The sequence below is a fragment of the Mycobacterium sp. MAC_080597_8934 genome, from assembly GCF_000523975.1.
In the GTDB taxonomy this organism is placed as follows: Bacteria; Actinomycetota; Actinomycetes; order Mycobacteriales; family Mycobacteriaceae; genus Mycobacterium; species Mycobacterium avium.
In genome coordinates this window covers 227487-283256 of record NZ_JAOS01000023.1, presented here as the reverse complement: position 1 = coordinate 283256, position 55770 = coordinate 227487, and the positions used below count along the sequence as shown (strand labels likewise).

Below are 55770 nucleotides of genomic sequence, written 5' to 3'. Positions count from 1 at the left end.
ACGGTTACCGGCGCACCAGCTACCGCGAACTGGGCGACCAGGCCGCCCAGCTGGCGAACGCGTTGCGCGGGCTCGGGGTGACCGGGGACCAGCGGGTGGCCACCTTCATGTGGAACAACGCCGAGCATCTCGCCGCCTACCTCGCCGTGCCCTCGATGGGCGCGGTGCTGCACACCCTGAACATCCGGCTGTTCCCCGAGCAGATCGCCTACGTCGCCAACGAGGCCGAGGACCAGGTGGTGCTGGTCGACGCGTCGCTGGTCAAACTGCTCGCGCCGGTGCTGCCCGGCCTGCACACCGTGCACACGGTGATCGTGGTCGGCGACGGCGACACCGAGCCGCTGCGGTCATCCGGCAAGACGGTGCTGCGCTACGCCGACGTCATCGGCGCCGAGCCGGCCGAATTCGACTGGCCGCGCATCGACGAGAACTCCGCGGCCGCCATGTGCTACACCAGCGGCACCACCGGGAACCCGAAAGGCGTTGTGTACAGCCATCGTTCGAGTTTCCTGCATACGATGGCCGCGTGCACCGCCAACGGCATCGGGATCGGGGCCAGCGACAGCCTGCTGCCGATCGTGCCGATGTTTCACGCCAACGCCTGGGGCCTGCCCTACGCGGCGCTGATGGCCGGCGCGGACCTGGTGCTGCCCGATTGCCACCTCGACCCCCGCTCGCTGGTGCGGATGGTCGAAGACCTGCGGCCCACCGTGACCGGTGCGGTGCCGACCATCTGGAACGCGGTGCTGCACCACCTGGAAGACGAGCCCGACCACGACATGTCGTCGCTGCGGCTGGTGGTCTGCGGCGGCTCGGCCGTACCGGTGTCGCTGATGCGCACCTTCGAGGAGAAACACGGCGTGCAGATCCGGCAACTGTGGGGCATGACCGAGACGTCGCCCCTGGCCACCATGGCCTGGCCGCCGCCGGGAACGCCGGAGGACCAGCACTGGGCGTACCGGGGCACACAGGGCCAACCGGTCTGCGGGGTCCAGATGCGCATCGTCGACGACGACGGCCGCGTCCTGCCCAACGACGGCACCGCGGTGGGGGAGGTGGAGGTGCGCGGCCCGTGGATCGCCGGCTCCTACTACCTGGGACGCGACGACTCGAAGTTCGACTCCGGCTGGCTGCGCACCGGCGACGTGGGCCGCATCGACGAGCGGGGCTTCGTCACGCTGACCGACCGGGCCAAGGACGTCATCAAATCCGGTGGCGAATGGATCTCCTCGGTGGAGCTGGAAAACTGCCTGATCGGCCACCCCGACGTGGTCGAGGCCGCGGTGGTGGGAGTGCCCGACGAGCGGTGGGAGGAACGCCCGCTGGCCGTGGTGGTGGTCAAGGACGGCGCCTCGGTCGACGCCGACCAGCTGCGAAAGTTCCTGGCCGACAAGGTGGTCCGCTGGTGGCTGCCGGAGCGGTGGACGTTCGTCGACGAGATACCGCGCACCAGCGTCGGCAAGTACGACAAGAAGGCCGTCCGCTCCCGCTACGCCGACGGCGGCTACCGGGTGATCGAAGCGCGCGACTGAAAGGCTTGGCACAGTGGCAGATTCACTCGTCGTCGCCCAATCCGTCGTCGCCCCCGTCGCCGCGCCGGACGCGTTCGGACGCACGCTGCCGATGCCGCTGCCGACGCTGTTCAACCGGTGGTACGGCCCCTTCCCGCCGATCAGGGAGGTGCGCGGACAGACCGGGGACTGGGACGCGGCGGGCCGGCAGCGCATCGTGCACCTGGCCGGCGGTGCCAGCATGCGCGAGGAACTGACCAGCGTCGACCCGCCGCGGTCGTTCGGCTACCGGCTCAGCGGCATCACCGGCCCGATGGCGCTGCTGGTGAATCATGTGCTCGGCGAATGGGTTTTCACCCCGGCGGCCGGCGGAACCGAGATCACCTGGCGCTGGGACATTCATCCCAGGTCACCGCTGACCGCCTGGGCGCTTCCACTGCTGGGCAGGATGTGGAAGGGCTACGCGCGACGCGCGCTGGACAACCTGGTGGCCTTGCTCACCCGCTGAGTCCCCTGGCCGTTACGGTAAGAGCCCATGTGTCGACTCTTCGGCCTGCACGCCGGGACACGCGCGTGCACCGCGACCTTCTGGCTGCTCGACGCGCCGGACAGCCTGGCCGAACAGAGCCGGAGAAACCCCGACGGCACCGGACTGGGAGTGTTCGACGAGCACGCCCGCCCGCAGCTGCACAAGGAGCCGATAGCCGCCTGGCGGGACGCCGCGTTCGCGCGCGAAGCGCATCAGCTGACCGGCACCACCGTCATCGCCCACGTCCGCTACGCGACCACCGGGTCGCTCGACGTCCGCAACACCCACCCGTTTCTGCAGGACGGCCGGATCTTCGCGCACAACGGGGTGCTGGAGGGGCTCGACGTCATCGACGCGCGGCTGCGTGAGGTCGGCGTCGACGGGTTGGTGTTGGGCGACACCGACTCCGAGCGGGTGTTCGCGTTGATCACCGCCGCGATCCGGGCCCGCGACGGCGACATCACCGCGGGCCTGGTCGACGCCGTCCGATGGCTGGCCGAGCAGGTCCCGATCTATGCGGTCAACCTGCTGCTGAGCACCGCCACCGAGATGTGGGCGCTGCGCTACCCGCACACCCATCAGCTCTACGTGTTGGATCGCTCCGCCGACGCGGCCCGGCAACCCGAATTCGACTTGCACACCATACGAATTCACGCGCGCTCCCAGCAGCTGCGCACCCGGCCGTCGGTGGTGTTCGCCACCGAACGCATGGACGCCGACCCGCGTTGGCGGCTGCTCGAGCCGGGGGAGCTGGTTCACGTCGACGCCGGGCTGCGAGTCACCCGCCGCCTGGTGCTGCCCGACCCGCCCCGGCGGCTGCTGCGCCGCGACGAGTTGAGCACCCCGGTGCGGGACTCCCAGCACGCACTGCCCGACACCCGGCGGGCCGGCTGAGGCCGTTTGGCAGAGTGGTTCGACGTGACAACCAAACGCGCCCTGGTGCTCGCCGGCGGCGGGATCGCCGGAATCGCCTGGGAGACAGGTGTTCTGCGGGCCATTGCGGACGAGTCGCCGGCCGCGGCGCGGCTGCTGACCGAATCCGACGTGCTGGTCGGCACGTCGGCGGGCTCGGCGGTCGCCGCCCAGCTGTGCAGCGGCCACACCCTCGACGCGCTGTTCGATCGGCAGGTCGCCGCCTCCTCGCCCGAAATCGATTCCGGGGTCGACGTCGAGGCCATCACCGAGCTGTTCCTGACCGCCCTGGCCGAACCGTACGACGACTCGGAGGACAAGACCCGCCAACAATTGCGGCGCATCGGGGCGGTGGCGCTGGCCACCGACACCGTGCCGGCCCCGGTGCGCCGCCGCGTGATCGCGGCGCGGTTGCCGTCGCACCGGTGGCCGCGACGGGCGTTGCGGCTCACCGCAATCGACGTCGACAGCGGCGAGCTGACCGTGTTCGACCCGGCGTCGGGCGTCGACCTCGTCGACGCGGTGGCGGCCAGCTGCGCGGTGCCCGGGGCGTGGCCTCCGGTGGCCATCGGCGGCCGCCGCTACATGGACGGCGGGGTGGCCAGCTCGGTGAATTTGGGGGTGGCCGCCGACTGCGACGTCGCGGTGGTGCTGGTGCCCTCGGGCGTCGACGCGCCGTCGCCGTTCGGCGCCGGCCCGGCCGCGGAGATCGCGGCGTTCCCCGGCCGGGCGTTGGCCGTCTTCGCCGACGACCGCTCGCTGGCGGCGTTCGGGCCCAACCCGTTGGACCCCGGCTGCCGGGTGCCCTCGGCGCGGGCCGGCCGCGAACAGGGCCGCCGCGAAGCCGCGGCCGTCGCCGAATTCCTGGGTGTGTGACGAATCCCGTTGCCGGGCAATCAGTTCAGCGCTCGACCGCGGGGCGGTCGTCGTCGCCGTCCTCGAGGGCGTCGAGGGCTTGGTCGGCCAACGCCCGCCCCGCGTCGATCACCTCCACCGCCCGGTGGAATTCCAGGCCCCGGCAGATCGAGCGGGGGACCTCGATGAGCAGGTCGGGCGGGTAGACGGCCAGCGTGTGCCGCGCCAGCGCCGCCTGGGCGATGTCGATGGTGCGGTTCATCACCTCGAAGCTGCCCAGTTTGGGCACATCCGTTGCCGCGCCGGGCAATTCGACGGCCTCGTCGTCGTCATCGGCGAGCACCGGCTGGTCGGGTTCCTCGGGATTGTCCGGCCAGGCGTCGGCGTCGCCGCTCGGCCCGCCCAGCCGGCTCAGCACCGCCCGCGCGGTGGGCCGATCGAGCAGCGAGCGGGCGGCGGCCGTGTCGAACAGCGCCGAGGTGCTGCGCATCATGCGGGTCAACCACTCGGCGGTGGCGGCCGGTTCGGCCTCGCGACGGGTGATCGCCTCGCTGCCGGACAGGTTCACCGCGATGGTCAGATCGGCGTTGACGGCCGAGAGCGGGGCCATCGGCAGCGGGTCGAGGATGCCGCCGTCGGCCAGCAGCCGGCCGTCGAGGGTGTGCGGGGCGATCACCCCGGGGATCGCGATGGACGCGCGGATCGCCTCGTCCAGCGGCCCGCGCTGAAACCACACCGACTTGCCGGCCAGCAGGTCGGTGGCCACCGCGGTGTAGGGGATGCGCAGGTCCTCGATGGCCACCGGCCCCAGGATGTCGCGCACCGCGTCCAGGATCTTGCCCGCCCGCATCACCCCGGCCGCGCTGATGGACGGGTCCAGCAGCCGCAGGATGGTGCGCTGGGTCAGCGACTTGGCCCACTCGGCGAACTCGTCCAGCCGTCCGGCCGCTTGCAGGCCGCCGACCAGCGCGCCCATCGACGAGCCGGCGACGCCGACGATGTCGTAGCCGCGGGCTTGCAGCGCCTCGATCACCCCGATGTGGGCGTAGCCGCGGGCGCCACCGCTGCCGAGCGCGAGTGCCACCCGAGTCGGTGCTGATCGACGTTCCTCAGGCACCCCTCCATTTTGCGCGGCGGCCGGCTAGCGGGCGCTCGCGGCGGTCGGCGGGCGCGGCCGGGCAGTTTTTTCAACCGTGATCGCAATTGTCCTTGTCCAACCGGGGTGCCGTCACCCGCATTCGTCGTTGGCGGCCGCCCGGGCGGCGACGATCACGGCCGCCTGCCGGGCCGGCGCCAACGCCGACCACGGCGTGTTCCAGCTGCCCGCGGTGCCCGACGGCGATGCCTGCACCATCGACAAGTACGGCTCGAACAGCGACGCACCCGTCTTGGGCTGGGCCTCCATCCACTCCTTGGCGGCGTGACAGGCCTGGTAGTACTCCTCTTCGGTGGAGTCCGCCGGGATGTCGATCCGGGTCGTCACGCCGCCCGGGGACAGCCCGACGGCGCCGGCGGCGCCGCGGCGGGCCGGCGGGGATACCCGATTGCCGCGCCGGTGCGGGCGCCGGCGCGCCGCGCGGGCGCCGTGCGAGCACCCGGGGGCCGCCATCACAACCCCCAGCACGATGCCCACCAGAACGACCGCGCCCGTCGCCGGGACCGATCACCGCGCCAGCGCACGGTCCCAATCTATGCAACACTGGCTGCCGTGATGGAGCGCTTCGGATTTTGCGAGTGTTGTCGGCCGTAACACGCCGCCGCCCGATCCGTTTTCGCTCCCTGGAGTCCTTTCCTCATGCCTGTCCCCGCCGCCACCCTGGCTGCCCTGCGCCCGCCTTTCCCGTCGTCGCCGTCGCCGGGTCCGACCCGGTTGCGGGTGCCCGACCTGCTCTATGCCACCGATCAGGCCGCCGACGACGTGCTCAGCGGGCGCTGCGACCACCTGCTGCCCCCGGGCGGCATCCCGGCGTCGCGGCGCTGGTTCACCCGCATCCACGGCGACGAGGAGCTCGACGTCTGGCTGATCAGCTGGGTGCCCGGCCACCCGACCGAACTGCACGACCACGGCGGGTCGCTGGGCGCGTTGACCGTCGTCTCCGGATCGCTGAACGAATACCGTTGGGACGGTAGGGCTTTGCGACGCCGCCGGCTCGACGCCGGCGATCAGGCCGGCTTCCCGCTGGGCTGGGTGCACGACGTGGTGTGGGCGCCCCGGCCGGTCAGCGGGCCGGTCAGCCGTCGGGCCGTCGCCGCCGCCCAGGCGGCGCCGACGCTGAGCGTGCACGCCTACTCGCCGCCGCTGACCGCGATGTCCTACTACGACATCACCGAGCGCAAGACGTTGCGTCGGCAACGCACCGAACTGACCGACCAGCCGGAAGGATCGTGATGAGCCGCATCGACGTCGTGTTGAGGTCCGCCCGGCGCCGGTTCCGCCGGCTGCCCGCCGTCGAAGTGCCCGACGCGGTGCGCCGCGGCGCGGTGCTGGTCGACATCCGGCCGCAGGCCCAGCGGTTCCGCGAGGGCGAGGTGCCCGGCGCGCTGGTGATCGAGCGCAACGTGCTGGAATGGCGCTGCGACCCGACCAGCGAGGCCCGGCTGCCCGAGGCCGTCGGCGACGACGTCGAATGGGTGATCATCTGTTCGGAGGGCTACACGTCCAGCCTGGCCGCGGCCGCGCTGCTGGACATCGGCCTGCACCGCGCCACCGACGTGATCGGCGGCTACCACGCGCTGGCCGGGGCCGGGGTGCTGAGCCGGCTGGCTGGCGGTCCGGTCGGCGCCCCGCTGGCCAACACCGGCGCCGGCGAGCGCCGCTGGATCTAGCCGTTGGCGTGCAGCAGCGGCCGCAGCCGGTCCGTCTTGTCGGGTGTCCACCCCGGCGGTGACAGCACCGCCGCCCAGGCGTCGGCGACGTCGGCGACGTAGTGGTGGCCGTGCCCGTCGGGCACGTTCTGGGCGACCGCCATGTCCGCCGAGACCTGCAGGAACGTCACCACCGGGATCCAGGTGGTCTCCGGCAGCACGTCGTAGCCGCGGCGCTCCTTGAGCCAGTCCGGCCGGGCGAACAACAGGTCGGTGGTCCACCAGGCGATCGGATCCGAGGCGTGCTGCAGGTAGACCACCCGCGGGTGATCCCACGGATCCTTGGGCCGCGCCAGGTTCGCCGCGCGCGCCACGAAGCGGACATTGCGGCCGTCGTTGTAGATCGGCAACCACTCCGGTGACCCGGCGTCGCGCGTCGACGTCAGATCGGTCCAGATGGTGTTGTTGAACGTCGGGCCGCTGAACAGGGCGCCGTCGGTGCGGGCCAGCACGTTGTTCAGGCTCATGAACGGCGCCTCGCCGCCGAACGAGCCCAGGCTCTCGCCGAACACCACCAGCTTGGGGCGCTGAGCCTCGGGCAGCTGGCGGACCAGCCGGTCGACCGCCTCGAACAGCGCCTGACCGGCGTGCCGGGCGTTCTCCTTGTCCACCAGGAACGACAGCCAGCTGGGCAGGAACGAATACTGCATGCTGACGATCGCGGTGTTGCCGTTGTACATGTACTCCAGCGCGGTGGCCTCGGCCTCGTTGATCCAGCCGGTGCCGGTGGTGGTGGCCACCGCGACGACGGCGCGCCGCAGCCCGCCGGTGCGCTGCAACTCCCGGGCGGCCAGCTCGGCGGTGGCGGTGATGCCGTCGGCGGAGTTCAGCCCCGCGTAGGCGCGGATCGGCTCGGTGGCCGGGGCGCCGTTGAACGCGGTCAGCTGTTCCACCCGCGGCCCGCCCTCGATGAAGACGCGGCCCTGGTGGCCCAGCGACTCCCAGGACACCAGCGACTCCGGGCCGCCGGAGCGCAGCGGGGTTTTCGGCGGTGCGGTGTCCGGGCTCATCTCGTTGTTGGCGGAGGCGAAGGTGTTGTTCATGGTGCGCATGGCGAACTTCAGCACCACACCGTTGAGCAGGGTGATGGTGAGCACCACCAGCAGGGCCACCACGATGGTCGCCGACAGCCGAAACGGCGCGATCCGGTCGAGCCGGCCGACCAGGAAGCTAACCAGCCAGCGGGTGAATTGGCCGATCTCGACGCAGGTGAACAGCACCACCAGGGACAGCACCCCCGCCACCGGGTAGTCGTACCACTTCAGGTGCGCCACACCCATCAGGTCGCGCACCTTGTCCTGCCACACGTGGAACCAGATCGCCATCAACACCATGCCGACCGCGCCGACCGGGATCAGGATCTTCCAGGCCCAGCGCGGCGGCGGGGGACTGGACGGTTTGGCCCACAGGTACCGGTAGAGCCAGACGGCGAAGACGCCCAGCCCATAGCCGATGGCGCCGGAGATGCCGCTGACCAATCCCTGGAATATCGCCCCGCGCGGCAGCAGCGACGGGGTCAGCGAGAACCAGATGAACACCAGCCCGACCGTCGTGCCGGTGAACGTGTAATGGCGTACCCACCAAGGTTTTTCGGGCTGCGGTGTGCCCGGGGCGGGCGCTTTCGGTGCGGGGTGCTCCGCGACGGCGGTCTGCGCGCCGGTTCGGGTCCCGTCCGGCGCCGTTTGCTGCTGCGCCGGCTCGTCGCCGGTGTCGGTGTCGGTCGCGGAACCCGGTTCGCTCATCGAGGCGTCCTAGCGGTGGGTGAAGTTCGGCGCGCGCTTCTCGACGAAGGCCGCCATCCCCTCGGACTGGTCGGCGGTGGCGAAAGTCGAATGGAACAACCGGCGTTCGTAGAGCAGCCCCTCGGCCAGGGTGGTTTCGAAAGCGCGGTTGACGGCCTCCTTGGCCATCCGGGCTGCCGACCGCGACATCTGCGAAATCGTGGTGGCGACCTTCTTGGCCTCGGTCAGCAGGTCATCGGCGGGCACCACGCGCGAAACCAGGCCGCTGCGTTCGGCTTCCGCGGCGTCGATGGTGCGGCCGGTCAGGATCAGGTCCATCGCCTTGGCCTTGCCGATGGCGCGGGTCAGCCGCTGCGAACCGCCCATGCCGGGCAGCACCCCGAGTTTGATCTCGGGCTGGCCGAATTTCGCCGTGTCGGCGGCGATCAGCACATCGCACATCATGGCCAGTTCGCAGCCGCCGCCCAGTGCGTGCCCGGCCACCGCGGCGATCGTCGGGGTGCGCACCGCGGCGAGCTTGCCCCAGGTGGCGAAGAAGTCGGCGCCGTAGGCGTCGGCGAAGGTCAGCTCGGCCATCTCCTTGATGTCCGCGCCCGCGGCGAACGCCTTGGCCGATCCGGTGATGATGATCGCGCCGATGCCGGGGTCGGCGTCGAAATCCGTTGCCGCGGTGGTGACCTCGTTCATCACCTGGGTGTTGAGCGCGTTGAGCGCCTTGGGCCGGTTCAGGGTGATGATGCCGACGCGCTCCTCGCGCTCGACGAGGATGGTTTCGAAGGTGCGGTCGGTGCTGTCGGTCATCCAAATCGCCTTTCTAGAAACTCAAGTCGTCGTCCACCGGGGCGAAATACGCCTCGACGTCGGCCGCGGTGACGTCGGCCAGCCGGGCGGGCGACCACTGCGGATTGCGGTCCTTGTCGATCAGCTGCGCCCGGATGCCCTCCACCAGATCGTGTGAGCGCAGCGACGCCGACGACACCCGATAGTCCTGCACCAGAACGTCTTTCAGTGTCGGTAGGTCGGCCGCTCGGCGCACTGCCGCCAGGGTCACCGACAGCGCGATCGGTGAGCGGGTGGCGATCAGGTCCGCGGCGTCGTGCGCCGGGCTCGCGCCATGCGCGCGCAGCGCGGCGACGATGTCCTCGACGGTCTGCCCCGCATAGCACTCGTCGATCCAATCACGTTGGGCCGCAAGCTCACCGGGTGGCGGCTCGACGGCGTATTTGGCCAGCGCGCTCTCGACGCCGTCGGCAACCACCGCGCGGCGGAACGCCTCGACGTCGGCGTGCGGCACGTAGTGGTCGGCGAATCCCATGGCGATGGCGTCGGCGCCGGAGAACGGCGCCCCGGTCAGCGCGGCGTGCAGGCCGAGCCCGCCGGGCGCGCGGGACAGCAGGTAAACGCCGCCGACGTCGGGGATGAACCCGATGCCGACCTCGGGCATGGCGACCTTGGAGGTGTCGGTGACCACCCGGGTGTTGGCGTGCGCGCTGACGCCGACGCCGCCGCCCATCACGATGCCGTCCATCACCGCGACGTAGGGCTTGGCGAACTCCGAGATCTGGGCGTTGAGCTGATATTCGTCGCGCCAGAAGCGTCGCGCCTCGACGCCGTCCTTGCGGGCGCTGTGATAGATGGACACCACGTCGCCGCCGGCGCACAGCCCGCGTTCCCCGGCGCCGGACAGCAGCACCGCGCGCACCTTGTCGTCGCGCGCCCAGTCGGTGAGGACGGCGCTCAGCGCGTCGATCATCGGCTGATTCAGCGAGTTGATCGCCTTGGGGCGGTTGAGCGTGATCAGGCCGACGTTTCCGTCGACTTCGGTGAGAACCTCGTCGGATCCGTCGGTCACGCCTTCGCCTCCCATCGCCGGTTCAGCCTCGAGGAAGAAATCTAGATCGTCACGACCGGCGCGGTATCCGCGGGTAAGGGTTATCTTTAACGCGACGACAACGGTGCAGGCTCTCCAACTCGAGAAACGCCCAGGTCCGCTGGGAACCGGGGGGAGCCGCTGATCGTTGAGATGGTGTTCGCACAGCTCGATGCCAATCAGAGAGGATCCGACGGTGCGGGAGACAAGCAATCCGGTATTTCGTTCGCTGCCTAAGCAGAGCGGCGGATACGCGCAATTCGGCACTGGCGCGGCCCCCATGCAGGGCTATCAAGCCGACCCCTACGCGGCTCCCTACGCGACTCCGTACCAGGAGACCAGGGCGTCGCGACCGCTGACCATCGACGACGTCGTCACCAAGACCGGCATCACGCTGGCCGTGCTGGCGGCATCCGCGGTCGTCTCCTACTTCCTGGTGCTGTCGAATGTGGCCCTTGCGATGCCGCTGACCCTGGTCGGCGCGCTGGGCGGGCTGGGCCTGGTGCTGGTCGCGACGTTCGGGCGCAAGCAGGACAGCCCGGCGATCGTGCTCAGCTACGCGGTTCTCGAGGGCCTGTTCCTCGGCGCCCTTTCCTTCGTGTTCGCCAACTTCTCGGTCTCCAGCGCCAATGCGGGCGTGCTGATCGGTGAGGCCGTCATGGGCACCTTCGGGGTGTTCTTCGGGATGTTGGTGGTCTACAAGACCGGCGCCATTCGGGTCACCCCCAAGTTCACCCGGATGGTGGTCGCCGCGTTGTTCGGCGTGCTGGCGCTGATGCTGGGCAACTTCGTGCTGGCCATGTTCGGTGTCGGCGGCGGCGCCGGCCTGGGCCTGCGCAGCGGCGGCCCGCTGGCGATCATCTTCTCGCTGGTCTGCATCGGCATCGCGGCGTTCAGCTTCCTGATCGACTTCGACGCCGCCGACCAGATGGTGCGCGCCGGTGCCCCGGAGAAGGCGGCGTGGGGGATCGCGCTCGGCCTGACCGTGACGCTGGTCTGGCTGTACATCGAGATCCTGCGCCTGCTCAGTTATCTACAGAACGACTAGCTCTCTCGGCATCCGAGAAAACCGGCGCGCCCGTTGGCGCGCCGGTTTTTTCATGCGGTGCGGGTCGAGTGTGTCGAGTGTGTGGTGGTGGCGTTCGGTGTTGCACCGCGGCGCGTGTCGTCGGCGTGTCGTCTACCAGGATTCACACTCGACGACGCCGGGAAGCACACCCCGGAAAGCGGGAGACACCGCGACGCCTCAGCTGAGGCGCTCGATCACCATCGCCATGCCCTGGCCGCCGCCGACGCACATGGTCTCCAGGCCGAACGTCTTGTCGTGGGTCTGCAGGTTGTTGAGCAGCGTGGTGGTGATCCGGGCGCCGGTCATGCCGAACGGATGACCCAGCGCGATCGCGCCGCCGGACACGTTCAGCTTGTCCTCGTCGATGCCCAGCTCGCGGGCCGAGCCCAGCACCTGGACCGCGAACGCCTCGTTGATCTCGAACAGGTCGATGTCGCTGACCGACATTTTGGCGCGGGCCAGCGCCTTCTTGGTGGCCTCGATCGGGCCCAGGCCCATGATCTCCGGCGACAGGCCGCTGACCCCGGTGGACACGATGCGCGCCAGCGGCGTCAGGCCGAGCTCCTTGGCCTTGGTGTCGCTGGTGATCACCACCGCCGCGGCGCCGTCGTTCAGCGGGCAGGCGTTGCCCGCGGTCACCGTGCCGTTGGGCCGGAACACCGGCTTGAGCTCGCGGATCTTCTCGTACGTGGTGCCGGGGCGTGGGCCGTCGTCGGTGCTGACCGTGGTGCCGTCCGGCAGCGTGACCGGGGTGATCTCCCGCTCGAAGAACCCGCTCTTGATCGCTTCCTCGGCGCGGTTCTGGCTGCGCACCCCCCAGTGGTCCTGGTCCTCGCGGCTGATGCCGGTCAGCAGGGCGACGTTCTCGGCGGTCTGCCCCATCGCGATGTAGATGTCGGGCAGCTTGCCGTCGGCGCGCGGGTCGTGCCACTCCTCGGCGCCCTCGGCCGCGGCGGCCGACCGCTCCTGCGCCTCGCTGAACAGCGGGTTCTTGGTGTCCGGCCACGAGTCGGCGCTGCCCTTGGGGAACCGGGATACCGTCTCCACCCCCGCGGAGATGAACGCGTCACCCTCGCCGGCCTTGATCGCGTGGAACGCCATCCGCGAGGTCTGCAGCGACGAGGAGCAGTACCGGTTGACGGTGGTGCCCGGCAGGAAGTCGAAGCCCAGCTCGACGGCGACCACCCGGGCCAGGTTGAATCCGGACTCACCGCCGGGCTGGCCGCAGCCCAGGATCAGGTCGTCGATCTGGTGCGGGTTCAACGCCGGCACCTTGTCCAGCGCGGCGCGCACGATCTGCACGGCCAGGTCGTCGGGGCGCATGCTGACCAGCGATCCCTTCATCGCGCGGCCGATCGGCGAGCGAGCAGTTGAGACGATGACGGCTTCAGGCATGGTTGTTCCCTTCAGATCCCTGCGGGTCCCTCGAATTGGGCTGGCTCGCGTCACCACCGGGTAGGTCCACCCCGACGGGCGAGAACAAATCTAGTCGCTGCCGACCTCGGGGCACGACGACGGGGCGGCACCGGGTGCCGGACGGCGCCACAGCCGCGACATCACGCTGCTGCGGGTGTGCCGCTGCCCGAGCACCGGCTGTGCCGAGGGCACCGGCTGGTTCAGCGGCGGTCGCTCCACCTGCTCGCCCAGCGCCTCGCACAGCGCGAGCAGCAGCGCGTCGGCCGCCAGCGCGTAGGCCGGGGCCGAGGGGTGGTAGCCGTCGGCGGAGAACATCGCCTCCGGGGTGGCCCGGAACTGCGGCGCCATCAGCTGGGCCAGCGGCACCGGCACCCCGCCGGCGGCGCGGACGGTTGCCGTCTGGGCGCGGGCGAGTTGCAGGCACCGCTCGTGCGCCAACGATCGCAGCGGTTGCGGAATGGCGCTGATGAACCCCAGATCCGGGCAGGTGCCCACGATCACCACCGCGCCGCGGTTCCGCAGTTTGCGCACGCACAACCCCAGCCGGTGCGCCGACTGGCTGACACCGTTGAGCGCCGTCACGTCGTTGGCGCCGACCATGATCACCGCCACGTCCGGCGGCGGACCGGCCACGAACATCGCATCCACTTGGCCGCACACGCCTTTCGACGTGGCGCCCACAATGGCCTTGGTGCTCAACCGGATTCGCTTGCCGGTCTGCTCGGCCAGGCCCCGCGCGATGCGCACCCCCGGCACTTCGTCGGCGCACATGCAGCCGTATCCGGCGGCGGTGGAATCGCCGAAGATCATCAGGTGCAGGTCGACGGCCATGCCGCGGTGCCAGCGCTGCACCGGCCCGCCGCCGCGGGTGTACACGCCGTCGGCGCGCGGCGGGATGTCCCACGACTTGGGGATGACGGTGCGCGCGTGGGTGGCCTGGCCGACCAGCAGACTGCGTGCCCCCAGGTAGGCGGTTCCTGTCGAGGCCAGCGCGCCCGCTGTGGCCAGGGCGATCGCCGAACGACGTGGCACCCGAATGGTCACGGCATCAAGTTTAGAGGCGCTTTGGAGTTTGCGGAGGCGGCTGAAAAACGAACTGATCACGGTGCGAAGCAAAACTGGTATCAAATCAGAGATTTCATACGTTGTGCTAAGCAACGGCTGTCAAGCTGAGAGCGAGGGGATGGCTGAGCGCCTTGGCACACGGCTGAACCAGACGCTCAACAGCCTCGTCACATGCTGTATCGCACTACAACGGCGTAGGAAGTGTTGAGCATGACCGCACCGAGCGAGGTATCGGGATCGCAGAGTCCCGTCCGTGTCCACGACGTCCTCAAGGCGCGCCGCGCGCGCATCCGCAAGTTCGCGATCAGCGACGGCGCACCGGTCGAGGTTCTCGAATCCGGACCCAGCGTTGCTGCGCGACTGGCCAACCTGACCTCACGGCTGACCATCCGGCCGATTCTGGCCGTCGGCAGCCACGCCCCCAACCTGCCCTGGCCGTGGGGTCTGATCGACCTCACCGCCCGGGTGCTGCTGCCGGTGTCGGCCACCGTGCGCGAGACGGTGGCGCTGCCGCACGCGTCGGCGCAGCTGGTCCGCGCGCCCGGGGTGCTGCCCGCCGACGGCACCCGCCGCGTCGTGGTCTACCTGCACGGCGGGGCGTTTCTGACCTGCGGGGCGAACTCGCACGGCCGGCTCGTCGAAGCCCTTTCCACCTTCGCCGACGCGCCCGTGCTGGTGGTGAATTACCGTCTGCTGCCGAAGAATTCGGTCGGCATGGCGCTGCAGGACTGCCATGACGCGTACCAGTGGCTGCGGCTGCGCGGCTACCAGCCCGACCAGATCGTGCTGGCCGGCGACTCCGCGGGCGGCTACCTGGCGCTGACGCTGGCGCAACGCCTGCAGCGCGAGGGTGAGGAACCCGCCGCGCTGGTGATGATCTCGCCGCTGCTGCAGCTGGCCAAGGAGCCCAAGCAGGCCCACCCCAACATCGACACCGACGCGATGTTCGGCGCCGGCGCGTTCGACGCCCTGGCCGAGCTGGTGGCCGGCGCGGCGGCGAAGAACATCGTCGACGGCAAGCCCGAGGAGATCTACGAGCCGCTCGAGCACATCGAGCCGGGGCTGCCGCGCACGCTGATTCACGTGTCGGGCTCCGAGGTGCTGCTGCACGACGCCCGGCTGGCGGCGAGCCGGCTGGCCGCGGCGGGCGTGCCGGCCGAGGTGCGGGTGTGGCCGGGACAGATCCACGACTTCCAGCTGGCCGCGCCGATGGTGCCCGAGGCCAGGCGGTCGCTGCGCCAGATCGGCGACTACATCCGCGAGGCCACCGGCTGAGTCCTTGTGCGCCGCGGGAAACCGCCTGAGACGATGTGACGCATGCGGATCGCGCAGCACATCAGTGACCTCATCGGCGGCACGCCGCTGGTGCGGCTGAACTCCGTCGTGCCCGACGGCGCGGGCATCGTGGCGGCCAAGGTCGAATACCTCAACCCCGGCGGCAGCTCCAAGGACCGGATCGCGGTCAGGATGATCGACGCCGCCGAGGCCAGCGGTGCGCTGAAGCCCGGCGGCACCATCGTCGAACCCACCTCGGGCAACACCGGTGTCGGGCTGGCGCTGGTGGCCCAGCAGCGCGGCTACAAGTGCGTGTTCGTCTGCCCGGACAAGGTCGGTGAGGACAAGCGCAACGTGTTGATGGCGTACGGCGCCGAGGTGGTGGTGTGCCCGACGGCGGTGCCGCCCGAGCATCCGGACAGCTACTACAGCGTCTCGGACCGGCTGGTCACCGAGATCGAGGGCGCCTGGAAGCCCGACCAGTACGCCAACCCGGAGGGCCCGGCCAGCCACTACGCCACCACCGGCCCGGAGATCTGGGCCGACACCGACGGCAAGGTCACCCATTTCGTCGCCGGCATCGGCACCGGCGGCACCATCACCGGCGCGGGCCGCTACCTCAAGGAGGTGTCCGGCGGCCGGGTCCGCGTCATCGGCGCCGACCCCGAGGGATCGGTGTATTCCGGCGGCACCGGCCGGCCCTATCTGGTCGAGGGTGTCGGCGAGGACTTCTGGCCGCAGGCCTACGACCGCACGGTGCCCGACGAGATCATCGCGGTGTCGGACTCCGACTCGTTCAACATGACCCGGCGGCTGGCCCGCGAGGAGGCGATGCTGGTCGGCGGGTCCTGCGGCATGGCCGTGGTGGCGGCGCTGCGGGTGGCCGAGCAGGCCGGGCCCGACGCGCTGGTGGTGGTGCTGCTGCCCGACGGCGGGCGCGGCTACATGGCGAAGATCTTCAACGACGCCTGGATGTCCTCCTACGGGTTCCTGCGTACCCGGCTGGACGGGTCGACCGACCAGTCCCGCGTCGGCGACGTGTTGCGCCGCAAGTCCGGTGAGCTGCCCGACCTGGTGCACACCCACCCGTCGGAAACCGTGCGCGACGCCATCGGCATCCTGCGCGAGTACGGGGTGTCCCAGATGCCGGTGGTCGGCGCCGAGCCGCCGGTGATGGCCGGCGAGGTCGCCGGCAGCGTCTCCGAACGTGAGCTGCTGTCAGCGGTTTTCGAGGGCCGGGCGAAGCTGGCCGACGCGGTCTCGCTGCACATGAGCCCGCCGCTGCCGATGATCGGCGCCGGCGAATCGGTCAGCGCGGCGGGCAAGGCGCTGCGCGATTGGGACGCCCTGATGGTGGTCGAGGAGGGCAAGCCGGTGGGTGTGATCACCCGCTACGACTTGCTCGGTTTCCTCTCCGAGGGACCCCGCGGATCGGGCGGGCGGCGCTAGGTCGCGCGTCTCGCTCGGACGTCGAACCCTCGGGTACTGTTTCGGCCTAGTTCGACTGATGTCCAGCTGACCCGGAGTGGAAGGTTGCCCATGACCGATCAACCGCCGCCCGGCGGCGCCTACCCGCCACCTCCCTCGTCGCCCGGGTCGCCCGGCGGTCAGCCGACTCCGCCCCCCGGTGGGCAGCAGCCACCGCCTCCACCCGGCGGGTCTTTCCCGCCGCCCCCGCCGCCCGGCGGGTCCTATCCGCCACCGCCGCCGCCGTCGGGGGGATACGCGCCGCCGCCCCCGGGACCGGCGATCCGCACCCTGCCCACGCAGGACTACACGCCGTGGCTCACCCGCGCGCTGGCGTTCGTCATCGACATCCTCCCGTACGTCGTGGTGCACGGCATCGGCACCGCGATCCTGGTGGCCACCCAGCAGACCGCCTGCATCACCGACGTCAGGCAGTACGCGGTGAACCAGTACTGCGCCACCCAGAACTCGACGCTTGGCCTGGTGGCGCAGTGGTTGGCGTCGATCGTCGGGTTGTTCTACCTGATCTGGAATTACGGCTACCGGCAGGGCACCACCGGGTCGAGCGTGGGCAAGTCGGTGATGAAGTTCAAAGTGGTCAGCGAGGTCACCGGCCAACCCGTCGGCTTCGGGATGTCGGTGGTGCGGGCGCTGGCGCACTTCGTCGACGCGATCATCTGCTTCATCGGATTCCTTTTCCCGCTATGGGATTCCAAGCGGCAGACGCTGGCCGACAAGATCATGACGACCGTGTGCCTGCCGCTCGACGGCTCCGAAAGCCCGCCGAGCTAGGGCCGGCGACCGCGGCCGTCCCCTAGGCTGATCGTCGATGAGCGACGACGGCAACGCACACCCCGAGTTCAGCGGACTGGCCACCAAGGCGATTCACGCCGGCTACCGGCCGGACCCGGCGACCGGAGCGGTCAACACGCCGATCTACGCCAGCAGCACCTTCGCCCAGGACGGGGTGGGCGCGCTGCGCGGCGGGTACGAGTACGCCCGCACCGGCAACCCGACCCGGGCCGCGCTGGAGGCCACGCTGGCCGCGGTGGAGGCCGGCAGCCACGGGCGGGCCTTCGCCTCCGGCATGGCCGCCACCGACTGCGCGCTGCGGGCGGTGCTGCGGCCCGGCGACCACGTGGTGATCCCGAATGACGCCTACGGCGGCACCTTTCGGTTGATCGACAAGGTGTTCACCCGCTGGAACGTCGAATACACGCCGGTGCCGTTGCATCAGCTCGACGCCGTGGCCGCCGCGATCACGCCGCGCACCCGGCTGATCTGGGTGGAAACCCCGACCAACCCGTTGCTGTCGATCGCCGACATCGCCGCGCTGGCCCAGCTGGGCCACCAGCACTCGGCAAAGGTGTTGGTGGACAACACCTTTGCCTCGCCGGCGCTGCAGCAGCCGTTGAGGCTGGGCGCCGACATCGTGCTGCATTCCACCACCAAGTACATCGGCGGGCACTCCGACGTGGTGGGCGGTGCGCTGGTCACCAACGACGCCGAGCTGGACGACGCGTTCGGGTTCTTGCAGAACGGGGCGGGCGCGGTGCCCGGCCCGTTCGACGCCTACCTGACCATGCGCGGGCTGAAGACCCTGGTGCTGCGGATGCAGCGGCACACCGAAAACGCCTCTGCCGTAGCGCAATTCCTCGCCGCGCACCCCGCGGTGAGCGCGGTGCTCTATCCCGGCCTGCCCGGCCATCCGGGCCACGACGTCGCCGCCCGGCAGATGTCGGGCTTCGGCGGCATGGTCTCGGTGCGGATGCGCGACGGCCGGCAGGCCGCCCGAAAGCTGTGCGCCAACACCCGGGTGTTCATCCTGGCCGAGTCGCTGGGCGGGGTCGAGTCGCTGATCGAGCACCCCAGCGCGATGACGCACGCGTCGACGGCGGGGTCGCAACTGGAGGTGCCCGACGATCTGGTCCGGCTGTCGGTCGGCATCGAGGACGTCGACGACCTGCTGGCCGACCTCGATCGGGCGCTCAGTTGATACGCCGAGCGCTCGGACTCAGGAGTGGTAGGGCTCCGCGCTGACCAGCGTGACCTCGACGGTGCTGCCGTTGGGCACGGTGTAGCTGCGGGTCTCGCCCACCTTGGCGTCGATCAGCGCCCCGCCCAGCGGTGAATTGGGCGAGTACACCTCGAGCTTGCCGTCGTTGACGCCCTCCTGGCGGGTGGCGATGAGGAACGTCTCGGTGTCGGACTTGTCGCCGTTGTAGTAGACCTTGACCACCGAGCCGGGCAGCGCGACACCGGACTGCTTGGGCGCCTCGCCGACCTTGGCGTTGTTGAGCAGATCCTGCAGCTGGCGAATCCGGGCCTCCTGTTGGCCCTGCTCTTCGCGCGCGGCGTGGTAGCCGCCGTTCTCGCGCAGGTCACCCTCCTCGCGGCGGTCGTTGATCTCCGCGGCGATGACCGGACGATTCGCGATCAACTGATCGAGCTCGGCCTTGAGCCGGTCGTGCGACTCCTGGGTAAGCCAGGTCACGGAAGTATCCGTCATCTCGTCGTGCTCCTCGTATGTTGTTCCGCGAGTTCGCGTAAGTCCTGTTAACTCCGTCGCCCAGAGCGTGCGGGTGCCTCCCCGTGTGCTGCCGCCCCGTTTTGCTCACGGCCGCTAATGCAGCAACACGGCCCCAACCGGAACCGTGCATTCATCCATGTTACCACCGCGCAAACAGTCGATGACTCCAAATTCGCAGTTCGGCGTCGATCCGGGCCGGTCAGGACGGCCGCAGATAGCCGGGCACGTCGGTGCCGCAGCCGTAGACGTCGGCCACCACCGGCGGCTGGAAGGACTTCACCGTCGTCGTCACCTCGACGGTGGCCGCGCCGGCCGGCGGGACCAGCAGCTCGCGCCGGCCGGTCTCGCCGCCGTCGTGGGAGCGGACCCGCACGATGCAGTCCACCGGGCGGGACGGATCCGATCGCGTCACGCTGATCGTGATCGACGCGGTCTGGTCGTCGAGCACCCGGTACCCGACCATCGTCGCCTTGACGTCGCTGGTGCCGAACCGGTGATAGCCGACGACGGCCACCGCCAGCCCGGCCGCCACCACCAGCACGCCCAGCGCGGCGATCACCCACCGCCGCGGAATGCGCGACAGCGCCGAACGGCCGTAGCGCTCGCTCGGGCGGGTTTCGGTCATGGTGGTTTTGCCTGGTCATCGGGCGCCGGCAGCGGCCGGCAGCGGGCACGGATGCGGAACTGGAATTATAGGGTCAGATCGGGCGACCACCGGAAGCGACAAGGGAGCACGTGAGCGAATTGCGGTTGATGGCGGTGCACGCCCATCCCGACGACGAGTCCAGCAAGGGCGCGGCGACCCTGGCCCGCTACGCCGACGAGGGCCATCGGGTACTGGTGGTGACGTTGACCGGCGGCGAGCGCGGCGACATCCTCAACCCGGCGATGGACCTGCCCGAGGTGCACGGCCACATCGCCGAAATCCGGCGCGACGAAATGGCCAAGGCAGCCGAGATACTCGGCGTCGAGCACACCTGGCTGGGGTTCGTCGACTCCGGATTGCCCAAGGGCGACCCGCCGCCGCCGCTGCCCGAGGGATGCTTCGCGCTGGTGCCGCTGGAGGAGGCGATCGAGGCGCTGGTCCGCGTGGTCCGCGAGTTCCGGCCGCACGTGATGACCACCTACGACGAAACCGGCGGCTACCCGCATCCCGATCACATTCGCTGCCACCAGGTTTCGGTCGGCGCCTACGAGGCGGCCGGCGACTACCGGCGCTTCCCGGACGCCGGCGAGCCGTGGACGGTGTCCAAGCTGTACTACAACCACGGCTTCCTGCGGGCGCGGATGCAGCTGCTGCACGACGAAGCGGTCAAACACGGTCACGAACCGCCGTTCAAGAAGTGGCTCGAGCATTGGGATCCCGCCCACGACCCGTTCGAGTCCCGCGTCACCACCCGCGTGGAATGCTCGGCCTATTTCAGCCAGCGCGACGACGCGCTGCGGGCGCACACCACCCAGATCGACCCGGACCACGACTTCTTCGCCGCCCCCATCGCATGGCAGCAACGGCTTTGGCCCACTGAGGAATTCGAGTTGGCCCGCTCCCGGGTCCCGGTCCGGCTGCCCGAAGACGACCTGTTCGCCGGAATCGAGCCCGACGCGTGAACCACCTCCTGGTGCTGGCGGGTGCGGTGGCCGACGGCGCACCGCACCACACCGGACCCGACTTCGGCAAGGCCAGCCCGGTCGGGCTGCTGATCGTCGTGCTGCTGTTGATCAGCACGCTGTTCCTGCTGCGGTCGATGAACCGGCAACTGCGCAAGGTGCCCGAATCGTTCGACCCCCAACACCCCGAGCCGGATCAGGCCGCCGACGAGGGCACCGACGCGGTCGACGCGGAGGGCGCACCGGACGCCGATCCCGGCCCGGACCAGGCCAACGGGTCACCGCGACCCCCGGGATCCGGCGATGAGCCCGGCTGACCCGTCGGCCACGAATACCCTTGAGCGGGCGACCAGCCCGTATCTGCGTCAGCACGCCGACAACCCGGTGCACTGGCAGCAGTGGACCCCGCAGGCACTGGCCGACGCCGCCGCCCGCGACGTGCCGATCCTGCTCTCGGTGGGGTACGCCGCCTGCCACTGGTGCCACGTCATGGCCCACGAGTCGTTCGAAGACCCCGACGTGGCCGCGGCGATGAACTCCGGATTCGTCTGCGTCAAGGTCGACCGCGAGGAACGCCCCGACATCGACGCGGTGTACATGAACGCCACCGTCGCCCTGACCGGGCACGGCGGTTGGCCGATGACGTGTTTCCTGACACCGGACGGCCGGCCCTTCTTCTGCGGCACCTACTATCCCAAAGACGCCTTCCTGCAACTGCTTTCGGCTGTCTCGGCCACCTGGCGGGAGCGCCGCGGCGAGGTCGAGGAGGCGTCGGACCGCATCGCCGGCGAGCTGCGCAAGATGACCTCCGGGCTGCCCGCGGGCGGTGCGGACCTCGCGGCGGCGCTGTGCGACGAGGCCGTCGCCGCGATCATCGCCGACCGGGACACGGTGCACGGCGGGTTCGGCGGCGCCCCCAAATTCCCGCCGTCGGCGCTGCTGGAGGCGCTGCTGCGCAGCTACGAGCGCACCGGGTCAGCAGCGGTGCTGCAGGCGGTGGCGCACACCGGTGCGGCGATGGCCCGCGGCGGGATCTACGACCAGCTGGGCGGCGGCTTCGCCCGCTACAGCGTCGACAACGCTTGGGTGGTACCGCATTTCGAGAAGATGCTGTACGACAACGCGCTGCTGCTGCGGGTCTACGCGCATTGGGCCCGCCGCACCGGTGACCCGCTGGCGGCGCGGGTCACGGCCGAGACCGCGCGGTTTCTGCTCGACGACCTCGCCGACGGCGACATGTTCACCTCGTCGCTGGACGCCGACGCCGACGGCCGAGAGGGCTCGACCTATGTGTGGACGCCGGCACAGCTGACCGAGGTGCTCGGGCCCGACGACGGGCGTTGGGCCGCAGCCGTTTTCGGGGTCACCGAGACCGGAACGTTCGAGCACGGCAGCTCGGTGCTGCGGCTGCCCGCGGACCCGCCGGACACCCCGCGGTTCGACCGGGTGCGCGCGGCGTTGCTGGCCGCCCGGCGCAGCCGAATCCAGCCAGGCCGCGACGACAAAGTCGTCACGTCCTGGAACGGCTTGGCCATCACCGCTTTCACCGAGGCCAGCGTCGCGCTGGACGACTCCGGGCTCGCCGACGCCGCCCGGCGCTGCGCACGGTCTCTGCTCGACCTGCACGTCGTCGACGGCAGGCTGCGACGGGCCAGCCTGGGCGGGGTGGTCGGCGACAGCGCCGCCATCCTCGAGGATTACGCGATGCTGGCCACCGGCCTGCTGGCGCTGTATCAGCTGAGCGCCGAGGACAGCTGGCTGACCGCCGCGACCGACCTGCTCGACACCGCCCTGGCGCATTTCGCCGATCTGCAGCGGCCCGGCCGCTGGTTCGACACCGCCGACGACGCCGAGCGGCTGATGCTGCGGCCGGCCGACCCGCTGGACGGGGCCACCCCGTCGGGCGCGTCGTCGGTCACCGAAGCCCTGCTGACCGCCGCGCACCTGGTCGGCGGCCAGCGCGCCGAGCGGTACCTGCACGCCGCCACCGACGCGCTGCGCGCGCAGGCAGTGCTGCTGGAACGCGCCCCGCGCACGGCCGGGCATTGGCTGGCCGTCGCCGAGGCCGCGGTGCGCGGGCCGCTGCAGATCGCGGTGGCCTGCGACCCCGCCCGCTCGGCGCTGCTGGCCGACGCGCGACGGCTGGCGCCCGGCGGGGCGATCGTGGTGGGCGGCCCGCGGGATTCGTCGGAGCTGCTGGCCGGCCGCGACCGGGTGGCCGGCGCCGACGCCGCCTACGTATGCCGCGGCCGGGTCTGCGACCTGCCGGTGACCCGCACACCCGAACTGGCCGCCGCCCTGGGTGCGCCCGCGCCCTGACCGCGAGATACCCTGCGTCGCATGCCGAATGACGCCAAGACCGACGCGATCAGGAACACGGTCCACCGCTACATCGAACTGGTCGCCAAGGGCGGCGCCGACGACTTGGTCGAGCTGTACGCCGACGACGCCACCGTCGAGGACCCGGTCGGCGGCGAGGTGCACATCGGCCGCCAGGCCATCCACGGCTTCTACTCCGCGCTCGACAACCTGCAGCGCGAATGCGAGCTGCTGACGCTGCGGGTGGCCGGCAACGAGGCGGCGTTCCACTTCCGGCTGACCGTGACCGCCGGCGAGCACCGGATGGTGATCGAGCCGATCGACGTGATGGTGTTCGACGGCAACGGGAAGGTCGCCGCGATGAAGGCCTACTGGTCCCCGGACGACGACGTCAGCCGGCCGTAACCCGGACGATCAGGGCGTGGCCAGCCACGCATGGTCGCCGGTGTAGAACACGGCGAACCACATGGCGATGTAGTGCAGGATCGCCGCGATCGCGGTGAGGGCGTGGAAGAACTCGTGGTAGCCGAACGTGCTAGGCCACGGATCCGGCCAGCGCAGCGCGTAGAAGATGCCGCCCACGCTGTAGAGCACCCCGCCCACCGCCAGCAGCACCATCGCGGCCACCCCGGCCTGGTGCAGGATCGTCGGCGCATACCAAATGGCCACCCAGCCCAGCAGCAGGTACAGCGGCACCCCCAGCCAGCGCGGCGCCGTCGGCCAGCAGACCTTGAGCGCGATGCCCGCCAGCGCGCCGCCCCACACGATGCACAGCACCACCACCCCGGTGTTCTGCGGCATCACCAGCCGGGCGAACGGGGTGTAGCTGCCGGCGATGAACACGAAGATCATCGAGTGGTCCAGCCGCTTCATCCGGGTGCGGGCGGCCTCGGTCTTCCACTTCACCCGGTGATAGGTGGCGCTGACCGCGAACAGCGCCACCGTGGCCGCGGCGTAGATCAGCGTCGAATGCCCGGCGCGCGGCGAGGCGGCCGCCCACGACACCGACACCAGCGTGGCGCCGGTGATGACGGCCAGCCACGCCGAGTAGAAGTGGATCCAGCCGCGCATCCGCGGCTTGCCCAGAACCTGGGCGGCGCCTTCGACGAGCTGCTCGACGGTGTTGCCCGGGACGATCGCCTCGTGATCGGGCTCCGGGTTGGGGGCGGTGCTGGTCTGGCTGCTCATGTCTCCTGGGGGTGGTCTGCCGGATAGGGATGCAAGGGATGCGGCCAGCGGCTGCTCACCAGTCAGAGTAGCCAGGAACGGCCGCGGCGCCGTCGCGAGCTGTGCGGCGACGGCCCGCACGACGCGGCCGAAATCGGCACCGGTGAAACGATCGCCGCTGGCAGTAGGGTGTGTGTTCGTGGAAATCATTCCGCCGCGACTCAAGGAGCCGCTGTACCGCATCTACGAGATGCGGTTGCGCCAGGAGCTCGGTGCCGCGAAGGCCGACCTGCCCCGCCACATCGCGGTGCTGTGCGACGGCAACCGGCGCTGGGCGCGCGACGCCGGGTACGACGACGTCAGCTACGGCTACCGGATGGGCGCGGTCAAGATCGCCGAGATGCTGCGCTGGTGTCAGGCAGCCGGCATCGAGATGACCACGGTGTACCTGCTTTCCACGGAGAACCTGCAGCGCGACCCCGACGAGCTGGCCGGGCTGATCGAAATCATCACCGACGTCGTCGAGGAGATCTGCGCGCCGGCCAACCGGTGGAGCGTGCGCACCGTCGGCGACCTCGAGCTGCTCGGCGAGGAGCCGGCCCGTCGGCTGCGCGGCGCCGTCGAGTCCACCCCGGTCGAGGCGTCTTTCCACGTCAACGTCGCCGTCGGCTACGGCGGCCGGAGGGAGATCGTCGACGCCGTGCGCTCGCTGCTGAGCAAGGAACTGGCCAATGGGGCGACGGCCGAAGAGCTGATCGACGCGGTCACCGTCGACGCGATCTCGGAAAACCTGTACACCTCGGGGCAACCCGATCCGGACCTGGTGATCCGCACCTCCGGCGAGCAACGGCTGTCGGGTTTTCTGCTGTGGCAAAGCGCCTACTCCGAGATGTGGTTCACCGAGGCGCACTGGCCGGCCTTCCGCCGGGTCGACTTCCTGCGGGCGCTGCGCGACTACAGCCAGCGGCACCGCCGCTACGGCAAATAACCTGCCGCCCAGAAGGCCTTAAGCACCACTCGACCTGCGTGCCACACTTGGTGCATGGCTGCGCTGTCGGCGGTGGTGTTCACGCTGAGCGCCTGGCTGGGCCTGTATCTGGCCGCCCGCGATCCGCGCAAACCCGTCCTGGTGCTGGCGGCCATCGGACTGTGCGGGTTCGCGCTCGTGGTGGGGCTGGACGCGGTCCGCACCGCCAGTCCCGCGCACGCCCCGCTGCTGAGCCGCGTCGAGATCTACCTGACGGCGGTGCCCGGCGTGGCCTGGTTCGCGGTGCTCGTGGAGCTGTCCCGGCCCCCCGACGGCTGGCGCAGCCGCACCCGCGAGGTGCTGCTGGTGGCCGGGGTGGCGGCGCTGACGCTGCTCGGCGCGGCGCTGGCCGGCAGCGTGGACGGGCCGCTGCGGCCCGGCCACTGGCTGATGATGGCGGCGATCTCGGTGTCGACCCTGGCCGCGATGGCCGTCGCGTTGCGCCGGCCGCGGCGGCCCCGGCCGGCCGTCGGGCTGGCCGTCACCGCCACCTTGTTCTTCGCGCTGGCCAACGCGATCCTGATCATTCCGCTGGGCCTGGTGCCCAGCTGGCTTGCGCTGGCCTCGACGAGCTGCGACGTGCTGGGGCTCGGCGTCGCCGTCGCGCTGTGGGACGCGTTCGACGAGGGGCACGCGCTGCGCGCCGACATGCTGCGCTCGTTCGCCGGTTCGGTGGCGGTGGCCGTGCTGTTCGGCGGCCAGGCGCTGATCGGGCTGGCGGTGACCCGCGCCGATCCCGGCGCGCGGACCGCGCTGACCGTGCTGCTGTTCACCAGCCTGGCGATCGCGATCACCGTGCAGGTGCTCGCGGATCCGCTGGCCGGGCTGCTCGACCGGCTGGCGTTCTCGAAATCGCCTGCGCTGCGGGCGGATCGGGCCGCGCTGCGGCACACCGGCGCGGCGCTGCCGCTGCGCCAGGAGCATCCGCTGGACGGCGTCGACGACGTCACCTTCGCCAGGCTCACCCGTCGGGCACTCGGGCACTACGGGGATCTGACCAAGCTGGTCGCCAGCCCGCTGACCGCGTTGCCGGTGATCGACGAGCGGCTGGCCGCCCGCGGGGCCCCCGACCAGCCGATCGAGCGGGCCACCGAGCTCAAGGCCGTGCTGGCCGACGCCATCGCCCGGCTCAAGCCGCGCGACGGCGGCGACTTCGGGACCACCGAGGAGTGGCGCCACTACAACTCGCTGTATTTCCCCTACGTCGTCGGGGTGCGCGCCTACGCCCAGAACGCCACCGCGTCGGGCCTGGATCCGACGGCTCGGCAGGCCTGGCAGTGGTTCGTCACCGAGGTTCCCCAGCGCTCGTTGCACAACTGGCAGAACGCCGCCGCCCGGCTGATCGCCGCCGACCTTTGCGGGCGGGTCCCGGTTCCCAGCGAGTAGAACGGGTACTGCAGTCACCGCGGTCGCCGGACGGCACAGCGCTGTGCCCCGCGCCCGTGACCAGGCCACTAGCCGACACGGACTGGCGCGTGTCAAATATTTACCCGCTGACGGGAATAGCCGGGTGAACCAGCTGGTCATACAACTCGTGGCAGCAGTTGGCAGCGCCACGAGTCGATATGGCAGTGCTCCGGCGGCACGCTCAAACCTGTTCGACACCAACCCGCCATTGCGAGGAGTAATCACATGAGCACTGTTTCCGGGGTATCCGGCGTCACCGTCCGGCCCCTCTACGACTCGACCGACTCGCTGTTGCGTTTCGCGGTGCGCGCCGACGCCACGCTGACCGGATTGTGCGGTCTGGCCGTCGCCGTCGCCGCCGATCCGCTCTCGTCGCTGACCGGCCTGACCTCGTTCCAGGAGTACATCGGCGGAGCCTTCTTCGTGCTCTACGGCCTGGTGGTGTTCAGCCTGGGCGCGCTGGCGGACCTGCGCCGCGCGGGTATCAGCATCGTGGCGGCCAACGCGGTGTTCACGCTGGCCGCGATCGTGGCCGCCGGCGTGTTGCCGCTGACCGGCGCCGGAGTCGCCCTCACGCTGGCCAGCGCGGCCTACACGGCGGCGTTCGCCGCCGTGCAATACGCGGGAGTGCGCCGGCTCGAGACGGCCTGACGCTGGCCGGCGCCGGGCTCACAGCTTGCGCAGCCGCAGCCGGTTGATCGAGTGGTCGGCGTCCTTGCGCAGCACCAGGGTGGCCCGCGGCCGGGTGGGCAGAATGTTCTCCACCAGGTTGGGCCGGTTGATCGAGCGCCAGATCTCCCGGGCCGCGGCCACCGCCTTGGTGTCGTTGAGCGCCGCGTAGTGGTGGAAGTGCGACTCGGGATCGGCGAAGGCGGTGCTGCGCATCGCCAGGAACCGCGAGATGTACCACTGCTCGATGTCTTCGATCCGCGCGTCGACGTAGATGCCGAAGTCGAACAGGTCCGACACCATCAGGGTGGGCCCGGTCTGCAGGACGTTGAGGCCCTCCAGGATCAGGATGTCGGGATGGCGGACCACGTGCTTGGCCCCCGGGATGATGTCGTATTTCAGGTGCGAATACACCGGCGCGCAGGCGTAGTCCGAACCGGACTTGACCGACGTCACGAACCGCATCAGCGCCCGGCGGTTGTAGCTTTCCGGAAATCCCTTGCGGTGCATCAGGTTTCGCCGGTCCAGCTCGGCGTTCGGGTACAGGAACCCGTCGGTGGTCACCAGGTCCACCCGCGGGTGGTGGTCCCAGCGGGCCAGCAGCGCCTGCAGCACGCGCGCGGTGGTTGACTTGCCGACGGCCACGCTGCCGGCCACCCCGATGACGAACGGCACCGGCCGGTCCGGGTTTTGCTGAGGTTCGCCGAGGAACTCGGCGGTGGCGGCGAACAACCGCTGCCGGGCGGCCACCTGAAGGTGGATGAGCCGGGCCAGCGGCAGGTAGACCTCTTCCACTTCCAGCAGGTCGATTTGTTCGCCCAGACCGCGCAGGCCGACCAGTTCCTCCTCGGTGAGGGCCAGCGGCGTGGACATACGCAGCGCACGCCATTGCTTTCGGTCGAACTCCACATACGGGCTCGGCTCGCTAAGCCGCGGCATAGTGCAAGTGTGGCAGGGGCTCGCCCGCGCCCGACGGCAGGGCTGGCGAAAAGCCGGCCCTGGATAGACTGGCGCCGTGACTGCTGCACCTGACGCTCGCCCCACCGCATCCGACACGGCGTCGCTGATGTCGGCGCCGCTCGCCGACATCGACCCCGACATCGCCGGGTTGCTGGGTCAGGAGCTGGGCCGCCAGCGCGACACGCTGGAGATGATCGCCTCGGAGAACTTCGTCCCGCGCGCGGTGCTGCAGGCCCAGGGCAGCGTGCTGACCAACAAGTACGCCGAGGGGCTGCCCGGCCGCCGCTACTACGGCGGCTGCGAGTACGTCGACGTGGTGGAGAACATCGCCCGGGATCGGGCCAAGGCCCTCTTCGGCGCCGACTTCGCCAACGTGCAGCCGCATTCGGGTGCCCAGGCCAACGCGGCCGTGCTGCACGCGCTGATGACGCCGGGGGAGCGGCTGCTGGGTCTGGACCTGGCCAACGGCGGGCACCTGACGCACGGCATGAAGCTGAACTTCTCCGGCAAGCTCTACGACGTCGGCTTCTACGGCGTCGACCCGACCACGCACCTGATCGACATGGACGCGGTGCGGGCCAAGGCCCTCGAGTTCCGTCCCAAGGTCATCATCGCCGGCTGGTCGGCCTACCCGCGGGTGCTGGACTTCGCGGCGTTCGTGTCGATCGCCGACGAGGTCGGCGCCAAGCTGTGGGTCGACATGGCACACTTCGCGGGCCTGGTCGCCGCCGGGCTGCACCCGTCCCCGGTTCCGCACGCCGACGTGGTGTCCACCACCGTGCACAAGACGCTCGGCGGCCCGCGCTCCGGCCTGATCCTGGGCAAGCAGGAGTACGCCAAGTCGATCAACTCCGCGGTGTTCCCCGGCCAGCAGGGCGGCCCGCTCATGCACGTCATCGCCGCCAAGGCCGTCGCGCTCAAGATCGCCGGCACGGAAGAGTTCGCCGACCGGCAGCGGCGCACCCTGTCCGGGGCGCGCATCCTCGCCGAGCGGCTGTCGGGCGCCGACGTGGCGGCTGCCGGCGTGTCGGTGGTCAGCGGCGGCACCGACGTCCACCTGGTGCTGGTCGACCTGCGCAACTCGGAGCTCGACGGCCAGGCCGCCGAGGACCTGCTGCACGAGATCGGCATCACCGTCAACCGCAACGCCGTGCCCAACGATCCCCGGCCGCCGATGGTCACCTCCGGGTTGCGGGTGGGCACGCCGGCCCTGGCCACCCGGGGCTTCGGGGACGCCGAGTTCAGTGAGGTCGCCGACGTCATCGCCACCGCGCTGGCGGGTGGCCGCGGGGCCGATCTGGCGGCGCTGCGGGACCGGGTCACCCGGCTGGCCAGGGATTTCCCGCTCTACGAGGGCCTCGAAGACTGGTCGCTGGTCGGCCGGTAGCCGGCCGCTGGGGACCAAAGTCACCACTTTGCCCGCGGCGGCGCGGACGATTTCACGAACCTGTGTACGCAAGTTACAGTTATCTCCATGGCCGAAAGACCTGTCGCTAACGCGCTGACCCTGGAACTCGAGCCGGTTGTCGAAGCCAACATGGATCGACACCTGTCCACCGAGGAACTCTGGTTCGCCCACGACTACGTGCCGTACGACCGGGGCGAGAACTTCGCCTTCCTCGGCGGACGCGACTGGGATCCGTCGTCGGCCACGCTGCCGAGGCCGCTGACGGACGCCTGCGAGATCATGCTGCTGCTCAAGGACAACCTGGCCGCACACCACCGCGAGCTCGTCGAGCACTTCATCCTCGAGGACTATTGGGGCCGCTGGCTGGGCCGGTGGACCGCCGAGGAGCACCTGCACGCCATTGCGCTGCGGAATTACCTGGTGGTGACCCGCGAGGTCGACCCCACCGCCAACGAAGAGGCCCGCGTGCAGTACGTGATGAAGGGCTACCGCGCCGACACCTACAGCCAGGTGGAGACCCTGGTCTACATGGCCTTCACCGAACGCAGCCACGCCGTGTTCTGCGAGAACCTGTCCGCAAAGCTCGAGGAGCCGATCCTGTCCGGGCTGGTCGACCGGATCTCCCGGGACGAGCGGCGCCACGAGCTGTTCTTCTCCAACCTCGTCGCGCACTGCCTGGAATACACCCGCGACGAGACGATCGCCGCGATCGCCGCCCGCGCGGCCGAGCTGCAGGTGCCCGGCGCCGACATCGACGCCTACCAGGACAAGCTGCGCAACATCGCCGAGGCCGGCGTCTTCACCGAGAATGACCTGCGCCAGGTGATCTCCGACCGCATCCGCGCATGGGGTGTGGCCGACGAGCCCGCCCTCAAGCCGTTCGTCATCGGCTGACCCTTCTTCGCGCGCCGGCGCGCACCCGTCGGCGCGCCTGCGCTGCTGCGCAGCGGCCACGAGAGTAGCGTCGTTCTCGATGGCCAGCGTCATGCTCTGCTGCCAGGGCGGCACCTCCCGTCACCACAACGGAAGGACCGGCCCCGGTCCTGGTGCTGCGGTTCCCGTCGACATGCCTGCGCGGGTCCGCGCGGGCTCATCCCGCTCGAGGAGCGCTACGTGACCGATATCCGAACCTACGTGATCGACACCTCCGTGCTGCTGTCCGACCCGTGGGCGTGCAGCCGGTTCGCCGAACACGAGGTGGTGGTCCCGCTGGTGGTGATCAGCGAACTGGAGGCCAAACGCCACCATCACGAGCTGGGATGGTTCGCCCGCCAGGCGCTGCGTCTGTTCGACGATCTGCGGCTGCTGCACGGACGGCTGGATCAGCCGATTCCGGTTGGGACGCAAGGCGGTTCGCTGCACGTCGAGCTCAACCACACCGACCCGGCGGTGCTGCCCGCGGGTTTCCGCAGCGACAGCAACGACTCCCGGATCCTGAGCTGCGCCGCCAATCTGGCCGCCGAGGGCAAGCGAGTCACCTTGGTGAGCAAGGACATTCCGCTTCGGGTCAAGGCCGCCGCGGTGGGACTGGCCGCCGACGAGTACCACGCCCAGGACGTGGTGGCCTCCGGCTGGTCGGGGATGCACGAGCTCGAGACCGCGACCGAGGACATCGACGCGCTGTTCACCGAGGGCGAGATCGACCTGGCGGAGGCGCGAGACCTGCCGTGCCACACCGGAATTCGGTTGCTCGGCGGAAGCTCGCACGCGCTGGGCCGGGTCAACCCGGACAAACGTGTGCAGCTGGTCCGCGGCGATCGGGAGGCGTTCGGGCTGCGCGGGCGTTCGGCCGAACAGCGGGTGGCGCTGGACCTGCTGCTCGACGAGTCGGTGGGCATCGTGTCGCTGGGCGGCAAGGCCGGCACCGGCAAGTCGGCGCTCGCGCTGTGCGCGGGCCTGGAGGCGGTGCTGGAACGGCGCACCCAGCGCAAGGTGGTGGTCTTCCGTCCGCTCTACGCCGTGGGTGGTCAGGAGCTGGGCTACCTGCCCGGCAGCGAGAGCGAGAAGATGGGCCCGTGGGCGCAGGCCGTCTTCGACACCCTCGAGGGTCTGGCCAGCCCGGCGGTGCTCGACGAAGTGCTGTCCCGCGGCATGCTCGAGGTGCTGCCGCTGACCCACATCCGCGGCCGCTCGCTGCACGACTCGTTCGTCATCGTCGACGAGGCGCAGTCGTTGGAGCGCAACGTGTTGCTGACGGTGCTGTCCCGGCTGGGCACCGGCTCGCGGGTGGTGCTCACCCACGACATCGCCCAGCGCGACAACCTGCGGGTGGGCCGCCACGACGGGGTCGCGGCGGTGATCGAAAAGCTCAAGGGTCACCCGCTGTTCGCCCACATCACCTTGTTGCGCAGCGAGCGGTCGCCGATCGCCGCGCTGGTCACCGAGATGCTCGAGGAGATCGCCGGGCCGCACTGACGGCGCCTGGTTTCGCGGGGCTCGCTCGTAACGCTACGGCGATTCCGGGGCCCGGTTTGCGCCCTGCCGTTACGAGCGGCGGCCTCGCCGCCCCGGGGTGTACGGCCGCTTTCGATAAACTTCCACGGTGGCGAAACGACCCGACACCCTGGCCTGGCGCTACTGGCGCACGGTCGTCGGGGTGCTGGCGGCCGTCGCGGTGCTGGTGATCGGCGGGCTGACCGGCCACGTCACCCGCGCCGACGACCTGAGCTGCTCGGTCGTCAAGTGCGTGGCGCTGACGTTCGACGACGGGCCCGGCCCTTTCGACGAGCGGCTGCTGCAGATCCTCAAGGACAACGACGCCAAGGCCACCTTCTTTTTGATCGGCAACAAGGTGGCCGCGAACCCGGCCGGTGCCAAGCGCATCGCCGATGCGGGAATGGAGATCGGCAACCACACCTGGGAACACCCCAACATGACCACCATCCCCACCGAGGACATCGCCGCCCAATTCACCAAGGCCAATGACGCGATCACCGCCGCCACCGGCCGCACCCCGAACCTGTACCGCCCCGCCGGCGGGCTGTCCAACCCGGTGGTGCGTCAGACCGCCGGCCAGTTGGGGCTGGCCGAAATCCTTTGGGATGTCATCCCTTTCGATTGGGCCAATGACTCCAACACCGCCGCGACGCGGTACATGCTGATGACCTACATCAAACCGGGCTCGGTGGTGTTGTTCCACAACACCTACTCGAGCACCGTCGATCTGGTGTACCAGTTCATCCCGGTGCTCAAGGCCAACGGCTACCGGCTGGTGACGGTCAGCGAACTGCTGGGGCCGCGAGCGCCCGGCAGCAGTTACGGCAGCCGGGAGAACGGCCCACCGGTCAACGGGCTGCGCGACATCCCCGCCTCCGACATCCCCAAGCTGCCCGACACGCCCTCGCCGAAGCCGATGCCCAACTTCCCGATCACCGACATCCCCGGGCAGAACTCCGGCGGGCCGAACAACGGTGCCTAGCACGCGGGCAGCTACAGAGGAGCGAAAGTCCGCTCGGCGGTGGCTGTTTCGCTACGGGCTGGACATGAGCCTGTCGTATGTGCTGGCCGTCGGCGAAGCCGCGGCCATCCTGATCCCGTTGCGCGGCCACACATCCGTCGGAGTCAACGCCGACTTCGCGCGGCAGAACACCGGGCCGGTGCTGGCGCTCATCGCGCTGGGCATCGTCGGCGTCGCGGTGGCCGGCGCGCTGAGCCTGGCTCCCACGCTGCGCTGGTATGTCGCGGGCGAGGAACCCACGCCGCAGCAGCGCGACGCGGTGATGAAGCTGGCCGGCCGCCAGTCGGCGATCCTGGTGACCGCCTGGGCGGTGAGCGGTGGGATCTTCCTGCTGCTGAATCTGGCTGGGGGAGCACGACTTCTGCTGCCCATCGCGCTCGGCGCGTTGCTGGGCGGCTCGGCCGCCGCCGGCACCGGGATGCTGCTCGCCCAGCGCACGCTGCGGCCCATCATGCGGGCGGCCACGCTGGGCGCCGAGCCGCGGCTGGCGGTGCCCAGCGTGTACGCGCGGCTGGTCCTGCTGTGGTTCCTGTGCAGCGCGTTCCCCATCGCCGTCATCGCGGCCTTGGTGGTGCTGCGCTCGTACGGCTGGTTGGTCGAGAAGTCCGCGTCGCTGGATGTGCCCATCCTGGTGGTGTCGCTGGCGGCGCTGGTGCTCGGGCTGCCGACGATGATCTTGACGTCGCGCTCCATCTCCGATCCGATCGGCGAGGTCGTCGATGCGATGGCCGAGATTGAGCACGGCCGGATGGAGACCTACGTCGGCGCCTACGAGCGCTCCCAAATCGGCAGGCTGCAAACGGGTTTCAACCGGATGGTGGCCGGGCTCGCCGAGCGTGACCGGCTGCGCGACCTGTTCGGCCGGCACGTCGGCGCGGACGTCGCGCAGCGCGCCATCGAAGAGGGGGCGTCGCTGTCCGGGGACGTGGTGGAAGCGGCGGTGCTGTTCATCGATCTGGTCGGCTCCACCCAGCTCGCGGAAAGCCGCCCCCCGCAAGAGGTCGCGGAGGTGCTCAACGACTTCTTCCGGATTGTCGTCAACGCCGTCGACGAACACCACGGTCTGGTCAACAAATTCGCCGGCGACGCCGCGCTGGCCGTCTTCGGGGTGCCGTTGCCGACCAATGAGCCGGCGTCTGCGGCGCTGGCGACGGCCCGCACGCTCGGTACCCAATTACGGCAGTTGCCAGTCGATTTCGGGATCGGTGTGTCCGCGGGCCGGGTCTTCGCCGGCAACGTCGGCGCCGAGAACCGGTACGAATACACCGTGATCGGTGACGCCGTGAACGAGGCGGCGCGGCTGGCCGACCTGGCCAAGACCGCCGACCGCAGAATCCTGTGTTCGGCGGCGGCGATCGAGGCGGCCGGCGAGGCCGAACGCGGGCACTGGGCCGAATGCTATTCCACCGTGCTGCGCGGGCGGTCCGAGACCACCCACGTCTCGGCGCCCACCGGTTAGGACTTCGCGACCTTCAGCGCGGCGATGATCTTGCCGATCAGTCCGGCCGAGGCGCTGTCACCGATCGGTGTGCTGCCGATGAACACGCTGACGGGTTTGGTGTCGACCGCGATGATGGTGACCGAATCGCCCTTGACGTTGCGGGTGGGGTCGGCGATGGTGACGTCGGCGTCGGCCCGGACCGCCTTGGTGCCGTCGACGGTGATCGGTGACGTCTTGATCGGGCCCAGGGTGGGCATCGCGTTCGCATAGCCGGGCCCGTTGGCCAGGCACTGCATCAGTTTGGTGGCCTGCGCGGTGAGGTCCATGCTGGGGACGAAGTTGGTGACGCCGACCTCGGCGGTCATCATCCACTGGTTGGCCCCCGGCACATCCTGGGCCACGCCCAGCGCACCGATCAGGTTCGGGCCCTGGTCGTCGGAGAACACCGTCCACTCCGACGGCGCCGCGTTGGCCGGGAACGAAAGCTTGCCCGCGGCGATGGAGTCGGACCGGGGCATGTCGCCGCCGGACACGTTCGGGGTGCAATCGGTGGCGTTCTGCGCCGAGTTCTTCGGCTGCGACACCGAGGTGCTGGTGGACGAGGGCGTGGCGCCGGACGGCTTGCTGCCGTGCCCGCCCTTCATCACCACCAGGGTGGCCACCAGCGCGATCACCGCCAGCACGACCAGCCCGGCGACGATCAGCCAGGGCAACTTGGAGCCGGGGCCGCCGGGCGGCGGTCCCGGCGAGTAGGGCCCGCCGGGACCGAACGGCTGTCCGGGACCGGGATACGGCGCACCCGGGTACGGGCCGCCCGGGTAGGGGCCACCCGGGTACGGGTAGCCGCCGCCCGGCGGCGGGTAGGGATACGGACCGCCGGCCGGATACTGCCCGGGCTGCGGATAGGGGACGCCCTGTGGCTGACCGCCCTGTGGCTGGCCGCCTGGTTGCTGACCGCCCTGTGGCTGGCCGCCTGGTGGCTGGCCGCCCCAATTCGGCTCCTGCCCATACGGATTGCTTCCGTAGGACCCCGGGCCGTAGGGACCGCCGGGAGGAGCCGTCATCGAAAAACCATCCTTACTGTCATCAACCGCCGTCACCGAACGGTCGGCTCAGTCCTGCGGCTTGACCTTGGCCATGGCCAGCACGTCGAGCCGGCGGTCGAGCTCCTCGAGCGACAGCTTGTCGCCGATCAGCCCGCGGTCGATGACGGTCTGCCGAATCGTCTTGCGCTCCTTGAGCGCCTGCTTGGCCACCGCCGCCGCCTCCTCGTAGCCGATCGCCGAGTTCAGCGGCGTCACGATCGACGGTGAGGATTCGGCGAGCTCGCGCAGGTGCTCCACGTTGGCGCTCAGCCCGCTGATGCAGCGCTCGGCGAACAGCCTCGACACGTTGGTCAGCAGCTTGAACGACTCCAGGATGTTACGGGCCATCATCGGGATGTACACGTTGAGCTCGAAGGCGCCCGACAAGCCGCCGACGGCCACCGCCGCGTCGTTGCCGATCACCTGCGCGGCGACCTGCGTAACCGCTTCGGGGATAACCGGATTCACCTTGCCCGGCATGATCGAGCTGCCCGGCTGCAGATCGGGAAGGGCGATCTCGGCCAGGCCGGTCAGCGGCCCCGAGCCCATCCAGCGGATGTCGTTGGCGATCTTGGTCAGCGACACCGCGATGGTGCGCAGCGCGCCGGAGGCCTCGACCAGCCCGTCGCGCGCCGCCTGGGCCTCGAACGAGTTTGTCGCCGTGCGCAATTCGCTCAGCCCGGTGGAGGCGATCAGCGTCTCGACCACCTTGGCGCCGAAGCCGTCGGGAGCGTTGAGGCCGGTGCCCACCGCGGTCCCGCCGATCGCCAGCTCACCCAGCCGGGGCAGCGTGGCCCGCACCCGTTCGATGCCGGCCTCGATCTGGCGGGCGTAGCCGCTGAACTCCTGGCCGAGCGTCACCGGCACGGCGTCCATCAGGTGGGTGCGGCCCGACTTGACCACGGTGTGCCACTCGCGGGCCTTGCTCGCCAGGGCGTCGTGCAGCACCTGCAGCGCCGGAATCAGATGGCGCACTGCGGCTTCCGTGGCCGCGATGTGGGTTGCGGTGGGGAAGGTGTCGTTCGACGACTGCGACATGTTGACGTCGTCGTTGGGATGCACGGTCACCCCGTTGGCGGCCGCGATGGACGCGATCACCTCGTTGGTGTTCATGTTCGAGCTGGTGCCCGAGCCGGTCTGGAAGACGTCGATGGGAAACTGGTCGTCGTGGCGACCGTCGGCGATCTCGGCGGCCGCGGCGATGATCGCGTCGGCCTTCTCCGGCGCCAGCAGCCCGAGGTCCTTGTTAACCTGCGCGCAGGCACCCTTCAGCAGGCCCAGGGCGCGGATCTGGGTGCGTTCCAGGCCCCGGCCCGAGATCGGGAAGTTCTCGACCGCGCGCTGGGTTTGCGCGCGCCACAACGCTTTTGCGGGTACCCGGACCTCGCCCATGGTGTCGCGCTCGATGCGGTAGTCGGTGTCGCCGTCGTCAGTGGCCATAGTGTGGCTTCCTCGTTCTCGGGTCGGTTCTCAGGGCAGGGGATAGGCGGCAGAGCTGTCGCCGGTGAAGTCGATGGCGGAGTACTCGTTGAGCTTCGACAGCCGATGGTAGGCCTCGATCATCCGGACGGTGCCCGACTTCGATCGCATGACGATCGACTGGGTGGTGCAGCCGCCGGGGTAGTACTGCACACCCTTGAGCAGGTCACCGTTGGTGACCCCGGTGGCGCAGAAGAAGACGTTCTCACCGGAGACCAGGTCCTCGGTGGTCAGGATCTGGTCCAGGTCGTAGCCGGCGTCGATGGCCTTCTGGCGTTCCTCGTCGTCGCGGGGGGCCAGCTGCGCCTGGATGGCGCCGCCCATGCAGCGGATGGCGGCGGCGGCGATGATGCCCTCCGGGGTGCCGCCGATGCCGGCCAGCATGTCGGTGCCGGAGTGCGGGCGGCAGGCCGAGATCGCGCCGGCCACGTCGCCGTCGGTGATCAGCCGGATCCGGGCCCCGGTCTCGCGGACCTCGTCGATGAGCTTCGCGTGCCGCGGCCGGTCCAGGATGCACACGGTCATGTCGCGCACCGACAGGGCCTTGACCTTGGCGACGGCCTTGATGTTCTCGGCGATCGGCGCGGTGATGTCGAGCACGTGCGCGGCCTCGGGCCCGACGGCGATCTTGTTCATGTAGAACACCGCCGACGGGTCGAACATGGCGCCGCGGTCGGCCACCGCCAGCACCGAGATCGCGTTGGGCATGCCCTTGCTCATCAGCGTGGTGCCGTCGATCGGGTCGACGGCGAAGTCGCATTCCGGGCCGTCGCCGTTGCCGACCTCCTCGCCGTTGTAGAGCATCGGCGCGTGGTCCTTCTCGCCCTCGCCGATGACCACCACACCGCGCATCGACACCGTGTTGACCAGCTCACGCATCGCGTCGACGGCCGCCCCGTCACCGCCCTCTTTGTCGCCGCGGCCGACCCAGCGTCCGGCGGCCATGGCGCCGGCCTCGGTGACGCGGACCAGTTCCAACGCCAGGTTGCGGTCTGGTGCCTCGCCGCGCGGCCGGCCCTGCGCCGGGGCCCGGCCGGTGGCGGCGGACGAGCGGTCGCCCTCAACTGTCATGGTTGCTGATTGTCCCAGAAGCGGATCGGTCCGCGAGAACTGGGATACTTGGAGGATGACCGAGCAGCCGTCGCTGAATGCCAGCTCGCCGGGCGAGTCTGCCGCGGCGGCCGGGCCCGTTCCCAGGCCGGAGAAACCGCGGCTGCTGCAGGACGGCCGCGACATGTTCTGGTCCCTGATACCGCTGGTGATCGGGTGTGTCGTGCTGGCCGGGCTGCTGGGCATGTGTTCGTTGCAGCTGCACGGCAGGCCGGGGCCCATCCCGTCCTACGACGCCGCGGCGGCCCTGCGGGCGGACGCCGCGACGCTGGGCTTCCCCGTCCGCCAACCGGCGCTGCCGGCCGGCTGGCAGGCCAACTCCGGCCACCGCGGCGGCATCCAGAACGGCCGGACCGACCCGTCGACCGGTCAACGGCTTAATGCCCCCACCTCGGTGGTCGGCTACATCAGCCCGACCGGGATGTATCTGAGCCTGACGCAGAGCAACGCCGACGAGGACAAGCTGATCAACTCGATTCATCCGTCGGCCTACCCGACCGGAACGGTCGACGTCGCCGGAACCAGCTGGGTCATCTATCAGGGTTCCGGTCAAAGCGGCGCGGACGCCGAGCCGGTGTGGACGACCCGGCTGACCGGCGCGGGCGGCGCCACCCAGATCGCGATCACCGGCGCCGGAAGCGCCGAGCAGTTCCGTACGTTGGCCTCGGCGACCCAGTCGCAACCGCCGTTGCCCGTGCGCTGACGAAAGGCCGAGCATGACTGCACCAGAGGCTGATCTGTCCGGCTGGTCGGTGGCACCGTTCAGCGGTGGCGGCTACACCCACGACGTCTACCGCAAGGGCGTGGGCCCGGGCGTGGTGCTGATCCCGGAGCTGCCGGGGATTCATCCCGGGGTGTTGGCCCTGGGTAATCATTTGGTGGACAACGGTTTCACGGTCGCGATGCCGTCGCTGTTCGGTGAGCCGGGCAAGCCGGTTTCGCCGGGCTACCTCGTCGCGGGCATGACGAGGGCCTGCGTGGCAAGGGAATTCGCCGCGTTCGCCACCAACAAGCAGCGGCCGGTGTTGTTGTTCCTGCGGGCGTTGGCCCGTGACCTCAACGCGTCGACGCCGGGTGACGGGGTAGGGGTGATCGGCCAATGCTTCACCGGCGGTTTCGCGTTGGCCGCCGCGGTCGACGAGAGCGTGCTGGCACCGGTGCTGTCGCAGCCGTCGGTGCCCTTCCCGCTGGGCGCGACGCGGCGCCGCGACCCCGGCGTGAGCGAGGCCGAGCTGGCCGCCGTGGCCGACCGGTGCGCCAATGAGGGCTTGTGCGCCATGGGTTTACGGTTCAGCGAGGACTGGACGTCGCCGCGTGAGCGGTTCACCGCACTCAAACAGCGGCTCGGCGACGCCTTCGAGGTGATCGAGATCGACTCGCGCCCGGGCAACGAACACGGATTCGGCAAGACGGCGCACTCGGTGCTCACCCTGGAAGTCCGCGAAGTCGACGGCCACCCCGCCTACGAGGCCCGCAAGCGGGTGGTCGAATTCCTCACCCAGCGGCTGGGCGCGCGCTAGGCGAACCGCCTCGGGCCGCGCGGCTCACCGACCATAATGAGGCGACGCCGTTTTCAGTTTCTTCCAGGAGGTTTTGTGCGCATGGCGGTCGATGACCTCGTGGTGGAAACCGGTTACGGCCCGGTCCGGGGCGTCGCAGCCGACGGTGTCAAGGCGTGGAAAGGCATTCGCTACGCGGCGCCGCCCATCGGCGACCTGCGCTTCCGCGCGCCCCAGCCGCCCGAGCGGTGGACCGAGGTGGCCGACGCCACCGTCTTCGGCCCCGCCTGTCCGCAGCCGGTGTTCCCGAACATGCCGCTGGATTTGGGTGCGCCCCAAGGCGAAGACTGCTTGCGGCTCAACGTCTGGGCATCCGCCGACACCCAACCCGGGGACGCCAAGCCGGTGATGGTGTGGCTGCACGGCGGCGCCTACGTGCTGGGGTCGAGCAGCCAGACGCTCTACGACGGCCGCCGGCTGGTCAGCCACGGCGACGTCGTGGTGGTGACGGTCAACTACCGGCTCGGCGCGCTCGGCTTTCTCGACCTGTCGTCGCTGAACAGCGCGGGGCGCAGCTTCGACTCCAACGTCGGGCTGCGCGACGTGCTGGCGGCGCTGGAGTGGGTGCGCGACAACATCACCGCATTCGGCGGCGACCCGCGGCGGGTCACCCTGTTCGGCGAGTCGGCAGGGGCGGGGATCGTCACCACGCTGTTGGCCAGCCCCGCGGCCGCGGGCCTGTTCGCCGCTGCCATCGCGCAGAGTTCGCCGGCCACCTCGGTGTACGACCGTGACCGCGCCGCCCGTGTCGCCGAAGCCTTCCTGGGCAAGCTGGGCATCACCGCATCGGAGTCACGACGGCTGATCGACATGCCGATGGCGGCGATCCTGGCCGCCTCCCAACAGGTGTTCGACGAAGTGCCGGTGCGCAATCCGGGGACGCTGGCGTTCGTCCCGATCGTCGACGGCGACGTGCTGGCCGACTATCCGGTGAAGGTGGCACAACAGGGCGGCTCGCACCCGGTGCCGCTGATCATCGGTACCAACCAGCACGAGGCGGCGCTGTTCCGGCTGATGCGCTCGGCGCTGATGCCGATCACCCCGCACGCCATCACCTCGATGTTCAACCAGATCGCCGCCGAACAACCCGACTTGCAGCTGCCCACCGAAAAGCAGATCGGCTCCGCCTATTCCCGATTCCGCCGCAGGGCAAGGTATTTGAGCATCGCCACCGACGTGGGCTTCCGGATGCCGTCGGTGTGGCTCGCCGAGGGGCACGCCCGGGTGGCGCCGGTGTATCTGTACCGGTTCGACTACTCCACCCCGCTGCTGAGGCTGCTGATGGTCAAGGCCGCGCACGCCACCGAATTGCCTTATGTCTGGGGCACTCTCGGTGCGCCCAAGGATCCCACCCTCAAGCTCGGCGGCAGCAAGACCGCCAAGGCGGTGTCCAAGCGGGTGCGGACCCGATGGACCAACTTCGCCGCGCACGCGAAACCGGCGGGCCCCGCCGGCAGCCCGGAGTGGGCGCCGTATCAGGAGCAGGACCGCGCCTGCCTGATCATCGGCAAGAACGACGTGCTGGCCCACGACGTGGACGCCAAGGCCCGTGCCGCCTGGGGCAGTGAGATGGTCAGCTTCCGCTAGGCGGATGCCTTGCCCGCCAAGGCTTGTCGCTTCATCTGTTCGAACATGTCGACGTAGTACGGCAGGCATTCCGACATCGCCTGCTCGGTGGTGAACAGCGGCTGATAGCCGAGGTCGCGCGAGGCCTTGGCGATGGAGAAGAAGTTGTCCAGATACAGCCGCTCGACCGCGAGCGGCTCGAGCAGCGGCGCCGGGATCCCGAACCTGAAATGCAGCCGCTGCCAACCCGTCATCGCCGCGCGCACGATGGGGCCGTTGACCCGGACCCGGGGCCAGTTCACGCCGCAGGCCTCGACCACCGGCCGGGCGAACTCGAACATGTTGATCGGCTCGGCGTCGTTGATGAAGTACGCCTGACCGGGCGCGGTGCCGCCGGGCGTCAGGTGCTGGGCCGCCAGGATGAAACCGTGAATCAGGTTGTGCACGTAAGAGTTGTCCAATCGGGCGGATTTGCGGCCGATCAGCACCTTGACGTGGCCGGCGATCACGCTTTCGAACAGCTTGCGGAACATGGTTTGGTCGCCCCGGCCCCAGATGCCACTGGGCCGGATCGCACACGTCAGCATGCCGTCAACGCCGTTCTGGCCCAAGACGAATCGCTCGGCGAGCACCTTGGTCTCGGTGTAGAGGTCGTTGAACCGGTCGGTGTAGGGCAAGGTCTCGTCGCCGCCGACGATGTTCTGGCCGCCCATGACGACGCTGTTCGACGAGGTGTAGACGAAGCGCTGCACGCCGGCCGCCTGCCCGGCACGGACCAGATTCTCGGTGCCGCCGACGTTCACCGCGAAGCTGCGCTGCCGGTACTCCTCGGTGACCGAGGCGCCGCCCATCAGGTCGATGATCGCCGCGGTGTGAAAGATCGTGTCGATGCCCTCGACCGCGGCGGCGCACACACCGGCGTCGGTGATGTCGCCCTGCAGCACCTCCAGGTGTGGGTGCGCCGGCAGCGGCGAGGGGGCGCGGTCGAAGGAGCGAACCTGATATCCGCGCTCGAGCAGGGTGGTCACCAGGTTGGCGCCGACGAACCCGGAGCCCCCGGTGACCAGAACGCGACCCAGTTCGGCCGTCAGCGATGGATCACCCATGGGGCCGATCATAACTGAAACGTGTTCCAGTTTCGAAAAAGTGTGGCAACGAAGCTCTCCAATAGGGTCGAATTCAGTCGTCGTCAGCCTCGCCCGCGGCGAGGGCGTCTTCGATTCTCTTGCGCGCTCCAGCTAAGTGCTCTTCACAGCGTTTAGCCAGCTGTTCGCCTCTTTCCCACAAGTTCAGCGACGCGTCCAGGTCCAGGCCGCCCTGTTCCAGTTGCCGCACGACCTCGATCAGTTCGTCCCGGCACGCCTCATAGCCCAGTCGACTAATAGGTGTAGCCGCGGCGGCCTGCTCGTCCTTCTTGTTATTCGCCATCGGTCGGTCCCTCGCTCAGCGCCGCCACGGCGCCGTCGGCGACCCGGACCCGCAGCCGGGTGCCCGCCGGCGCGTCGCCGACCGTACGCAGCACGTGGGGGCCGCCGGCGCCGACGGTCTGCACCACGGCGTAACCGCGGGCCAGGGTGGCCGCCGGGCCCAATGTCGCCAGCCGGGCGCGCAGGTGGCCGATCCGCTCGGTTTCGGCGGCGGTCAACCGGGTGACGTCGCGCCGAATCGCCGACCGGGCGCGGTGCACCTCCTCGGCGCGTGCGGTCAACGCGCGCAGCGGCTCGGCCAGCACCGGGCGGCTGCGGATCTGGGCCAGCGCGCGTTGCTCGCGAGATACCCAGTTGCGCAACGCCTGTGCGCTGCGCCGCCGCAGGTCGTCGATCAGCCGCTGTTCGGCCGCGGTGTCGGGCACCACCTTCTTCGCGGCGTCGGTGGGGGTGGCCGCGCGCACGTCGGCGACCAGATCGCACAGCGGGTTGTCGGGTTCGTGACCGACCGCGCTGATCACCGGGGTGCGGCAGGCGGCGATGGCGCGGCACAGCGTCTCGTCGGAGAACGGCAACAGGTCCTCCACGCTGCCGCCGCCGCGGGCGAGCACGATGACGTCGACCTCGGGGTCCCGGTCGAGTTCGCGCAGGGCCTCCACGATCTGCGCGACCGCGTTGGGTCCCTGCACCGCGGTGTTGCGCACGGCGAAACGCACCGCGGGCCAGCGCCCCGCCGCGACGGTTTTCACGTCCCGCTCGGCGGCGCTCGCCCGGCCGGTGATCAGCCCGATCATGTTGGGCAGGAAGGGAATTGGCCGCTTGAGGCGAGGGTCGAAAAGCCCTTCGGCGTCCAGCAGTCGGCGTAGCCGCTCGATGCGGGCCAGCAGTTCGCCCACCCCGACGGCGCGGATCTCGGACAGCCGCAGCGAAAACGTGCCCCGGCCGGTGTAGAACGAGGGCTTGCCGCACACCACCACCTGGGTGCCTTCGGCCAGTTTCACCGGGGCGTTGAGCACCAGGTCGCGCGGGCAGGTCACGGTCAGCGACATGTCGGCGGCCGGGTCACGCAGCACCATGAACACGGTTTTGGAGTCCGGCCGCAGCGACACCTGGGCCAGCTGACCCTCCACCCATACCGTGCCCAGCCTGTCGATCCAGCTCGCGACCCGAATTGCCACCGCGCGCACCGGAAATGGGTTCTCGGCGGAGTTCGGTTCGGAGGTAGCGGCCCGGGTCACTTCGCGTTCGCGCGGGTGATCCTGTTGGCCAGCAGCGTCTGAAACGGCGCCCGGCCCTTGGTGGCCTGCTCGTAGGCCAGCAGCGCCTCGAGTTCGTCCACGCTCAGCGATTGCAGCCGGGCCCGCAGCTGGGCCAGCGTCAGCGCCGAGTAGTCCAGTTCGGTGACCACCGCCGGTGTCGGGACCGACGCCTCGGCCGCCGGCTTCGCGGACGGGCGGGCCGACCTGGTCAGGGCGCTGGCGTCGTCGTGCGCGTCGGCCACCGAGTAGAGCGCGAATCGGCCCTCGGCCCGGCGCTCGCCCTCACTGCCGTCGGCCGGGTTGGCGTAGCCGTCGGCCGCGTCGTCGATGTCCTCGTCGAAGGTCGCCCATTCCGGCTTCTCGTCCTTGGGCGGAAAGATGGATTCGAGGGTGCTGTCCCCCTTGATCACCAGCTCTGCGAGGTTCTGCTGAAAGCGCATCACGATGTGGGCGGCCTGGCTGGCCAGCGTCATCGGATACATCAGGATGGTTTTCGGCAGCCGCATGGTCTCCTCAACGGCGACTGTCGCCGCGCCGACCAGCAGCCGAACTCCATACGGTGCAGTAGCCATGGGTCCAAGATTGCCTCAAGCGGCGGCTAACTCCAAGCCCGCCGGCGCGAGCTGGCAAGCCCGTGTCGGCAGAACGTACCCTGGATGCCATGCCGCCGACCGTCGACATGGGGATTCCCGGCGCATCCAGCTCCGTAGCCGTCAACCCGTCCCGCAAGCGCGTGCTCCTGGCCGAGCCGCGCGGATACTGCGCGGGCGTGGACCGGGCCGTGGAAACCGTGGAGCGCGCACTGGAGAAGCACGGCCCGCCGGTGTACGTGCGCCACGAGATCGTGCACAACCGGCACGTGGTCAGCACCTTGGAGAAGGCCGGCGCGGTGTTCGTCGAGGAGACCGACGAGGTTCCCGAAGGGGCGATCGTGGTGTTCTCCGCGCACGGCGTGGCGCCGACGGTGCACGCCGCGGCCGCCGAACGCAACCTGCACACCATCGACGCCACCTGCCCGCTGGTGACCAAGGTGCACAACGAGGCGCGCCGGTTCGCCCGCAACGACTACGACATCCTGCTGATCGGCCACGAGGGCCACGAGGAGGTGGTCGGCACCGCCGGGGAGGCGCCCGACCATGTGCAGCTGGTCGACGGGGTGGCCGCGGTGGACAACGTGACGGTCCGCGACGAGGACAAGGTGGTGTGGCTGTCGCAGACCACGCTGTCGGTCGACGAGACCATGGAGATCGTCGAGCGGCTCCGGCAGCGGTTCCCCAAGCTGCAGGACCCGCCGAGTGACGACATCTGCTACGCGACCCAGAACCGCCAGGTGGCGGTCAAGGCGATGGCGCCGGAATGCGACCTGGTGATCGTTGTCGGCTCGCGCAACTCGTCGAACTCGGTGCGGCTGGTGGAAGTGGCGCTGGGCGGCGGGGCCGGTGCGGCCCACCTGGTGGACTGGGCCGACGACATCGACCCCGCGTGGCTGGAAGGCGTCACCACGGTGGGCGTCACCTCGGGCGCGTCCGTCCCCGAGGTCTTGGTGCAAGGCGTGCTCGAGCGGCTGGCCGAGTGCGGCTTCGACGTGGTGCAACCGGTGACGACGGCGCAGGAGACCCTGGTGTTCGCGTTGCCGCGGGAGATCCGCTCAGCGCGCTGATCGCCTCAGGCTGACGTCAGGCGTCGTACTCCCAGGACTCCGCCGGCGGCCGACCCTGCGTCCGGCCCGGCGTCCGCGAACGGGTGCGGCGCTCGGTGTGCGGTTCTCGCGGCTGGCCCGGCGCGGCGGCGCCGCGGTAGCGGACCTGCGAGATGGGGTGATGCGTCCCGTTGGCGCCGGTCGACGCGGGGCGGCGGCGCCGGGGCTCATACGGCGGCTCGGGGGTGTCGTAGCGGCCCAGGTTCTCCGGCCCGCTCGGCGGGTCGTAGCCGTCGAAACGGCTGCTGCGCGGCACGGGCCGTTCGTAGGGACTGCGCCGGGCCGCGGCTCGCGACGCGGCTCGCGCGGTGGTTGGCCGCGCAGCTCGGGTCGGCGTCGGGCCGGGCGGCGGCGCGTGCGCCGCGGCGGTTCGGCGGCGTCGTAGTTGCGGCCGGCGGTGTCGTAGTTGCGGGCCGCCGCGCTGCGCCGGCGGCGCGCCGCGGCCGTTCGGGCGTTCGGCCGGTTCGGCGGCGTCGTCCAGCGGCGGCGCGCATGCCGCGAGCGGGTACGGGAACTGCTTGCCGACGAGCGAGTGCTGCGCGCGGTGCGCCGCGTTCTCGACGACGAGCCCGACCGGCGGGTGCGGCGCCGCTGTGCGCTCTCCTCGGTGGTATCGCCGTCGGAGTCGGGGTGCAGCGCCGCCCGCACCTTGGCCACCAGGCCGCCGACGAGGGACTGGATGTCGACACTGGGGCCGGCGGCGGCGTCGTCGGAGCCGGCCGCCGTCGTCGACCGTTGACCGTGCCCGAAATACCAGCGGACCAAGCCGATCGCCAGCACGGCGCCGGCGGTACCCAGCATCAGCGGGAACCGCTCGATCAGCGGATAGCCGCAGTTGATCAGCAGGTCTTTGAGCCGGCCCACCTTGGCGTCGTGGAACAACCAGTAGGCCCCGGGCACCGCGCAGAACAGGATCAGCGGCGGCTGGATGATCGTGGTGAAGATGCCGTCCTGGCGCACCGCCAGCACCGCCGCCACGCAACCGGCTATATAGAAGCCCGCGAAGACGTGGGTCAGCTCCTTGTGACCAGCGTCGATTCCATAGCCGATGGCGGTCGCGGTGACGGCGACAAGCACGGCCGCGTACCAGGGGAGGCCTGGGATGTTTGGGTGGATCGAACGGTGGGCGCTCGCCACCGTCGAACTTGCCCGCTGTGCTGACACATGTAGACCGTACCGGGAATGGACCGAAAGGCTCGTAAATACCTCGTAGCGATCGCGGGCGTGCCACGGCGTGGCGCAGGAATGGTCGCCCGGATGGTCGCCGGCGCCGGGCCCCTAGACTTGATTCCCTGTGAGCCTGAGCCTGGGAATAGTGGGCCTGCCCAATGTCGGCAAGTCGACCTTGTTCAACGCGTTGACCCGGAACAACGTGGTCGCGGCCAACTATCCGTTCGCGACGATCGAGCCCAACGAGGGCGTGGTGCCGCTGCCCGACCCGCGGCTGGACAAGCTGGCCGAGATGTTCAAGTCCGAGCGCATCGTGGCGGCGCCGGTCACCTTCGTCGACATCGCCGGCCTGGTCAAGGGCGCCTCCGAGGGGGCGGGGCTGGGCAACAAGTTCCTGGCCCACATTCGCGAATGCGACGCCATCTGCCAGGTGGTGCGGGTGTTCGCCGACGACGACGTCACCCACGTCGCCGGGCAGGTGGACCCCAGGTCCGACATCGAGGTCGTCGAGACCGAGCTGATCCTGGCCGACCTGCAGACGCTGGAGCGCGCGGCGGGCCGGCTGGAGAAGGAGGCCCGCACCTCCAAGGAGCGCCGGCCGGCCTACGAGGCGGCGCTGGCCGCGCAGGAGACGCTGAACGGGGGCAAGACGCTGTTCAGCGCGGGCACCGACACCTCCCTGCTGCGCGAGCTGAACCTGTTGACCACCAAGCCTTTTCTCTATGTCTTCAACGCCGACGAGTCGGTGCTGACCGATCCCGCGCGCATCGCCGAGCTGCGCGAGCTGGTCGCTCCGGCCGACGCGGTGTTCCTGGACGCGGCCATCGAATCCGAGCTGATCGAACTCGACGACGAGTCGGCGGCGGAGTTGCTGGAGTCGATCGGGCAGACCGAGCGTGGCCTGGATGCGTTGGCGCGGGCCGGTTTTCACACGCTGAGGTTGCAGACGTTCCTGACCGCGGGGCCCAAAGAGGCGCGGGCGTGGGTGATTCACCAGGGCGATACCGCGCCGAAGGCCGCCGGGGTGATTCACAGCGACTTCGAGAAGGGTTTCATCAAAGCTGAAATCGTCTCCTACGACGACCTGATCGCCGCGGGGTCGATGGCGGCGGCCAAGGCTGCCGGCAAGGTCCGGATGGAGGGCAAGGACTACGTCATGGCCGACGGCGACGTGGTCGAGTTCCGGTTCAACGTGTAGCTCGGCGCCGCCGCCGAGTGTGGGGGATATGCAGGCAGCTGGTGCGATTTTCGTACGTTAGACCCACGCTCGACGATGCGATTGAGCAGCCGCTCGGTTGCGACGTGGTATCTCGCCAAAAGGCCGAAACCACTCGTAATGCTTTGCTACAGTCCGGTTCGCTAAACGGAAGACTCTGCAAAGGGATGCTTGACTCGGCATGGAAGCTTTCGTAACGATCGTCTTAATTGGGCTTGCGGCCATCGTCCTGTACAGGGTCATTCTGTACATCCTCAAGGAGCGGTACTTCGCCAGCGAGGAATTCCTGGCCCACAAGAAAAAGATCGCATCGGTGGTCGCCGAGCACAACGAGGTCGCCGATTACGTCTCGGAGATCCGCAGCGGTGGGTCGTTCAGGCTTGGCGCGTCATCTGCCGGCGCCCAAGCACATCTGGCGTCTTTTCAGAACACCAGCCATTGGAATTACCGCCGGGACCGGAACGTAGCGAATTACGAAGCGCCGGACGTACACAACTGTTCCCTACAGGTTGTCCGCAATGCCAAGGCCGATCCCCTCAAGTACGTGATGAAGTACTTTGGAATTAAAGCTGACGAGGCCCATCTCGCCGAGGTGGAAAACTTGGGCGATAGCATCACGCGACTGGAAGATGCGGTCAACAACCTTGCGCAGCGCGAGGCGAGCATCACCAAGTCTTTCAATCCGCCTGCGTTCATCTTGAAGCACTACTTCGGTGAGTTTATGAAACACGTCGGTGTTGAGTTGTCCCCGATCAGGGTTCCGTATCCTGTGTACGTCTTTGAGTACGTCAGTGCCGGCGGAAATAGTTCGCAGCGCACAACCGTCACGTTGGACACCCCAGCAATCGACGCGCTCATCGAGACACTGTCGCAGAAGATTCGCTGGAGAAAGAGTGCTGCCGGCCAGCGGGCGCTAATGACCTCGAGGCTGCGCAACTCCATAAAGGTGCGTGATCATTACACCTGCCGGTACTGCTCGGTGTCGCTCGCGGCTGAACCTCACCTACTTCTCGAGGTGGACCACATCGTGCCCATCTCCAAGGGCGGCATGTCTACTCCCGACAATCTTCAGACTCTGTGCTGGCGCTGCAACCGCACGAAGTCCAACAAGGTCGCGACCGCCTGACGGCTTGCTGCATACGTTCCCGGAGGCGGTGTGAAGGGACATCCGAAGCATCGTTTGGTTCCGGTTCAACATCGATCTCGATGCCTGTTCAACAGTCGTCGCGCGTCGCTATGCCGGTTGTGCCCCGTGAAGTGGTGTAAAGCCGATCGGCGTTTCGCCTGAGGCTCTGCGAGTTTCCACTATGCCGTGATGGCGGCGGGGACGGCAACGGATTGGTCGGCTGAATCGGAGCGGGGATGTAATAGGGCCAGGGTGGTCTCGGAGAGATAGCGCTTTTCGGCGACTTGCCATTCGTCGTGGGCTTCGACGAGAACGGAGCCGGCCAGCCGTAGCAGCGCGGCGGGGTTGGGGAAGACGCCGACGACGTCGGTGCGGCGTTTGATCTCCTTGTTGAGTCGTTCGAGGGGGTTGGTGCTCCAGATCTTTTTCCAGTGCAGGACAGGGAAATCGGCGAATGCGGTGATGTCGTCGGCGGCCTCGCGCAGCATCGTTTCGACCTTGGGCAGTTGGCGGCCGAGCATGCCGGCGATGGTGTCGAGTTGCTCTCGCACATGTTCGGCGTCGGGTTGGGCGAAGATGGTGCGGATCGCTGCGGCGACCATCTCGGCTGATCCCTTGGGCACCTGGGCGAGCACGTTGCGCAGGAAGTGCACCCGGCATCGTTGCCAAGATGCGCCGATGAGGATGGCCTCGATGGCGCTGCGCAACCCGGTGTGGGCATCAGAGATCACCAGCTGCACCCCGGACAGGCCGCGGGTTTTCAGTGAGCGCAGAAACGCCGTCCAAAACGCGCCGTCCTCGGAGTCACCGACGTCGAAGCCGAGCACTTCACGGCGTCCGTCAACCGCGACACCGGTGGCGATGACGACCGCTTGGGAGACCACCCGATGGTTGACCCGAGCCTTGCAGTAAGTGGCGTCGAGGAACACATACGGGAAGTGCTGCTCGGATAGAGGCCGGTCCCGAAAGGCGCCTACCTCGGTGTCCAGATCGGCGCAAATCCGGGAGACCTCGCTTTTGGAGATGCCGGCGTCCGCGCCGAGGGCTTTAACCAAATCGTCGACTTTGCGGGTGGAGGTGCCGTGCAAATAGGCCTCCATCACCACCGCGAACAAGCACTGATCGACCCGGCGGCGCCGCTCCAGCAGCGCCGGGAAGAACGAGCCCGACCGAAGCTTGGGAATCCGCAACTCCAAATCGCCAGCGATCGTCGACAGTGTGCGCGGCCGAGACCCATTGCGCTGGTTGGTTCGTGATGCGCTCCGTTCATGCGGACCGGCGCCGATCACCGCCGTCAGCTCCGCATCGATGAGTGCCTGATAAATCGTCTCGGCGGCCTGCTTGATCCGATCAGCGGCATCGGCATTGCGTAATGCGTCCAGCACCTCCAGCAAGGCAGACTGATCCAGGGCCATCGCGATGTTCCTCTCGGTAGTGATCCTTGGTCGTTTCACCACAGAGACTCACGCGATGGCCCTCTACATCAGCACCGACACGCCGCCACTATTTACACCACGCCCCGGGACGTTCCCCGCTATGCCGCTTAAGTGTGGCATCATTGGATGCATCAATGATGCTCATGGAGGTGTCTAAATGAGGACGACGGTGACGATTGACGACGCCTTATTGGCAGAGGCGGCCGAACTGACCGGGGTGACAGAGAGCGTGGCGCTCCTCCGTCAGGGACTGCAGACACTCGTTCGGGTAGAGAGCGCCCGTCGGCTGGCGGCGCTCGGCGGCACGGATCGGAAGGCATCGGTCGGCCCTCGCCGGAGGACACCCGCCGATGATTCTCGTTGACACGTCGGTATGGATCGATCATCTGCACGTCGCCGACAAGCGACTCATAGAGTTCCTGACCAACGACGCAATCGGTTGCCACCAAATGGTGATCGAGGAGTTGGCATTGGGTGCGATCAGGCGGCGCGCCGATCTATTGCGCCTGCTGTCCAATCTTCGGGCGTTCCCGTTGCTGACGCATGCGGAGGTCCTTCATCTCGTCGAATGCCACCGCTTGTGGGGCCGCGGACTGAGTGCGATCGACGTCCATCTTCTTGGGTCGGTTGCTCTGGTCGACGGTGCACGGCTATGGACCAGGGACAAGAATTTAAAAGCGGCGGGCTGGGACGTGGGTATCGCGATCGTCGACGAGCTCTGACGTTGCGTCGACGCCCTCGCCGGTAGGCGTCCGACGCACTTCAGAACACCGTTGTTGGAACGCTGGATAAGTGCGACGCCACTGACGAGACTGACAGTTATGAGTTTCGTAGAGGAAAAACTGCTCCCACAGGTGCTGCGGGTGCACGACACGGTCTACCGCAAGACGAACGGCTGGATCGGTCACCGCACGCTGTGGATACCGAGCCTGCTGCTGCACACCGTCGGCGCCAAGACCGGCAAACCGCGCACCACGTCGCTGACCTACGCCCGCGACGGCGAGAACTATTTGGTGGTCGCGTCCAAGGGCGGCGCGCCCGAGGCCCCCGGCTGGTATCACAACCTCAAAGCCAAGCCGGAAGCCGAAATCAACGTGGGCCCAAAGCGTTTCGCCGTCACCGCGCGGATCGTGCCGCCCGGCGACGCTGACTATGCCCGGCTCTGGGAGATCGTGAACAAGAACAATCAGAACCGCTACGCCGAATATCAGAAGCGGACGTCGCGCCCGATCCCCGTCGTCGTCCTGACGCCGAAAAGCTAGAACGCGCAGCAACATTCGGTACCCGATGCGCCCGGCGAAGCGGAGGCCGACCGCCGCCCTTCACGTCAGATGGCCGAGGTGCCGCCGTCGACGGCCAACTCAACCCCGTTGACGTAGCTCGAGTCGTCGGAGGCCAGGAACAGTGCGGCCGTCGCGATCTCCTCGGGACGGCCCATCGTACCCCGCGGAATCAGGGATTCGAACTGCCGCTTGGTCTCCGCGTCGAACATCTTCTCCTGAATCGGTGTGGCGACCTGGCCCGGGCTGAGCACGTTCACGCGGATCCGGCGGTCCTTCAGCTCGTTGAGCCACGTGCGGGCGAACGAGCGCAGGGCGGCCTTGCTCGCCGAGTACACGCTGTAATCCGGCCAGCCCTTGACCGAGGCGATAGACCCCGTCATCAGGATCGACCCGCCATCGTTGAAGAGCGGCAACGCCTTTTGCACCGTGAACAGGGTGGCACGGGTGTTCAGCCCGAAGACCGTGTCGAAGTCCTGCTCGGTGATCTCACCGAGCCTGCGCGCCTGCCCTCCGGTGCCGGCGCTGGCGAAAAGTATGTCGATGCTGCCCTTCTCCCGCTTCACCGTGTCGAACAGCCGGTCCAAGTCGTCGAGGTTGGCCGCGTCGCCCTGCACGGCGGTGACGTTGCGCCCGATCGACGCGACGGCCTCGTCCAGAGCGTGCCGCCGCCGGCCCGTGATGAAGACGTGAGCTCCCTCGTCGACGAACAGCTTGGCGGTGGCGAGCGCAAGACCGCTCGAGCCACCCGTAATCACCGCCACCTTGCCGTCGAGCTTCCCCACAACGACCCTCCTTGCCAAGATTATGCATACTGATCTGTGTACGTAAGCTACCGCACGGCGCGTGCGAACGCCAGCTAAGTACACTGAGCGTTACCATGGACGGCGTGACCGAGCTGGAGAAGGGCCCGCGCGGGCGGCGACGGGGCCGGGGTGCTCGCGAGCGCATCCTCGGCGCGGCGCAGCAGCTGTTCCGCGAGCGGGGCATCAACAACACCGGGATGGACCTGCTCTGCGCGGCGGCGCAGGTGTCCAAGCGCACCGCCTACCAGCACTTCGGTAGCAAGGACGAGCTGATCGCTGAGTACCTGCGGCGTCTTGACGTCGACACCACGTCCGAGGTCTTCGAGCGCGACGATCTCACGCCCCGCGAACGACTGCTCGCGGTATTCGCGACGCCGCCTGCGTTCACCGACGAGCCGATGCCCCTCTGCCCGTTCATCGCCGCCGCCGTGGAGATCTCCGATCCGCAGCATCCCGCGCGCGTGCGGGCCCGCGAGTACAAGACCTCCGTCGCCGCCCGCCTGAGCGAGACTGCCCGGGAGGCCGGCGCCGCCGATCCGGAACTGCTCGGTGAGCAGCTGGCGCTGTTACTCGATGGCGCCTCGGTTCGGACCAGGGCCTTGGGCAGCGACGCCTTCCCGACGGCTGCCGGGATCGCGGCCGCCCTGGTCGAGCGCGCCATACCCCCGACGGCACGGTGAATCTCGCGCCTGCCGGCCCGACAAAACGGCCGCTCGGTTGTCAGAGGCAGCGCCTAATCTGCTTGGGCGACACCACATCCACCCCTTCGAGGAGCGCCCGCATGAAGTTCGTATCGACCCGCATCATCACCGCCGACGTGCAGCGCCTCGTCGGTTTCTACGAGATCGTCACCCGAGTCTCGGCCGTGTGGGCAAACGAGCTGTTCGCCGAGATTCCGACACCGGCGGCCACGCTGGCCATCGGCAGCGACCAGACGGTACCCCTGTTCGGTGCCGGATCCGCCGAACCCGCGGCCAACCGCAGCGCGATTGTGGAGTTCATCGTCGATGACGTCGACGCCGAATACGAGCGGCTCCGCGAGCAGCTCACCGAGGTCGTGACGGAGCCGACGACCATGCCGTGGGGCAACCGCGCGTTGTTGTTCCGGGATCCGGACGGAAACCTGGTCAACCTGTTCACCCCGGTGACGCCGGAGGCGCGGGCCAAGTTCGGGATATGAGCCCTAGAACCCGCGACAACTCCGAATTGCCACTTGCCCCGAACCTCGCCACGGGAAAGTCTTAGGGCATGACGACGGAAAAGCGCACGGCGGGTTGGGCGGCGAGTGTGGTGGCGGGCGGCGCGTTGGCGATGTCCGTCGTCGGTCTCGCCGGCGGCCCCGTCGCCGCGGCGGCCCCGGCCCCCGCACCCACCGGGCATTGGTGTCCGGGCGATCCGTGGAACCCGTCCTGGGGCAACGTCTTGGACTGGGACTGGCATCAATGCCACGACTGGCAACACCCCGGTGGCCCCACCGGCCCGGCGGGCTGGGGGCCCTGGGGACCGCCGCCGGCGTGGGCACCGCCCCCGCCACCGCAACCGGCCTGGGCGCCCGGGGCGCAAATGATGTGGAACCCGACCGGCGCCGGTAACTGGGGAATCTGGAACAACGGAGTGTGGACCCCGCTCTGAGCACCCGGACCCGGTGCCGGCGGCGCTCGGCGCGTCGAACGGTCGGCCGCCGCAGGGTTAGGGTGAATTGTGGCCGCAGAACACTGGGCCGAGCCTCCCGAGGAATCCGAGCGTCGGTCCGACGCGCTCGATCAGCGCGAGAAGGCCCTGGCCCGGCGGGAGGCCGACGTCAGACGACGTGAATGGCTGGCGGGTCGACGAGGCCGGGTCGCCGATCAGCGCGAGCAGATCGCCGACGAGCGCGAGCAGCTCGCCGACGAACGCGAGGGCACGGCCGCCGAGCGGGAACGGGCGCGACTGCGCCGCATCGACGAACGGGTCAAGCGGACGCGGGCGCGCGCCAACCGGGAGCAAGCCGAGGTCGACCGCGAGATCGCGGAAAGCGAGCGAGACGACGCGTAAGGCCGGGTCGCCGAAGGCGTAAGCATTTTGCTGCGGCAAATATACCCGTGTGTAATATATTGGCTCAGTCTGCGGCGCACGTCATTGTCCGTTTAGCGAATGACCTGGGCCACAAATTTTGGATCGCAATAAACCTTATTGCTAGCCTCCCTGGCCATGGTCGTTATTGCAACATTGATGTCGTTGATCAATCAGGTCTCCGGCACGCCTTATATTTCGGGTGGAGATTCTCCGGCTGGGACCGATTGTTCGGGACTTGCTTCGTGGATTGCGAATGCAGCAACTGACAGGCCAGTGTTCGGGGACCGGTTCAATACCGGAAACGAGGAAGCCGCGTTGTTGGCCCGGGGCTTCCAATACGGCACCGCCCCCAACGCCTTGGTGATCGGCTGGAACGGCGGCCACACCGCGGTGACGCTGCCGGACGGAACGGCGGTGTCCAGCGGCGAGCACGGCGGCGTCCACGTCGGCGGCGCCGGTGCCTACCAGGCCGGATTCACCCACCACATGTTCCTGCCGATGCCCCCCGAGGACGGCGGCGCGCCGCCGCCGGCGATGTTCGGGCCGCCGCCGCCGCCGGACGCACCGCCACCCCCGCCGGACGCACCGGCTCCGCCGCCCGACGCGCCGCCTGCGCCGCCGGAAGCGCCGGCCGTTCTGATCGATGCGCCGGCGCCCGTGCCGCCGCCCCCGCCGGGCCCCTGAATTACCTTTCCCGGCGACGCGGTAATTGCGAATCCATAACGAATAAAACGCGGCCGTGCTGGTGATTGTCACCCGGTTTTCGGCGCCCCGGTTCGCGACCATTCTCGTTCCGCAAAGTGAAATAGCGCGGATATCCGTGCCCATGTGAGCTGGGCCACTACGTGTGCGACCGGGTGGCGCGCGGCAAAAGCGGGCTGATGTGTCGCCTGTGACGGATGAGCCCACTTTGCTGTGATTATTTCGC

57 protein-coding genes and 2 pseudogenes (1 of these 59 cut by a window edge) are annotated in these 55770 nt (G+C 69.2%); 38 read left to right on the top strand and 21 right to left on the bottom strand.

The window, feature by feature from the left end:
• The 4 genes in view from NF20_RS13945 to NF20_RS13930 are tightly spaced (at most 27 nt apart) and all read left to right on the top strand, a layout consistent with a single transcriptional unit that may run on beyond the window.
• A protein-coding gene (locus NF20_RS13945; protein WP_031344293.1) for a long-chain fatty acid--CoA ligase crosses the window boundary here: on the top strand, positions 1 to 1532 show its 3' portion. The gene continues 100 nt to the left of window position 1, outside the view; only the last 1532 of its 1632 coding nucleotides appear in the window; its start codon lies off the left edge, out of view; it ends in the stop codon at positions 1530 to 1532.
• Positions 1533 to 1545: 13 nt separating this feature from the next.
• Positions 1546 to 2019 carry an SRPBCC family protein gene (locus tag NF20_RS13940; protein WP_009975342.1) on the top strand — a complete coding sequence of 158 codons (474 nt, stop codon included), beginning with the start codon at positions 1546 to 1548 and terminating at the stop codon, positions 2017 to 2019.
• 27 nt (positions 2020 to 2046) lie between these two features.
• Positions 2047 to 2934, top strand: a complete 888-nt coding sequence (locus NF20_RS13935) for a class II glutamine amidotransferase (RefSeq protein WP_023900126.1) — start codon at positions 2047 to 2049, stop codon at positions 2932 to 2934.
• Between the two features lie 24 nt (positions 2935 to 2958).
• The gene (locus NF20_RS13930) at positions 2959 to 3828 is read left to right on the top strand and encodes a patatin-like phospholipase family protein (RefSeq protein WP_033710971.1); all 870 of its coding nucleotides are present in this window, start codon (positions 2959 to 2961) and stop codon (positions 3826 to 3828) included.
• Between the two features lie 25 nt (positions 3829 to 3853).
• Here NF20_RS13930 and NF20_RS13925 read toward each other — a convergent pair whose 3' ends face one another.
• Together NF20_RS13925 and NF20_RS13920 are read right to left on the bottom strand one after the other, a co-directional pair.
• A complete protein-coding gene (locus NF20_RS13925) occupies positions 3854 to 4924 on the bottom strand; it encodes a patatin-like phospholipase family protein (protein WP_023861803.1) in 1071 nt (356 codons plus the stop codon).
• 111 nt (positions 4925 to 5035) lie between these two features.
• A complete protein-coding gene (locus NF20_RS13920) occupies positions 5036 to 5416 on the bottom strand; it encodes a lipoprotein LpqV (RefSeq protein ID WP_050594181.1) in 381 nt (126 codons plus the stop codon).
• A gap of 186 nt (positions 5417 to 5602) precedes the next feature.
• On the opposite strand from NF20_RS13920, the gene NF20_RS13915 reads away from it, so the two are divergent.
• Both NF20_RS13915 and NF20_RS13910 read left to right on the top strand, forming a co-directional pair.
• The gene (locus tag NF20_RS13915; protein ID WP_003872707.1) at positions 5603 to 6196 is read left to right on the top strand and encodes a cysteine dioxygenase; all 594 of its coding nucleotides are present in this window, start codon (positions 5603 to 5605) and stop codon (positions 6194 to 6196) included.
• The gene (locus NF20_RS13910) at positions 6196 to 6633 is read left to right on the top strand and encodes a rhodanese-like domain-containing protein (RefSeq protein ID WP_003872706.1); all 438 of its coding nucleotides are present in this window, start codon (positions 6196 to 6198) and stop codon (positions 6631 to 6633) included. The genes NF20_RS13915 and NF20_RS13910 overlap by 1 nt, the downstream gene beginning before the upstream one ends.
• On the opposite strand, the gene NF20_RS13905 is transcribed toward NF20_RS13910, so the two are convergent.
• From NF20_RS13905 to NF20_RS13895, 3 genes are read right to left on the bottom strand one after another with little or no spacing between them, the layout of a single operon-like run.
• A complete protein-coding gene (locus NF20_RS13905; protein ID WP_019733635.1) occupies positions 6630 to 8414 on the bottom strand; it encodes an alpha/beta hydrolase in 1785 nt (594 codons plus the stop codon). The genes NF20_RS13910 and NF20_RS13905 overlap by 4 nt on opposite strands.
• A gap of 9 nt (positions 8415 to 8423) precedes the next feature.
• Positions 8424 to 9215, bottom strand: coding sequence for an enoyl-CoA hydratase (locus NF20_RS13900; protein WP_009975355.1), 792 nt, complete (start codon positions 9213 to 9215; stop codon positions 8424 to 8426).
• 13 nt (positions 9216 to 9228) lie between these two features.
• Positions 9229 to 10266 (bottom strand): enoyl-CoA hydratase/isomerase family protein, encoded by a 1038-nt coding sequence (locus NF20_RS13895; protein WP_003872703.1) that lies wholly within the window; start codon positions 10264 to 10266, stop codon positions 9229 to 9231.
• A gap of 214 nt (positions 10267 to 10480) precedes the next feature.
• On the opposite strand from NF20_RS13895, the gene NF20_RS13890 reads away from it, so the two are divergent.
• Positions 10481 to 11332: a Bax inhibitor-1/YccA family membrane protein gene (locus NF20_RS13890; RefSeq protein ID WP_003872702.1), complete on the top strand. Its 852-nt coding sequence runs from the start codon at positions 10481 to 10483 to the stop codon at positions 11330 to 11332.
• Between the two features lie 198 nt (positions 11333 to 11530).
• Here NF20_RS13890 and NF20_RS13885 read toward each other — a convergent pair whose 3' ends face one another.
• Entirely contained in the window at positions 11531 to 12748 is a 1218-nt protein-coding gene (locus tag NF20_RS13885; RefSeq protein WP_003872701.1) for an acetyl-CoA C-acetyltransferase, read from the bottom strand.
• Between the two features lie 90 nt (positions 12749 to 12838).
• Complete coding sequence (locus tag NF20_RS13880) at positions 12839 to 13801, bottom strand: SGNH/GDSL hydrolase family protein (RefSeq protein WP_009975361.1); 963 nt, start codon at positions 13799 to 13801, stop codon at positions 12839 to 12841.
• Positions 13802 to 14044: 243 nt separating this feature from the next.
• Here NF20_RS13880 and NF20_RS13875 point away from each other — a divergent pair, with 243 nt between their 5' ends.
• The 4 genes from NF20_RS13875 to NF20_RS13860 all read left to right on the top strand — a co-directional run bounded on the left by NF20_RS13875 (position 14045) and on the right by NF20_RS13860 (position 18572).
• Complete coding sequence (locus NF20_RS13875; RefSeq protein WP_031351733.1) at positions 14045 to 15109, top strand: alpha/beta hydrolase; 1065 nt, start codon at positions 14045 to 14047, stop codon at positions 15107 to 15109.
• Positions 15110 to 15151: 42 nt separating this feature from the next.
• Positions 15152 to 16558 (top strand): cystathionine beta-synthase, encoded by a 1407-nt coding sequence (locus tag NF20_RS13870; RefSeq protein WP_003872698.1) that lies wholly within the window; start codon positions 15152 to 15154, stop codon positions 16556 to 16558.
• A gap of 90 nt (positions 16559 to 16648) precedes the next feature.
• On the top strand, positions 16649 to 17368 hold the full coding sequence (locus NF20_RS13865; RefSeq protein ID WP_019733529.1) for an RDD family protein: 720 nt from the start codon (positions 16649 to 16651) through the stop codon (positions 17366 to 17368).
• A 37-nt stretch (positions 17369 to 17405) separates the two neighbouring features.
• Entirely contained in the window at positions 17406 to 18572 is a 1167-nt protein-coding gene (locus NF20_RS13860) for a cystathionine gamma-synthase (protein ID WP_023868507.1), read from the top strand.
• An 18-nt stretch (positions 18573 to 18590) separates the two neighbouring features.
• Here NF20_RS13860 and greA read toward each other — a convergent pair whose 3' ends face one another.
• Complete coding sequence (gene greA / locus NF20_RS13855; protein WP_003872695.1) at positions 18591 to 19085, bottom strand: transcription elongation factor GreA; 495 nt, start codon at positions 19083 to 19085, stop codon at positions 18591 to 18593.
• A gap of 220 nt (positions 19086 to 19305) precedes the next feature.
• A complete protein-coding gene (locus tag NF20_RS13850; protein WP_033710970.1) occupies positions 19306 to 19731 on the bottom strand; it encodes a DUF4307 domain-containing protein in 426 nt (141 codons plus the stop codon).
• A gap of 110 nt (positions 19732 to 19841) precedes the next feature.
• On the opposite strand from NF20_RS13850, the gene mca reads away from it, so the two are divergent.
• Genes mca through NF20_RS13830 form a run of 4 tightly spaced genes read left to right on the top strand, consistent with a single transcriptional unit; the run spans position 19842 to position 23438 of the window.
• Complete coding sequence (mca, locus tag NF20_RS13845; RefSeq protein WP_011724002.1) at positions 19842 to 20714, top strand: mycothiol conjugate amidase Mca; 873 nt, start codon at positions 19842 to 19844, stop codon at positions 20712 to 20714.
• Positions 20711 to 21031 (top strand): hypothetical protein, encoded by a 321-nt coding sequence (locus NF20_RS13840; protein ID WP_023868508.1) that lies wholly within the window; start codon positions 20711 to 20713, stop codon positions 21029 to 21031. The genes mca and NF20_RS13840 overlap by 4 nt, the downstream gene beginning before the upstream one ends.
• Positions 21018 to 23033 (top strand): thioredoxin domain-containing protein, encoded by a 2016-nt coding sequence (locus NF20_RS13835; protein ID WP_033710968.1) that lies wholly within the window; start codon positions 21018 to 21020, stop codon positions 23031 to 23033. Before NF20_RS13840 ends, NF20_RS13835 begins: the two co-directional genes overlap by 14 nt.
• 21 nt (positions 23034 to 23054) lie before the next feature.
• Positions 23055 to 23438 carry a nuclear transport factor 2 family protein gene (locus NF20_RS13830; RefSeq protein ID WP_003875365.1) on the top strand — a complete coding sequence of 128 codons (384 nt, stop codon included), beginning with the start codon at positions 23055 to 23057 and terminating at the stop codon, positions 23436 to 23438.
• Positions 23439 to 23447: 9 nt separating this feature from the next.
• On the opposite strand, the gene trhA is transcribed toward NF20_RS13830, so the two are convergent.
• Positions 23448 to 24221 (bottom strand): PAQR family membrane homeostasis protein TrhA, encoded by a 774-nt coding sequence (gene trhA, locus NF20_RS13825; RefSeq protein ID WP_003875366.1) that lies wholly within the window; start codon positions 24219 to 24221, stop codon positions 23448 to 23450.
• A 178-nt stretch (positions 24222 to 24399) separates the two neighbouring features.
• On the opposite strand from trhA, the gene NF20_RS13820 reads away from it, so the two are divergent.
• From NF20_RS13820 to NF20_RS13810, 3 genes are all read left to right on the top strand, one after another.
• The gene (locus NF20_RS13820; RefSeq protein WP_003878551.1) at positions 24400 to 25188 is read left to right on the top strand and encodes a (2Z,6E)-farnesyl diphosphate synthase; all 789 of its coding nucleotides are present in this window, start codon (positions 24400 to 24402) and stop codon (positions 25186 to 25188) included.
• Positions 25189 to 25242: 54 nt separating this feature from the next.
• On the top strand, positions 25243 to 26613 hold the full coding sequence (locus NF20_RS13815; RefSeq protein ID WP_033710967.1) for a hypothetical protein: 1371 nt from the start codon (positions 25243 to 25245) through the stop codon (positions 26611 to 26613).
• 246 nt (positions 26614 to 26859) lie between these two features.
• Positions 26860 to 27285: a hypothetical protein gene (locus tag NF20_RS13810; RefSeq protein WP_023897330.1), complete on the top strand. Its 426-nt coding sequence runs from the start codon at positions 26860 to 26862 to the stop codon at positions 27283 to 27285.
• An 18-nt stretch (positions 27286 to 27303) separates the two neighbouring features.
• Here NF20_RS13810 and coaA read toward each other — a convergent pair whose 3' ends face one another.
• Entirely contained in the window at positions 27304 to 28242 is a 939-nt protein-coding gene (coaA, locus tag NF20_RS13805) for a type I pantothenate kinase (RefSeq protein ID WP_003875370.1), read from the bottom strand.
• A 127-nt stretch (positions 28243 to 28369) separates the two neighbouring features.
• Here coaA and glyA point away from each other — a divergent pair, with 127 nt between their 5' ends.
• From glyA to NF20_RS13780, 5 genes are all read left to right on the top strand, one after another.
• A complete protein-coding gene (glyA, locus tag NF20_RS13800; protein WP_033710966.1) occupies positions 28370 to 29650 on the top strand; it encodes a serine hydroxymethyltransferase in 1281 nt (426 codons plus the stop codon).
• Between the two features lie 87 nt (positions 29651 to 29737).
• Positions 29738 to 30565, top strand: coding sequence for an acyl-ACP desaturase (locus tag NF20_RS13795; protein ID WP_019732256.1), 828 nt, complete (start codon positions 29738 to 29740; stop codon positions 30563 to 30565).
• Positions 30566 to 30784: 219 nt separating this feature from the next.
• Positions 30785 to 32086, top strand: coding sequence for a PhoH family protein (locus NF20_RS13790; RefSeq protein WP_009975376.1), 1302 nt, complete (start codon positions 30785 to 30787; stop codon positions 32084 to 32086).
• A gap of 127 nt (positions 32087 to 32213) precedes the next feature.
• The gene (locus tag NF20_RS13785) at positions 32214 to 33089 is read left to right on the top strand and encodes a polysaccharide deacetylase family protein (protein WP_023865335.1); all 876 of its coding nucleotides are present in this window, start codon (positions 32214 to 32216) and stop codon (positions 33087 to 33089) included.
• Positions 33090 to 33153: 64 nt separating this feature from the next.
• Positions 33154 to 34587 carry an adenylate/guanylate cyclase domain-containing protein gene (locus tag NF20_RS13780; protein ID WP_011724009.1) on the top strand — a complete coding sequence of 478 codons (1434 nt, stop codon included), beginning with the start codon at positions 33154 to 33156 and terminating at the stop codon, positions 34585 to 34587.
• On the opposite strand, the gene NF20_RS13775 is transcribed toward NF20_RS13780, so the two are convergent.
• From NF20_RS13775 to glpX, 3 genes are read right to left on the bottom strand one after another with little or no spacing between them, the layout of a single operon-like run.
• On the bottom strand, positions 34584 to 35633 hold the full coding sequence (locus NF20_RS13775; RefSeq protein ID WP_033710964.1) for a hypothetical protein: 1050 nt from the start codon (positions 35631 to 35633) through the stop codon (positions 34584 to 34586). The genes NF20_RS13780 and NF20_RS13775 overlap by 4 nt on opposite strands.
• A 48-nt stretch (positions 35634 to 35681) precedes the next feature.
• Entirely contained in the window at positions 35682 to 37094 is a 1413-nt protein-coding gene (locus tag NF20_RS13770; protein ID WP_003875377.1) for a class II fumarate hydratase, read from the bottom strand.
• A 30-nt stretch (positions 37095 to 37124) separates the two neighbouring features.
• Positions 37125 to 38204: a class II fructose-bisphosphatase gene (glpX, locus tag NF20_RS13765; RefSeq protein ID WP_003875378.1), complete on the bottom strand. Its 1080-nt coding sequence runs from the start codon at positions 38202 to 38204 to the stop codon at positions 37125 to 37127.
• A 55-nt stretch (positions 38205 to 38259) separates the two neighbouring features.
• Here glpX and NF20_RS13760 point away from each other — a divergent pair, with 55 nt between their 5' ends.
• From NF20_RS13760 to NF20_RS13750, 3 genes are all read left to right on the top strand, one after another.
• The gene (locus NF20_RS13760; RefSeq protein ID WP_031353915.1) at positions 38260 to 38946 is read left to right on the top strand and encodes a DUF4245 domain-containing protein; all 687 of its coding nucleotides are present in this window, start codon (positions 38260 to 38262) and stop codon (positions 38944 to 38946) included.
• Positions 38947 to 38959: 13 nt separating this feature from the next.
• Positions 38960 to 39763: a dienelactone hydrolase family protein gene (locus NF20_RS13755; RefSeq protein ID WP_033710963.1), complete on the top strand. Its 804-nt coding sequence runs from the start codon at positions 38960 to 38962 to the stop codon at positions 39761 to 39763.
• Positions 39764 to 39844: 81 nt separating this feature from the next.
• Entirely contained in the window at positions 39845 to 41389 is a 1545-nt protein-coding gene (locus NF20_RS13750) for a carboxylesterase/lipase family protein (RefSeq protein ID WP_033710962.1), read from the top strand.
• Here NF20_RS13750 and NF20_RS13745 read toward each other — a convergent pair.
• The 4 genes from NF20_RS13745 to NF20_RS13730 all read right to left on the bottom strand — a co-directional run bounded on the left by NF20_RS13745 (position 41386) and on the right by NF20_RS13730 (position 44626).
• Positions 41386 to 42486 (bottom strand): NAD-dependent epimerase/dehydratase family protein, encoded by a 1101-nt coding sequence (locus NF20_RS13745; protein WP_033717310.1) that lies wholly within the window; start codon positions 42484 to 42486, stop codon positions 41386 to 41388. The genes NF20_RS13750 and NF20_RS13745 overlap by 4 nt on opposite strands.
• 61 nt (positions 42487 to 42547) lie before the next feature.
• Entirely contained in the window at positions 42548 to 42796 is a 249-nt protein-coding gene (locus NF20_RS13740) for an exodeoxyribonuclease VII small subunit (protein WP_003875383.1), read from the bottom strand.
• Entirely contained in the window at positions 42786 to 44033 is a 1248-nt protein-coding gene (gene xseA, locus NF20_RS13735; protein WP_009975385.1) for an exodeoxyribonuclease VII large subunit, read from the bottom strand. The genes NF20_RS13740 and xseA overlap by 11 nt, the downstream gene beginning before the upstream one ends.
• Entirely contained in the window at positions 44030 to 44626 is a 597-nt protein-coding gene (locus NF20_RS13730; RefSeq protein WP_011724015.1) for a lipid droplet-associated protein, read from the bottom strand. The genes xseA and NF20_RS13730 overlap by 4 nt, the downstream gene beginning before the upstream one ends.
• An 89-nt stretch (positions 44627 to 44715) precedes the next feature.
• Between NF20_RS13730 and NF20_RS13725 the strand changes: the two genes are divergently transcribed.
• Complete coding sequence (locus NF20_RS13725) at positions 44716 to 45714, top strand: 4-hydroxy-3-methylbut-2-enyl diphosphate reductase (RefSeq protein ID WP_009975388.1); 999 nt, start codon at positions 44716 to 44718, stop codon at positions 45712 to 45714.
• 16 nt (positions 45715 to 45730) lie between these two features.
• On the opposite strand, the pseudogene NF20_RS13720 reads toward NF20_RS13725, so the two are convergent.
• Positions 45731 to 46917 (bottom strand): annotated as a pseudogene (locus NF20_RS13720) (DUF6542 domain-containing protein).
• A 130-nt stretch (positions 46918 to 47047) separates the two neighbouring features.
• Between NF20_RS13720 and ychF the strand changes: the two are divergent.
• A complete protein-coding gene (gene ychF, locus NF20_RS13715) occupies positions 47048 to 48121 on the top strand; it encodes a redox-regulated ATPase YchF (protein ID WP_033710961.1) in 1074 nt (357 codons plus the stop codon).
• A gap of 199 nt (positions 48122 to 48320) precedes the next feature.
• On the top strand, positions 48321 to 49265 hold the full coding sequence (locus NF20_RS13710; RefSeq protein WP_003875389.1) for an HNH endonuclease: 945 nt from the start codon (positions 48321 to 48323) through the stop codon (positions 49263 to 49265).
• Positions 49266 to 49444: 179 nt separating this feature from the next.
• Here the strand turns inward: NF20_RS13710 and NF20_RS13705 are convergent, their stop codons facing one another.
• A complete protein-coding gene (locus tag NF20_RS13705) occupies positions 49445 to 50680 on the bottom strand; it encodes an IS256-like element IS1311 family transposase (protein WP_033712867.1) in 1236 nt (411 codons plus the stop codon).
• 178 nt (positions 50681 to 50858) lie between these two features.
• On the opposite strand from NF20_RS13705, the gene NF20_RS26335 reads away from it, so the two are divergent.
• From NF20_RS26335 to NF20_RS13695, 3 genes are all read left to right on the top strand, one after another.
• A complete protein-coding gene (locus NF20_RS26335) occupies positions 50859 to 51065 on the top strand; it encodes a type II toxin-antitoxin system VapB family antitoxin (RefSeq protein WP_011724021.1) in 207 nt (68 codons plus the stop codon).
• Positions 51052 to 51423 (top strand): type II toxin-antitoxin system VapC family toxin, encoded by a 372-nt coding sequence (locus tag NF20_RS13700; RefSeq protein WP_003875391.1) that lies wholly within the window; start codon positions 51052 to 51054, stop codon positions 51421 to 51423. The genes NF20_RS26335 and NF20_RS13700 overlap by 14 nt, the downstream gene beginning before the upstream one ends.
• 99 nt (positions 51424 to 51522) lie before the next feature.
• A complete protein-coding gene (locus NF20_RS13695) occupies positions 51523 to 51963 on the top strand; it encodes a nitroreductase family deazaflavin-dependent oxidoreductase (protein ID WP_003875392.1) in 441 nt (146 codons plus the stop codon).
• 65 nt (positions 51964 to 52028) lie between these two features.
• Here NF20_RS13695 and NF20_RS13690 read toward each other — a convergent pair whose 3' ends face one another.
• The gene (locus NF20_RS13690; protein ID WP_011724023.1) at positions 52029 to 52766 is read right to left on the bottom strand and encodes an SDR family NAD(P)-dependent oxidoreductase; all 738 of its coding nucleotides are present in this window, start codon (positions 52764 to 52766) and stop codon (positions 52029 to 52031) included.
• Between the two features lie 95 nt (positions 52767 to 52861).
• Between NF20_RS13690 and NF20_RS28230 the strand changes: the two are divergent.
• The 6 genes and pseudogenes from NF20_RS28230 to NF20_RS13670 all read left to right on the top strand — a co-directional run.
• A pseudogene (locus tag NF20_RS28230) lies at positions 52862 to 53056 on the top strand (helix-turn-helix domain-containing protein); the annotation flags it as partial.
• A 129-nt stretch (positions 53057 to 53185) separates the two neighbouring features.
• A complete protein-coding gene (locus NF20_RS28225; protein ID WP_031343909.1) occupies positions 53186 to 53467 on the top strand; it encodes a hypothetical protein in 282 nt (93 codons plus the stop codon).
• A 101-nt stretch (positions 53468 to 53568) separates the two neighbouring features.
• The gene (locus NF20_RS13680) at positions 53569 to 53967 is read left to right on the top strand and encodes a VOC family protein (RefSeq protein WP_011724025.1); all 399 of its coding nucleotides are present in this window, start codon (positions 53569 to 53571) and stop codon (positions 53965 to 53967) included.
• Positions 53968 to 54035: 68 nt separating this feature from the next.
• On the top strand, positions 54036 to 54419 hold the full coding sequence (locus NF20_RS26330; protein ID WP_011724026.1) for a hypothetical protein: 384 nt from the start codon (positions 54036 to 54038) through the stop codon (positions 54417 to 54419).
• Between the two features lie 69 nt (positions 54420 to 54488).
• Positions 54489 to 54821 (top strand): hypothetical protein, encoded by a 333-nt coding sequence (locus tag NF20_RS13675; RefSeq protein ID WP_011724027.1) that lies wholly within the window; start codon positions 54489 to 54491, stop codon positions 54819 to 54821.
• A gap of 156 nt (positions 54822 to 54977) precedes the next feature.
• Positions 54978 to 55526 (top strand): glycoside hydrolase, encoded by a 549-nt coding sequence (locus NF20_RS13670; protein ID WP_080516335.1) that lies wholly within the window; start codon positions 54978 to 54980, stop codon positions 55524 to 55526.
• The last annotated feature ends 244 nt before the right edge of the window (positions 55527 to 55770 follow it).

Bases quoted from the DNA above. Each gene is read 5' to 3' on its own strand.
- NF20_RS13670 (WP_080516335.1), top strand. From the start codon at position 54,978: ATGGTCGTTATTGCAACATTGATGTCGTTGATCAATCAGGTCTCCGGC.
- NF20_RS13910 (WP_003872706.1), top strand. From the start codon at position 6,196: ATGAGCCGCATCGACGTCGTGTTGAGGTCCGCCCGGCGCCGGTTCCGC.
- NF20_RS13775 (WP_033710964.1), bottom strand. From the start codon at position 35,633: ATGACGGCTCCTCCCGGCGGTCCCTACGGCCCGGGGTCCTACGGAAGC.
- NF20_RS13810 (WP_023897330.1), top strand. From the start codon at position 26,860: ATGAGCACTGTTTCCGGGGTATCCGGCGTCACCGTCCGGCCCCTCTAC.
- NF20_RS13710 (WP_003875389.1), top strand. From the start codon at position 48,321: ATGGAAGCTTTCGTAACGATCGTCTTAATTGGGCTTGCGGCCATCGTC.
- NF20_RS13905 (WP_019733635.1), bottom strand. From the start codon at position 8,414: ATGAGCGAACCGGGTTCCGCGACCGACACCGACACCGGCGACGAGCCG.
- NF20_RS13740 (WP_003875383.1), bottom strand. From the start codon at position 42,796: ATGGCGAATAACAAGAAGGACGAGCAGGCCGCCGCGGCTACACCTATT.
- NF20_RS13865 (WP_019733529.1), top strand. From the start codon at position 16,649: ATGACCGATCAACCGCCGCCCGGCGGCGCCTACCCGCCACCTCCCTCG.
- NF20_RS13935 (WP_023900126.1), top strand. From the start codon at position 2,047: ATGTGTCGACTCTTCGGCCTGCACGCCGGGACACGCGCGTGCACCGCG.
- glpX (WP_003875378.1), bottom strand. From the start codon at position 38,204: ATGACAGTTGAGGGCGACCGCTCGTCCGCCGCCACCGGCCGGGCCCCG.
- NF20_RS13750 (WP_033710962.1), top strand. From the start codon at position 39,845: ATGGCGGTCGATGACCTCGTGGTGGAAACCGGTTACGGCCCGGTCCGG.
- NF20_RS13700 (WP_003875391.1), top strand. From the start codon at position 51,052: ATGATTCTCGTTGACACGTCGGTATGGATCGATCATCTGCACGTCGCC.
- NF20_RS13885 (WP_003872701.1), bottom strand. From the start codon at position 12,748: ATGCCTGAAGCCGTCATCGTCTCAACTGCTCGCTCGCCGATCGGCCGC.
- NF20_RS13695 (WP_003875392.1), top strand. From the start codon at position 51,523: ATGAGTTTCGTAGAGGAAAAACTGCTCCCACAGGTGCTGCGGGTGCAC.
- trhA (WP_003875366.1), bottom strand. From the start codon at position 24,221: ATGAGCAGCCAGACCAGCACCGCCCCCAACCCGGAGCCCGATCACGAG.
- NF20_RS26330 (WP_011724026.1), top strand. From the start codon at position 54,036: ATGACGACGGAAAAGCGCACGGCGGGTTGGGCGGCGAGTGTGGTGGCG.
- NF20_RS13915 (WP_003872707.1), top strand. From the start codon at position 5,603: ATGCCTGTCCCCGCCGCCACCCTGGCTGCCCTGCGCCCGCCTTTCCCG.
- NF20_RS13680 (WP_011724025.1), top strand. From the start codon at position 53,569: ATGAAGTTCGTATCGACCCGCATCATCACCGCCGACGTGCAGCGCCTC.
- NF20_RS26335 (WP_011724021.1), top strand. From the start codon at position 50,859: ATGAGGACGACGGTGACGATTGACGACGCCTTATTGGCAGAGGCGGCC.
- NF20_RS13770 (WP_003875377.1), bottom strand. From the start codon at position 37,094: ATGGCCACTGACGACGGCGACACCGACTACCGCATCGAGCGCGACACC.
- NF20_RS13900 (WP_009975355.1), bottom strand. From the start codon at position 9,215: ATGACCGACAGCACCGACCGCACCTTCGAAACCATCCTCGTCGAGCGC.
- NF20_RS13795 (WP_019732256.1), top strand. From the start codon at position 29,738: ATGGCCGAAAGACCTGTCGCTAACGCGCTGACCCTGGAACTCGAGCCG.
- NF20_RS13755 (WP_033710963.1), top strand. From the start codon at position 38,960: ATGACTGCACCAGAGGCTGATCTGTCCGGCTGGTCGGTGGCACCGTTC.
- NF20_RS13780 (WP_011724009.1), top strand. From the start codon at position 33,154: ATGAGCCTGTCGTATGTGCTGGCCGTCGGCGAAGCCGCGGCCATCCTG.
- NF20_RS13870 (WP_003872698.1), top strand. From the start codon at position 15,152: ATGCGGATCGCGCAGCACATCAGTGACCTCATCGGCGGCACGCCGCTG.
- NF20_RS13835 (WP_033710968.1), top strand. From the start codon at position 21,018: ATGAGCCCGGCTGACCCGTCGGCCACGAATACCCTTGAGCGGGCGACC.
- NF20_RS13875 (WP_031351733.1), top strand. From the start codon at position 14,045: ATGACCGCACCGAGCGAGGTATCGGGATCGCAGAGTCCCGTCCGTGTC.
- NF20_RS13815 (WP_033710967.1), top strand. From the start codon at position 25,243: ATGGCTGCGCTGTCGGCGGTGGTGTTCACGCTGAGCGCCTGGCTGGGC.
- NF20_RS13920 (WP_050594181.1), bottom strand. From the start codon at position 5,416: ATGGCGGCCCCCGGGTGCTCGCACGGCGCCCGCGCGGCGCGCCGGCGC.
- NF20_RS13725 (WP_009975388.1), top strand. From the start codon at position 44,716: ATGCCGCCGACCGTCGACATGGGGATTCCCGGCGCATCCAGCTCCGTA.
- NF20_RS13860 (WP_023868507.1), top strand. From the start codon at position 17,406: ATGAGCGACGACGGCAACGCACACCCCGAGTTCAGCGGACTGGCCACC.
- coaA (WP_003875370.1), bottom strand. From the start codon at position 28,242: ATGCCGCGGCTTAGCGAGCCGAGCCCGTATGTGGAGTTCGACCGAAAG.
- NF20_RS13745 (WP_033717310.1), bottom strand. From the start codon at position 42,486: ATGATCGGCCCCATGGGTGATCCATCGCTGACGGCCGAACTGGGTCGC.
- NF20_RS13730 (WP_011724015.1), bottom strand. From the start codon at position 44,626: ATGGCTACTGCACCGTATGGAGTTCGGCTGCTGGTCGGCGCGGCGACA.
- NF20_RS13760 (WP_031353915.1), top strand. From the start codon at position 38,260: ATGACCGAGCAGCCGTCGCTGAATGCCAGCTCGCCGGGCGAGTCTGCC.
- greA (WP_003872695.1), bottom strand. From the start codon at position 19,085: ATGACGGATACTTCCGTGACCTGGCTTACCCAGGAGTCGCACGACCGG.
- NF20_RS13830 (WP_003875365.1), top strand. From the start codon at position 23,055: ATGCCGAATGACGCCAAGACCGACGCGATCAGGAACACGGTCCACCGC.
- NF20_RS13705 (WP_033712867.1), bottom strand. From the start codon at position 50,680: ATGGCCCTGGATCAGTCTGCCTTGCTGGAGGTGCTGGACGCATTACGC.
- NF20_RS13850 (WP_033710970.1), bottom strand. From the start codon at position 19,731: ATGACCGAAACCCGCCCGAGCGAGCGCTACGGCCGTTCGGCGCTGTCG.
- NF20_RS28225 (WP_031343909.1), top strand. From the start codon at position 53,186: ATGCCCCTCTGCCCGTTCATCGCCGCCGCCGTGGAGATCTCCGATCCG.
- glyA (WP_033710966.1), top strand. From the start codon at position 28,370: ATGTCGGCGCCGCTCGCCGACATCGACCCCGACATCGCCGGGTTGCTG.